Consider the following 56,258-nt stretch of genomic DNA (forward strand, 5'->3'; position numbering starts at 1 on the left):
GGCGACCGCGAGGTCGAGCTCCTCTTTGCTGGCGAAATGCCGGTAGACGTGTGTGCGGGCCAGTCCGGCGCGGTCGGCGATCCGGCCGGTCAGCGCGTGCGGGCCGTCTTCCTCGATCGCCGCGATCGCGGCTGTCACGATGGCCCGGCGGCGTTCGTCGCGGCCGGGCCGATCACTGGTGGAACGCCGCGCGTCGGCGGTGTCCACCCAAGGTCGTCGTGCCACGCGGCTCAGCGTATCGGCAGGCGAATCGGGTGGTACACCTTGTACCCGGCAGTTCCGTGGTACACACTGTACCCGTAACTGTCGGTATCAGACTTTCGCAAGGACACCCGATGACGACCTACCGGTCCGCCTGGCTCGACGACGACCTGGACGCCCTGCGCGAGCTCGCCCGCTCGTTCTTCGCGAAGGAGTTGACGCCGAACATCGACAAGTTCATCGAGCAGCACCACGTCGACCGCGACTTCTGGAACAAGGCGGGCGCGCTCGGCCTGCTGTGCGCATCGATCCCGGAGGAGTACGGCGGTGGCGGCGGCACCTTCGCGCACGAGGCCGTGCTGATCGAGGAGCAGGCCAAGGCGTTCGACACCTCCTGGGGCGCCACCCTGCACAGCGGGATCGTCGCGCATTACCTGCTGCACTACGGCACCGAAGAACAGAAGCGGAAGTGGCTGCCGAAGATGGCCACCGGCGAGGTCGTCGGCGCGATCGCCATGACCGAGCCCGGCACGGGATCGGACCTGCAGAGCGTCAAGACCAGGGCGATCCGCGAGGGCGACGAGTACGTGGTGAACGGCTCCAAGACCTTCATCACCAACGGCAGCCAGGCCGATCTCATCATCGTGGTCGCCAAGACCGACACCAGCGAGGGCGCCAGTGGCATCTCGCTGATCCTGGTCGAGGCCGACCGGCCGGGCTTCCGCCGCGGCCGAGTGCTGGACAAGGTAGGGCAGAAGGGGCAGGACACCTCCGAGCTGTTCTTCGAGGACGTCCGGGTCCCGGTGTCGAACCTGCTGGGCACGCAGGAAGGGCAGGGCTTCGTCCAGTTGATGCAGCAGCTTCCGCAGGAGCGGCTGATCATCGCCGTCGGATCGGTGGCAGGGATGGAGGCCGCGCTCGAGGTCACGCTGCGCTACACCAAGGAGCGGCACGCCTTCGGCAAGCCGCTGTTCGCCTTCCAGAACACCAAGTTCACCCTCGCGGAGGCGGCGACCGAGACCCGGGTGGCTCGGGTGTTCCTGGACGACTGCATCGTGCGGCATCTACGTGGGGAATTGGACATCCCGACCGTCGCCATGGCCAAGTGGTGGACCACCGATCGCGCGATGTCGGTGGCCGACGAGTGCCTCCAACTGCACGGCGGCTACGGCTATATGAGCGAATACCCGATCTCGCGGATGTGGACCGACAGCCGTGTCCAGAAGATCTACGGCGGCACCAACGAGATCATGAAAGAGATCATCGCCCGCAGTCTGTGATCCGAGCGGCCGACTGTGTTGGCAAACTGCCAACACCCTGTCGGGCCGCGCCGGTCAGGGCCTACGCTTCGGTGACGTCCACCGAGGTGGCCGTGGCAGAGACAACGAGGTGCCAGGCACCTCCGGCGTGAAGGGACGGTTGCGATGAGCGACGTCGAGACTCCTCCGTTCAAGGACATCGTCAACGGGGCACTGGAATTCACCATCCCGATCGCGCACAAAATGGGTGTGCAGGCGGTGGAGGTGCGGCGCGGTTTCGCGGCGACCTCGGTGCCCGTCGAGGGCAACGGCAACCACTTCGGCGTGATGTACGCGGGAGTGCTGTTCACCGTGGCCGAGATCCTCGGCGGCGCGATCGCGGTCGCCACTTTCGACAACTCGGCGTTCTATCCGCTGGTGAAGGATCTGCACGTCTTCTTCCGCAAGCCGGCCAAGACGGATGTGCGCGCGGAGGCGACGTTGTCGGAGGAGGAGATCGCGCGCGTCGGCGCGGAGGCGGCGGCGAACGGCAAATCCGATTTCACGCTGCGAGCCGTGGTCACCGACGCCGACGGCGTTGTGGTGGCGGAGACCGAAGGCCTCTACCAATTGCGGGCGCACGGCAAGTAGCCCGCCTCGGCGCCGGAGCGGGGCGTTCGGCACGCATCCGGCGCCGGTCGGCCGCGCGCTGTGGCGAGCCGGCGTGGGGGCCGACGACGGTGTCCGGCCAGGTCGCCGTGCCCGCGCCGAGATCACGGGCCGGTCGCGGGGCACCGGTTCGGCCGCGGCGTCACGCGGATATCTCCGGTTCTTCGATTTGGTAACGACTCGGTAGCTGGTGCCCTGAGTGGTGGCGCGCGAGGGCGCGGTATGCCTACTACCGCAAGTCGTGGACCTGCGAAAATGCGATCCGCTTCACCATATCGCAGTGATCTCGGCCACATAACGAAGCCGTAACAGCAGATCTATATCGGTCGATTTTTCGCGATCGACCTGGGTGAACGGCGCGAAGTCTCGACCAAGGGTCAAACCTGTGCCGACGTTATTCGAACGTGATCTGTCGCGACATCTCCGCTAACGTCGGTCACGGCTCGGGGCAACACCGAGATCGAGCTCGAATCGCAGAACGCCGGAAACCCTGTCCCGCGGTTCGAGTGTCCACGAACTTCCCTGGGGACAGGGGCGCGGCGAATTCGCCGAGCCGGTGGGCGCAGGCGGGAAATCTCATGTCGCAAAACCGTAAATTCACCACTCGTGTTCTCGGCTTCACCGCGGCTGTCGGCGCCTTCGTCGCCGTGCCGTTCGGCCTTTCCACCGCGACCGCTTCGGCCCACAACTGGGACGCCGTCGCGCAGTGCGAGAGCAGTGGCAACTGGTCCACCAACACCGGTAACGGCTTCTCGGGCGGCCTGCAGTTCACCCAGAGCACCTGGGAGGCCAACGGCGGCAGCGGCAGTCCGTCCAACGCCAGCCGTGACGAGCAGATCCGCGTCGCGGAGAACGTCCTCGCGACCCAGGGTCCGGGTGCCTGGCCCGTGTGCGGCTCTTACCTCTGATGCGTCACCGGCGCCTACCGCGAATTCGCGGTAGGCGCCGAGCTATTTACCGGCAGTAATAAATTCCGCGAAATGTCGGTTTATTCGGACAATCGCATCGGTAATTAGATATGCGATCATTCGGTCCGAATTCTGATTCACCGAATGCGGATTCGCCCGCTCTCCAGGGGCCGGATCCTTGCGCCAGTCGCTGTCAGGTAACGGTGCTCAGGCCCGCCACAGTTGATCACCGGCGCGCGACAGGACGATGTTCGGCACCACCGCGTTACGCGACAGCCGCGTGACCGCCAGGACCATCTCGGCGATGTCACCGGTGGTGAGCATGGCCGATCGGTCCAGGACAGCACGCTTCCACGCGGTCATGTCGGTGTCGACGTAGCCAGGGGACACCGCCGTCGCGCTGACGCCGTTCGCGGATTCCTCCAGCGACACCGTCTCGCACAGCGAGATGAGCGCCGCTTTGGTGGCCCCGTAGGCGGCGAGGCCCGCTTCTCCGGCAACGCCGGTGATCGACGCCAGCGCGACGATCTTCGCGCCGCGCTCCCGATCGTCGGCCGCGCTCTTGCGCAGCAGCGGCATCGCGGCCTGGACGAGCGTCAGCGGCGCGCGAAAATTCACGTCCAGCATGCGTTCGTACGCCTTCGCGGGCAGGTCCGCCACGGCGCCCGCCGTGCCGGTGCCCGCGCTCAGCACCAGCGCGTTCATGCCGCCGAACCGTTCCTCATGCGCCTTGACCAGGGCGCGCACCTGGTCGAGGTCGTTCATCTGCGTGACCACCGGCTGCACCTCTGCTCCCGTTTCCGCGCGCACGCGGGCCGCGGTCTGCTCGAGCGTGTCGCGCGTGCGCGCGGCGAGGGTCAGGTGATAACCCTCGCCCGCCAGGCGGTGCGCCACCTCGGCGCCGATGCCGCGTGACCCTCCGGTGATCAGTGCGGTGCGGACGCTCATCCGAGGCGTTCGATGATCGTCGCGTTGGCCAGGCCGCCCGCCTCGCACATCGTCTGCAGGCCGTAGCGGCCGCCGGTCTGCTCCAGGTGGTTGACCAGCGTCGCCAGGATGCGGGTGCCGGAGGCGCCCAGCGGGTGGCCGAGGGCGATCGCGCCGCCGCGGGGGTTCAGCTTGGCCGGATCGGCGTTCAACTCGTGCTGCCAGACCAGGGGCACGGGTGCGAACGCTTCGTTCACCTCGTAGGCGTCGATGTCATCGATGCTCAGCCCGGCGCGATCCAGCACCTTGCGGGTGGCCGGGATCACGGCTGTGAGCATGAGCAGGGGGTCGTCGCCCACCACGGCGAACGAGTGGAACCGGGCGCGCGGGCGAAGGCCCAGTTTCGTGGCGGCCTCCTCGCTCATGATCAGTGCGGCGGAGGCGCCGTCGGTCAGCGGGGAGGAGTTGCCCGGCGTGATCGACCACTCGATCTCGGGGAAGCGCGCGGTGTACTGGTCGTCGACGAAGGCGGGCCGCAACTTCGCCAGACTCTCGCCGGTGGTGGCGGGCCGGATCGTCTCGTCGGCCGTCAGGGCGCCCGCCGCGACCAGTTCGTTGTCGAAGCCGCCCCGCGCCGCGGTGTCGGCGGCCAGCCGATGCGAACGAGCCGCGAACTCGTCGAGCGCGGCGCGGTCGAACTTCCACCGGGCGGCGATCACCTCGGCCGCGATGCCCTGCTGGATGAGGCCGTCCGGGTAGCGGTGGGCGAGCGGACCGCGGTTGGCGTCCTTGCCCTGGCCGTTGGAGAACATCGGCGCCCGGCTCATGGATTCGACACCGCACGCGATCGCGACGTCGTAGGCGCCCGCGACGACACCCTGCGCCGCGAAGTGCGCGGCCTGCTGGCTGGACCCGCACTGCCGGTCCACCGTGGTAGCGGGCACCGAATCCGGGAATCCGGCGGCCAGCGCGGCGGTCCTGCTGATGTTGAACGCCTGCTCCCCGCTCTGCGTGACGCATCCGCCGACCACGTCGTCCACCACGGCGGGATCGAGGTCGTTGCGGGCGACGAGTTCGGCGAGCACACCCGCGAGCAGGGTGGCCGGATGTACGTCCGACAGGCCGCCGCCTGCTTTGCCCTTACCGGACGGTGTACGGACGACATCGACGACGACGGCGGACCTCATGGCCATCTCCGATCAGTTAAGTTAACTGGCATTCGCAGTTAAGTTAACACAAATTCTCCGTCGTGGGCCATGGCGTTCCCAACGGTCTGGCCGCGATCGACCGCAGGGAGTTCCCGTGCCTAGGCCTTGGCCTCACCGGGCGGCCTGCCCGGATACAGGCGCTGAATCGTCAGCGCGGCCGCCAGCAGCCGGGAGTCGTGCGGGTCGGTGGGATCGACGCCCGTGAGTTCGGCGATGCGGCGCAGGCGATAGCTGAACGTGTTGGGATGCACGTGGATCTCGGCGGCCGCGGCCTTACGGTCCGAGCCGTGGCGCAGGTGCGCGTCGAGGGCTTCCATCAGGTGCGGGCTGTCCAGGATCGGGGCGATCCGCTCGGCCAGCCGGGTGCGGGCGGTGCCCGGCCTGGTGAGCTGGTACTCCAACAGCAGATCGTCGAGTTGGTAGACGCCCGCCGGGCGGCCGAGCAGGCGCGCGAGTTCGGCGAGGTCGGTGGCTTCCTTCGCGGTGTGCGGAATGGCGTCCTTCGGCACGGACGGATACTCGGCGAGGAATACCGGAACCCCGAAGTTCTCGGCCAGCTCGGTGGCAAGCCCGGTGTGGCGCGCGTCGTCGAGTTCGGCGTCGGAACCGCTGGGCAGCAACGCGATTCCGCTCCAGCCGTCGAAGGTGGCCAGCGCCGTGGTGCCCGCGAGGGCGTCCAGAGCACGGTGCAGCAGGCGGATGCGGCGGCGTCCGACGAGTGTGGCGACCTTGCTCGGCTGATCGTCGGGCCGGATGTGGATGGCGAGCACGGTGTAGTGCTCCGCGAGGGCGGTGTCGGCCCGCGCCGCCAGCTCCGCCGCGGGGAACCCGTTCAGCAGCGCCGAGCACAGCGCCCGGCGCGCCTCCCGTTCGGCGTTGTAGATGGACTGCTCGACCTCGGTGTAGGTCTCCACGACCGTGATGTTGATCTGCATGAGCAGGTCGAGCAGTCGGCTGCCGACCAGCACGAGGTCGTCGAGCTCCTCGCGGGAGGCCAGCGCGGCCGCCTCGTGGAGCACCGACTGCGCGGAACCGTGAATGGCCTCGATCAGCACGGGCAGGGGGAACCGGTCCTCGGCGTGCCGCTCGGCCACCGGGGCGACGAACGTCGCGACTTCGGCCTTGGTGAAGCTGCGCTGTTCACCGATCGCCTGGAGCACGGCGCGGCCGCACGCGTAGATCGCCGGAAGCACCTCGGCGGTGAAATGCCCCTCGGGCAGATCGGCGGCGGGCGAGGTGGTGCCGAGGCCTGCGGCGAGCATGCGCTCGGCGATCTGCGGCCAGCGGGTGAGCAACCGGGCGACGAGCGGAGCGTCTCCGGCCACCGGGGACAACGCGACGGACATGGGCCGATTGTTTCCGACCACAGGAAACCGCGGCAAGGTCGCGGGCCCAGTCGCGCGAATTTTGGCTTCGGGGCCAACATTCCAGACGGAATCTTCTCCTCGGCGTGCAGTGACACCGCCCCGGCGCGAGTCATACATTCGGAAAGCGGCTCGCATCTATGTCCCCGATCACATTCGAATCCGAATGTGGCGTAGGAAACATTCTGTAGCGGTGTTCGATTCACCGCCGGGCCGCCTGTGGTTCGGCGTGAATGGAAGTGAACTCGATGTTGGCAATGATGCACAACGCTCGACGGGCGATTCTCGGGGCCGCGGTGATCGCGGGCGTGACGATGGCCACGGCACTCGGCAACGGACCGGCGCACGCGCGGGAGGAGATCGAACCGACCCAGCAGGCCCTGGCCGATTACATCAGCGCGGGCCTGGCGCCCGCCCCGGACGGCAGGCAACCGCGCGCGATCGTGGACAGCGGCAGCTCGTCGGGATGGCCGACCAGCGTCGCTTCCGACGCGTTCGGTGAAGGCCCGGAGATGTCGGCGTATCTGGCGGCCTTCGCCTACGGCCTGACCCACCCGGACGCCGCCCCGCCCGGCGGCAACCGCTGGAACTGCACCCCCACCGCCGAACACCCGCGACCGGTGGTGCTGCTGCACGGCACCTGGCTCAACGCCTACGACACCTTCTCCTACTTGTCCCCGCGCCTGGCCCGCGCCGGTTTCTGCGTGTTCGCCTTCAATTTCGGGCGTTCCGGCATCCTGGAGGGCGGCGGTCTCGGCCCGATCCTGCCGGGGCGCTTCGGCGTGGGCCGGATGGAGGATTCGGCCGTGCAGTTGCGCGATTTCGTCGACCGGGTCCTGGCCGCGACCGGTGCGCAGGCCGTCGACATCGTCGGTCACTCGCAAGGCGGGACGGTCGCCGACCATTATCTGAAGTTCGAGGGCGGCCAGGGCAAAGTGGGCAAATTGGTGAGCCTGGGAGCGACACACCACGGCACGTCGCTGATGGGTATCGCCACGCTGGGCCGGATCATCAACAATCTGGGCGTCGACATTCTCGGGTTCTACGAGCCGCTGGTCGGACTCGCGAATATCCAGCAAGCGGTGGGCTCGCCGTTCTATGCCAGTCTGAACGCCCAGGGCGACACGGTGCCCGGAGTCGCCTACACGGCGGTCGGCTCGCGGCACGACGAGGTGACCAACCCTTATCAATGGACGTTCCTGCAAGCGGGGCCGGACGCGACGGTGGACAACGTCACGCTGCAAGACGGGTGCGAGCAGGACATGTCCGACCACCTGACGATGATGTATTCGCCGCGGGCGGCGTCGATCGTCCTGCACGCGCTCGACCCGGTCGCCCAGCCGTCGCTGGAATGCGCTTTCAATCCGTGGATGGTCGGCGGCAACGGCAGCTGGTGAGCCGCTGTCACTGCATCGGCACGAGAATCCGCGCGCGTCTAATTGGTACCCGGGACAATTCTTTTCCGGGCGCGACCTTGGTTGGGTGAATACGGGCGATCCGGCGCGGGATGCCCGCGATCACGGCCGTGCCGTCGAAAGGAAGAACCGGATGAGTGTGCAACTCGAATGGGATGGCGGTACTGTGCCGCCCGATCCGGCCCCGTTCGCGCAGCGGCCGATACTGCCCGAAGACGATCCGTTCTACGTCCCACCGCCCGCGGTCGGGCGGTTGCGTTCCGGCGCGATCGTTCGCGCGCGGGCGGTGCGGATCGGCTTCTTCGGTCTTGTGCCCCAGCGCATCTCGGCCTGGCAACTGCTCTATCGGACGTGTGATCTGAACGGGGTGCCCGAGGTCGCGGTGACCACCGTGCTGTTGCCGTGGGGCGCGGATCCGGCCGAGCCGCGCCCGCTGGTGTCGTTCCAGTGCGCGATCGACGCGGTGGCCTCGAAATGTCTTCCGTCCTATTCGCTCCGGCGCGGCGCACGGGCGGCGGGGTCGATTCCCCAGCTCGAGCTGCCGCTGATCGCCAGCGCCCTGGCGCGGGGCTGGGCGGTGTCGGTGCCGGATCACGGTGGAACCGCGGGCCGGTTCGGCGTGGCCAGGGAGCCGGGATATCGCGCGCTGGACGCGGTGCGCGCCGCGCACGCTTTCGTTCCACTGGGACTGGACCCGACCACACCCGTGGCGCTGTGGGGTTATTCGGGCGGGGGATTGGCCACGGCCTGGGCCGCGGAAATGGCCGCCGAATACGCGCCCGAGCTGAATATCGTCGGCGCGGTCGCCGGGTCGCCGGTGGGGGATCCGGCCGCCGCGTTCGTCCGGCTCAACGGCACCCTCTTCGCGGGATTCGCGGCCGTCTTCACCGCCGGGCTGCGCCGCGGCTACCCGGATCTGGACCGCATGCTGCGCGCGCATCTGGACGCGCGATATCTCGGCTGGCTGGCCGAGACCGAGACCACCGCGACGTTCCCGCTGCTGTATCGCTTCGCCCGGCGCGACATCGACAAACACAGTGACGCGGGACTGGCCGCAATGCTCGAGCAGGACGGGCTGCGGCGGATCCTCGACGACATCCACCCCGGCGGCCGCGCGCCCGCGATGCCCATGCTCGTGCTGCAGGGCGTGCACGACGAGGTGATCGCGACCGCCGACGTGGACGGCCACGTCGCGCGCTACGTCGCGGCGGGCGTCCACGTGCGCTACTTGCGCGATCGGCTCAGCACCCATCTGCTGCTGCAATTCCTGGCGCTGCCGGTCATGGTCGACTGGCTCGCCGGTCGCTTCGCCGGTCGTGAGCTGCCCGCGGCCGGTACGCAGACGCGTTGGTCGCTCGCCTTCGCCGGTCCGGCGCTGCGCGGCCACCTGCGATTCGCGGCCTTGCTCGTGCGCATGTGGCTCGGACGGCCGATTCGCGCACCGCGCCCGCCCGCGCTGTCGCGTCCCCGCCCGCGCCGCCTGTCGGTCTTTTCCGCGGCGCTGCGCAATCCGTTGTCCTGATCTTGCTCGGCCGCCACCGAGACGTTGCTGAGCTGGCCTGATCGCACACCGTTACGCGCCGGGAACGAGATTCCGGTGTCACGTCACAAAGGTGTCCGTTTTGCTCTAGCGTGAGCACGGTTGGTGCCGAGAGGGGTCGTGGATGCGTAGCGGGATGCTGAGTGTGGCGCAATTGCGGGACCAGGTCGATACGGGTGAGATCGACACGGTGCTGGTCGCCATGACCGACATGCAGGGGCGACTGCAAGGGAAGCGCTGCGCGGCACGCTATTTCCTGGACGAGGTGCTCGAGCACGCCACCGAGGCCTGCGGTTACCTGCTCGCGGTGGACGTGGACATGACGACCGTCGACGGATACGCGCTCTCGTCCTGGGAGACCGGGTACGGAGACGTCGTGCTGCGGCCGGATCTGCGCACGCTGCGGACGGCCCCGTGGTGGCCGGGCACCGCGCTGGTGCTCTGCGACGTCGAGCACGTGGTGCCGGAAGGGCGGGCGGTCGCGGCTTCACCGCGCCAGGTGCTGCGCAAACAGTTGGACCGGTTGAGCGAGCGCGGCCTGCGCGCGTTCGTCGGGACCGAACTCGAGTTCCTGGTGTTCGACGACAGCTACGAGGCGGCCTGGAACGCGGGGTACCGCGGGCTGACGCCGGCCAATCAGTACAACGTCGACTACTCGATGCTCGGCACCGGGCGGATCGAGCCGTTGTTGCGCCGTATCCGCAAGGAGATGGACGGCGCGGGGATGTATGTCGAGTCGGCCAAAGGCGAGTGCAACCCCGGCCAGCACGAGATCGCGTTCCGGTACGACGAAGCTCTGGTCACCTGCGACAACCACAGTATCTACAAGACCGGTGCGAAGGAGATCGCGGCGCAGGAAGGGCGCAGCCTCACCTTCATGGCGAAATGCAATGAGCGGGAAGGCAATTCCTGCCATATTCATTTGAGCCTGCGCGGCGAGGCCGGCGAGCCGGTATTCGCGGGGGACGGCGCGGACGGCATGTCGCCGTTGATGCGGCACTTCATCGCGGGCCAGCTGGACTGCTTGCGCGAGTTCACCTACCTGCTCGCGCCGAACATCAACTCCTACAAGCGATTCGTCGCGGGCAGCTTCGCGCCGACCGCGATCGCGTGGGGCCGGGACAACCGGACCTGCGCCATCCGCGTGGTCGGCGAGGATCATGGGCTGCGCTTCGAGAACCGGGTGCCCGGCGGTGACGTGAACCCGTACCTGGCCGTGGCCGCGCTGATCGCGGCGGGACTGCACGGCATCGACCGGGGGCTGCCGCTCGAGCCGGAATTCCACGGCAACGCCTATCACTCCGAGCGCCCCCGTGTGCCGCGTACGCTGCGCGAAGCGGCCCAGCTGTTCGGCGACAGCGCGGTGGCTCGCGCGGCCTTCGGTGATGATGTAGTGGAGCACTATCGCAACGCGGCGCGGGTCGAACTGGACGCCTACGACGCCGCGGTCACCGACTGGGAGCGTATCCGTGGTTTCGAACGACTCTGAGGTCGCGGGAGCCCGTCCCGTGATCGGCCTGCCCACCTATGTGGAGCAGGCCCGCTTCAACGCGTGGGATCTGCCGTGCGCGGTGCTGCCGCACGCCTACGTCGAGATGGTGGCCGCCGCGGGCGGCATCCCGGTGCTGCTGCCGCCCGCCGGCGTCGCGCGTCCCGAGCTGGTGCGACGGTTCGACGGGTTGGTGCTGACCGGCGGCGCGGACGTCGATCCAGCGCGCTACGGCGGCCCCGCCGCCGGAATCCCCGGCTACACCAGGCCGGACCGGGACGAGTCCGAGTTCGGCCTGTTCGAGCTGGCCAGAGCCGCGGGCATGCCGATTCTCGCGGTGTGCCGCGGGCTGCAGCTGGCGAACGTGGCGCTCGGCGGCACGCTGATCCCGCATCTGCCCGATGTGGTCGGACACGAGGAGCACTCCGGCGTCGAGGGCGGGTTCACCGCGACCCGGGTGCTGACCATCGCGGGCAGCCGGGTCGCGCGGCTGGCCGGTCCGGAGGTGAAGGTGAACTGCCACCATCACCAGGCCGTCGATCGGCTCGCCGAGGGCCTGACCGCCACCGCGTACGCCGCGGACGGCACGATCGAGGCCGTGGAGTCCACCGACGGGTCGTTCCTGGTCGGCGTGCAGTGGCATCCGGAGGCCGACGCCACCGATCGCAGGCTGGTGCGGGCGCTGGCCGAGGCGGCGGACACCTATCGAAGGGAGCGGGACTCGTGACGACAGCGCAGGTGCTCAACCCGGCGACCGAACAGGTGGTCACCACCGTCGAGCTCGTCGGCGAAGCCGAGACCGATGCCGCCGTCGCCGCCGCGCAGCGCGCGGCGGCCGGGTGGCGCGAGGTGGCGCCCGGCGATCGGGCGAGATTGCTGCGCCGGTTCGCCGAGACGGTCGACGCGGATGTGGAGCAGCTCGCCCGGCTCGAGGTCGCCAACGCGGGGCACACCATCGGCAACGCGCGTTGGGAGGCGGGCAACGTCCGCGACGTGCTGCACTACGCGGCCGGAATGCCGGAACGGTTGCTGGGCAGTCAGATTCCGGTCGCGGGTGGAGTCGACATCACCTTCCACGAACCGCTCGGCGTGGTCGGCGTGATCGTGCCGTGGAATTTCCCGATGCCGATCGCGGCCTGGGGTTTCGCGCCCGCGCTCGCCGCGGGCAACACCGTGGTGCTCAAACCCGCCGAGCTGACGCCGCTGACCGCGCTGCGACTCGGTGAACTGGCGCTCGAGGCGGGCCTGCCCGAGGGTGTGTTCCAGGTGCTGCCCGGGAAGGGGTCGGTGGTGGGAGAGCGCTTCGTCACCCACCCGGCCGTCCGCAAGGTGGTGTTCACCGGTTCCACGGAGGTGGGCACGCGGATCATGGCGGGCTGCGCTCGGCAGGTGAAGCGGGTGACGCTGGAACTCGGCGGCAAGAGCGCGAACGTCGTGTTCGCCGACGCCGACCTGGAACAGGCGGCGGCGACCGCGCCCTACGGCGTCTTCGACAACGCCGGGCAGGACTGCTGCGCCCGCTCCCGGATCCTTGTGCAGCGCAGTGTGTTCGACCGATTCCTGGAGTTGCTGGAACCCGCCGTGCAGGGGGTGCGCGTCGGCGACCCGTCCGACGAATCCACCGAGATGGGCCCGCTGATCTCGGCCGCGCACCGGGAGCGAGTGGCCGAGTTCGTGCAACCCTCGACCAAGGTCGCGTTCACCGGAAGCGCGCCCGACGGTCCCGGATTCTGGTATCCGCCGACCGTGGTGCTGCCCGGCGCGCCCACCGACCGGGTGCTCACCGACGAGGTGTTCGGGCCGGTGGTCGCGGTGGTCCCGTTCGAGGACGAGGCCGACGCGCTGCGCATCGCCAACGACACGAATTACGGCCTCTCCGGCTCGATCTGGACCCGCGACGTCGGCCGCGCGCTGCGCGTGGCCCGCGGTGTGGAGGCGGGCAACCTGTCGGTGAACTCGCATTCGTCCGTGCGGTACTGGACGCCGTTCGGCGGCTTCAAGCAGTCCGGGCTCGGGCGCGAACTCGGCCCGGACGCCGCGCTCGCCTTCACCGAGACCAAGAACGTCTTCCTCGCCACGTAGTGACACCCGCACATCCGACAGGAGATACGTTGCAGCGCTTACAGGATCGAGTCGCCGTCGTCACCGGCGGCGGGAGCGGTATCGGTCTGGCCACGGTCCGTCGCTTCGCGGCGGAGGGGGCGAAGGTGGTGGTCGCTGACATCGACGCCGGGACCGGCGAGGCGGCCGCCAAGGAGGTCGGCGGCCGGTACGTGCACGTGGACGTCACCGACGAAAACCAGGTCAAGGCCCTTTTCCAGACCGCGGTCGACACCTACGGCGGGCTGGACATCGCGTTCAACAACGCGGGCATCTCCCCGCCGGAGGACGATTCGATCCTGACCACCGGCATCGACGCGTGGCGGCGGGTTCAGGAGGTCAACCTGACCTCCGTGTACCTGTGCAGCAAGTACGCCATCGAGCACATGCTCGAGCGCGGCAAAGGATCGGTGATCAACACCGCCTCGTTCGTCGCGGTCATGGGTGCGGCGACCTCGCAGATCTCCTACACCGCCTCCAAGGGCGGCGTACTGGCGATGAGCCGCGAACTCGGCGTGCAGTTCGCCCGCGACGGCATTCGGGTGAACGCCCTGTGCCCCGGGCCGGTGAACACCCCGCTACTCCAGGAACTGTTCGCCAAGGACCCGGAGCGCGCCGCCCGCCGCCTGGTGCACGTGCCGCTCGGCCGGTTCGCCGAACCGGAGGAGATCGCCGCTGCCGTGGCCTTCCTCGCCAGCGACGATTCCTCGTTCATCACGGCGTCCCAGTTCCTGGTGGACGGCGGCATCGCGGGCGCCTACGTGACGCCGCTGTAGGACCTACTTCGGCGCGCCAAGTCGTGCGCCGCCGTCGACGCGCACCACGATTCCGGTCGTGAACGCGTTGTCCACCAGGAATTCGATCGCGTGGGCCACGTCGTCGGCGGTGCCGACCCGCCCCACCGGCGTGGTCGCGGCGATCTGGTCGAAGACCTCGGTGCGCGCGCCGTCGGGCAGGAAGCTCCACCATTCGGTGTCGATCACGCCGGGGGACACCGCGTTCACGCGCAATGGCGCGAGCTCGACCGCCAGCACCGGAACCATCGCCTCCACACCGGCATTGACCGCCGCCAGCGCCGCGGTGGCGGGCATCGAGCCGCCCGCCGAGGCCGCCGACACCAGGGTGATCGAACCGCCCTCGTTCAGGTGCGGCAGCGCGGCTTGCATCGCGGCGGTGTGCGGGAGCAGTTTGCCCTCGACGTGGCGGCGCAGATGCTCGAGTTCGAGCTCGCGGAACGGCGTCGTGCCCGACGGTCCGGTCACGGTCACCACCACATGGTCGATCCGCCCGATCTCCGCGAAGAATCGGGTCAGTTCCGCCTCGTCACGCGCGTCCACGGTACGGCCGGTGACGTTCTCGCCGAGATCGGCCAATGCGGCCTCGAGCCTGCCCTTGTCGCGACCCGCGACGATCACCTCGTGCCCGTGGTCGGCGAGCCTGCGCGCCGCGGCCAGGCCGATGCCCGATGTACCGCCCACGATGACGACCCGGTTGCCCACAACATCCTCCTGATTTTCGAAGCTCTGTGTCTCGAAATATAAACGAGGCATGGTGTCTTGTAAAGTGTCGGCATGACCGGAACCCGTGGCCGCCCGCGCAGCGAGGAAACCAGGCGCGCGATCCTGCGCGCCGCGCTGGAACTGTGTGAACGGGACGGCTACCAGGACCTGACGATCAAGGCCATCGCCGACGCCGCGGGGGCGGGCAGGCAGACGGTGTATCGCTGGTGGCCGGACAAGGCCGCGGTGCTCATGGAGGCGCTGGCCGGGCTCGTCGAGGAGAACCCGGCATTGCGTGTGCGCGCCGAGTCCGCCGACGTGCTCGCCGAGGTCGAAGGCTTGCTCACCGCGACCTACGAACTCACGCGCGAGCTGACGGGCCAGGCTCTGGTGGGACTGATGGCCGACGCGCAACGCGATCCGGCGCTGTCCGAGCGATTGCAGGACGCCGTGATCGGCCCGCGTCGTGAGGTGTTGCGCACGCTGCTGCGACGAGGTGTGGACAGTGGTCGGTTCACCGGGGCGGTGTCGTTGGACCTCGTGGTCGATTTCGCTTTCGGAGTGATGTGGTACCGCCTGCTCGGGCGGCACGCTCCGGTCGACGGGGCGTTGGCGAAGGAAGTCGCCGCGGGTATCGCCGCCATGCTCGGGCCGAAGTGAGCGCGAGCGCCGTCGTATCGCGACTGTCGTGGAGGCGGTGACCGGTGCGGCCTGAGTGCATATGTGACCGGCATCACAATTACTAGTGGAGTCGCAGGTCAGCGCAGATGTGTTCGCCCTCTTCCTGTTACGTGACTGTTTGCCCGGGGCGAATCCTGGGTATCGGTCTGTTTCGTGCCACACCTTCGGTTCTCGCGGCCGGAGGTGGAACGAACCGAGGTCCGTGACGGACTGGAGAGGACGTGCACGTGACCGATCGAACTTCCGAGAGTTTCCCGCTGCGACGTTCCGTCGCGGCCTCCGCCATGGGCAACGCGACCGAATGGTTCGACTACGGCGTCTACGCGGCCACCGCGACGTATTTGACCGATGCCTTCTTCCCCGGGGAACTGGGCACGCTCGGCACCATGCTCGGCTTCGCCATCTCGTTCGTGCTCCGGCCGCTCGGCGGCATGGTGTGGGGCCCGCTCGGTGACCGCATCGGCCGTAAAGCCGTGCTGGCCACCACGATCCTGCTCATGGCCGCCGCCACCGGCGCCATCGGCGTGTTGCCCACCCACGCGTCCGTCGGCGTGCTGGCACCCATCCTGCTGATTCTGCTCCGCGTGGTGCAGGGCTTCTCGACCGGCGGCGAATACGGCGGCGCGGCAACGTATCTCGCCGAGTGCGCGTCCGACCGCAAACGCGGATTCCTCGGCAGTTTCCTCGAATTCGGCACGCTCGCGGGCTTCGTCGGCGGCTCCGCGACGGTGCTGGCGTGCCAGCTCGCGCTCGGTTCGGACACCATGCACGACTGGGGCTGGCGCATCCCGTTCCTTATCGCCATCCCGCTCGGCCTGACCGGCTGGTACCTGCGGGCCCGGCTCGACGAGAGCCCGGTGTTCACCGAGGTCGCCGAGCACAAGCGCCCGCCAGGCGGTCTGCGTGAAGTGGTGACCACCTACCGGCGCGAGACGCTGACGCTGGCCGGACTGGTGGTCGCGCTCAACGTGGTCAATTACACGCTGCTGACCTATCAGCCCACCTATCTGCAGAAAACGATCGGCTTGGGCGAATCGGCCACCACCGCGATGATGCTGCTCGGTCAGTTGGTGATGATGCTGGTGCTGCCGTTCTTCGGCCGGCTGTCCGACAACGTCGGCCGCCGTCCGATGTGGTTGTTCTCGCTGACCGGTCTCAGCGTGCTCGCGGTGCCGATGTACTGGCTGATGGGCCAGGGCACGGTATGGGCGATCTTCGGCTTCATCGTGCTCGGACTGTTGTACCTGCCGCAGTTGTCCACCATCAGCTCCACCTTCCCCGCGATCTTCCCGACCCATGTCCGGTACGCGGGCTTCGCGCTGGCCTACAACGTCTCCACCGCGATCTTCGGCGGCACCGCCCCGCTGATCAACGAGGCCGTCATCGAGGCAACCGGTTGGTCGCTGTTCCCCGCCGTCTACATGGTCGGCGCTTCCCTGGTCGGCCTGGTCGCCTGGAACTACCTGCGTGAAACCGCCGGAACCTCGCTGCGCGGCACCGAAGTTCCCGACGCGGGTGAGTCGAGTCCGGACCCGAATCCTGACCTCCCCGCCCAGCCCGCGTTCTGAATCACGGCGTCGAAACATCCGGTGGGAGTGTGCGCGGTCGTATCGGCCACCTGAATGCCGAGCCGCCACGAGCCTGTGCGTCGATCGATGACGGAACATCGTTGATCTCAGCGGACACCGCCCGCCAAGTCGGCGAGACGTTCGTACATCAGGGCCAGATCGCGCTGGTAGCCGAGATCGGATGGCGCCGAGCGCACCAGATGGTCGGCGACAGCGAGTCCGCGGCGGAAATGCTGGGCCGCGCCGGCGATATCGCCGGTGTCGCGAGCGAGGCTGCCCAGTTTGTCGCAGCAGGACAGCAGATCGCGGCGATAGCCGAGGTTGCCCGGGTCGGCGGCCGACAGTTCCTCGGCGATCTCGGCCGAGCGGTTGTACCAGTCCCGCGCGGCATGGTGGTCGCCGCTCGCTCGCGAGAGAGTGCCGAGGCGGTCGTAAGTGACCGAGAGGTCGCGGCGGTAAGACGGGTTGGACGGCTGAGAGTCCACCAGAGCGAGATCGATGGTCATGGCGTTCCGGTACGCGCGATCGGCTTCGGCGAGGTCGTTCCGTGCACGGGCATGGTCGCCGAACCGGTGGTAGCAGAACGAGAGATCTCTGCGGTAGGTGCTGTTGTCCGGCGCGGATTCGACCAGGCTCGCGGCGACCGCGATGGCGTGCTCGTACAGTCGCGTCGCCTCTCCGTGATCTCCCTGGGCGGCTACGACTCTGCCGAGCGCGTTGTAGGCCAGCAGCAGATCACGCCGATACCGAAGGTTCACCGGGTCGGCGGCCGACAGTTTCTCCGCATGAATCAGGGCAGGCCTGCAGTGGGTCGCCGCGCCGTCGTAGTCGCCCTGATCCATCGCCAACGAGCCCAGCGCATCGTGGACGACCAAGAGGTCGCGACGATATTGGAGATTGCCAGGTGCGCTCGCGGCCAGTTCCTCCGTGCCCTCCAGCGCACGTCGGTAGAACCGGGCGGCTTCGCCGAAATCGCGCCATTCTCTGGCGATGTCACCGAGCACATTGCACGTGACGACGAGGTCGCGGCGGTACTGCGGATTGGTGGGGTCGGCGGCGAGGAGTTCCTGTGTGAGAGCGAGGGCGCGATGGTAGTGCCGGATGGCCTCGTGCGGATCGCCGTTCGCGCGGATCGCCCCGCCGAGCCGGTCTACGGTGATCGACAGGTCGCGTCGGTATCCGAGGTTCGAGGGTTCGGCAGCGACGAGCGCTTCGGCGATCTCCATCGAGCGCCGGTACAGGCGGATCGCTTCGTCCAGATCTCCTCGAGTCCGGGCCATTTCGGCGAGCTTGTCGTAGCCGATCGAAAGATCCCGCTGGTACTGGAGGTTGTCCGGATCGGCATCGACCAGTTCTCGCGCCATGTTGATCGCGAGCTGGTAGCGCCGAGCGGCCTCATCGAGGTCGCCGGTGGCCGACGCCAGATCGCCCAGCTTGTTGTAGGACACCGAGAGATCGCGTCGATAGAGCGTATTCCCCGGGTCGGCCGCGGCGAGTTCTTCGGTGAGGAGGAGCGTGACCCCGTAGTGGCGCGCGGCTTTGTCGGCATCGCCCGCGGCGTGGGCGATGTCGCCGATCTTCTCGTTGACGACAGCGAGATCGCGGCGATACACGCGGTTCGCGGGTTCGGCCTCCGTGAGTTCTTCGGCGATGGCGAGCGCGCAGTAGTGCAGTCTGGTCGCCGTGTCGACCGCGCCCGCTTTCCGTTCCAGATCGGCCAGTTTGCCGTACGACACCGACAGATCGCGGCGGTAACCGGAGTCGGCCGGTTGCGCGGTGGCGACATGTTCACCGATAGCAACGGAGCGTCGGTACAGGCGCCCGGCTTCAACCGCCCCGCTCGCGAGCGGGGTGAGTTCCCCGTCGGAATCGCGCTCCTCGGCGAGGGGGCTGTCGAGGTCGTCATCGAGACCGAGGAGGAACGCGCGGCGGTACAGTCGCCCGGCTGCCCGCGTGTCGCCTGCGGCGCGGAGGCGATCGCCGATCTCGATCAAGGAGAGCGTCAGCTGTCGCGTGCCCCCGGAGTTCGACCCGTCGGCCGGGCTATTCGGTATCGAGCTGAGGAGGAGATGGGTGATCGAGCCGGGAAGCCGGACTTCCGGGTCGCCCTTCGAGGAATCCGCGATGTATTCGGCCAACCGGCGATGATGAGCGGCGACATACTTCGCGCAGGCGGAGGCGATGTATTCGTCTGTCGTGCGGAGCCGGGAGAGGATTTCGAAGCATCGCTCGCGCTGGCGGAGAGAAGCGCTGTGCACGCCGTCGGCCAGCAGCCGTACCCCGGCGTCTGTTTCCGCGCGCAGCGCCTGACCGACGAGCGCGTCGCCGAGCGGGCCGGGCGAGGGATCGAGATACCGCTCGCTCGGGAACTTGGACCGCAGCCACTGGACGACCGCCACCCGGTCGGCGGCGGTATCGGGTCCATTGCCGAAGACGACTGTCATCAGTTGTTCCGCCTCGGCGGAATCATCCGCGCCGAACAAGGTCGCCACCGCGACGGCACGGCGCAGGTCGGCTTCGGGGACTCCGTCCGGAGCGGTCTCCTGCCACTCGCGAAACGGATCGATCGCTTCCGCGGAGCTCTGCGGGCGGGGCGTCGGAGCCGGTCCGGTGCCTTCGAGCGTTTGATCTTCGAACATGCGATCCCCCAATGGATTTCGTGAGCGAAAGAGCGCCGATCCTGGTGCTCAGGCTAACAGCGGGGTCCGACAGGTTCGGGCTCGTCGTGGTATGGGATCGCGTCGTGGTCGAGCGTCGTGGATGTGGGACTCGGTCACGCCGAGGAGGGTGACTCGTCGTCCTCCGGCCAGTCGTCCTCGATGACCAGCGTCCCGTCGCGCAGCGCGGTCGCGTACTGGTCGGCGACCAGGTCGGCCGGGTAGGTCGGCCAATAGGAGACCGCGCCGGTGGGCTTGTCGATGACGCAGACGGAGCCGCCGACGATCACCGGCGGACTGTCCGGGTCGGCGTGCGGCGAGCGGGGGAAGGTGGCGACGGCGACGAAGCAGGTGTCGAACTCCGCTAGCTGATAGCTGATGCCGCGATCGGCGTAATCGCCGTTGGTGAGAAGCCGCTCGGCGATCCGGTGTGCCTCGGTCGGGTCCACCGGTGTGGTCGCGTCGGTGGGGTAGGCGTGGATGTCCATGTGTCGATGGCAGCGGGGGTGTGGCCGCCTGCTCCTTCCGGGTCTCTGGATAGCACGATGGCGGCTCGGCGCAAGCCGGTTTGCGGTCAGTCGAAATGGATGGTGGACAGCATCTTGCGGGCCAGGATCTCCGGATCGGAGTCGGTGGCCAGTGCTGAATTATGCAGTGCGCCTTCGCGCCACAGCGAAGCGAAGCCGTGCACCAGCGACCATGCGGCGAGTCGGGTCGACAACTGACGGTCCTGACTGTGGCTCGGCTGGATGCTCGAAACGCCGGAGCGCAGCGCCGACCCGGATCGTTCTCGCGCGGCGCGCAGAGTCTCGTTCTCCGCGTGGAGAAGGCTGTGCCGGAACATTACGTCGAAGTGTCCCGGATGCTCGCGCGCGAAGCGAATGTAGGCCACCGCGACCTCGCGAAAGTCCGAACCGGCCTGCGCGAGCTGTTCGGCCAGCAGTTCGAATCCCTCGGTGGCCAACGCGGTGAGCAGTCCTGCTCGATCACCGAAGTGGTGGGCGGGCGCGGCGTGCGAGACGCCCGCGTGCCGGGCCAGGTTGCGCAGGGAGAGCGCGTCGACGCCGTCGGCGGCGATCCGCTCGGCGGCGGCGGTGAGCAGTGCCGCGCGGAGATCTCCGTGGTGATAACCGTCCTTCGCCATACCTCGATGGTGACCCATCATCTAGACATTGACAAGTTCATGACCGCAGCCGTATCTTTCCACTGTCAAGATTTTCTCTTCGATCCACAGGAGATCCCGATGGCACCGCTGGTCGTCCTCGTCGCCGTCACCGCACTCGCCCGGCTCATCGGCTGGCTCACCGGCAACGGCTGGCTCGATTCGTGGGCGCACGCGACCGCGCTCGGGCTGGCCGCGATGCTCGCGCTCACGTCGAGCGCGCACTTCCTCCAGCCGCGCCGCGACGCTCTGGTCGCCATGGTGCCGCCCCGGCTGCCGAACGCCCCGGCGCTGGTGACGTTGACCGGTGTGCTGGAACTGGCGGGTGCGGTCGGCGTCCTCATTCCCGCGACCGCCGACCTGGCCGCGGCCTGCCTGATCGCGCTGCTGGTGGCGCTGTTCCCGGCGAACGTCCGCGCCGCCCGCGCCGAACTGGGCATCAAGACCATGCCGCTGCCGCTGCGGGCGCTGGTTCAGGTCCTGTTCATCGCGGCCTGCGTGGTCATCATCATCGGCTGAGAACGGCGAAAGGCCCGCTCACGCATCGCAATCGATGGGTGAGCGGGCCTTTGCCGGGTCGGCGTTCAGCTGCCCCGCAATGCCTTGGCTATGGTGCGGCGCATGAACGGCCGCGCCATGTCCTCGGGCAGGTTCGCCCAGGCCAGGAAGAATCGCGTGAGCGGGTCGAGCGCGATGTGGTGGCGGCCGCGTTCCAGGCCGCGCACGGCGGCCTCGGCGACGCGCTCGGCAGGCATCGGCTCGATCGACCCGGTGATCGCCTTGGTCTCGACCGGCTTACGGGTGTTCTCCATGGCCAGCCCCGGTGTGTCGGTGTCGGCCGGATAGATCACCGTGACGTCCACACCTTTCGGCTCCACTTCGTAGCGCAGGCACAACGCCAGCTGCCGGATGCTCGCCTTGGTCGGTCCGTAGGCGGTATACCCGGTGATGCCGAGAAACGCCGACGTGGAGCTGACCAACAGGATCTTTCCCCTGGACCGCTCCACCATGCCGGGCAGCACCCGCCGCACCGCGTGCACCGCACCGAGATAGTTCGCCGACATCTGCGCCTCGAACTCGTCGGGCCGCACTTCGAGGAACCGCCCGGGCAGCGCGAGGCCGGCGCAGCAGGCGATGACCTCGCACGGTCCGTTGCGCTGCTCCAGTTCCGTGATGGCCGAGGCGAGTTGGTCCGCGCTCGTGACGTCCGCGGCGGCCCAGTCCGCGCCCAGTCGTTTCGCGGTGTCGCGCAGCGGAAGCTTCCGCCGCGCGATGAGCGAGACCTGCGCCCCACGCCCCGCGAAGGCCTCCGCCACCGCGGCGCCGATCCCTTCCGATCCTCCGGTGACGATGACGTGCTTGCCGACCCAATCCTTGACCCGTGCCATCGCGGCGACTCAGGCTCGACTGGCGGTGACGATGTCGGCGATCCGGTCCCGCCACAGCAGATAGGTGGCGGAGCTGCCGTCGTCGGGCAGATCATCGAGCGAACTCTCGATCAGCGCGTCGGTCTTCGCCACGGTGGTCCCGCAGAAGACCTGCGCCGCCGCTTCGCTGTGCTCGTTGACGCTGTTGGTCTGCTGCCGGATGCGGGCGACCATGGCCGAGCCCAGCGACAGCTGCGGCCGGAACTCGCCGGCCACGTCCCAGAGTTCCTCCATCGCAGCCGATTCCACGCCGCCCGCGAAGGTGACGGCGATGCCGACGCCGCTCCACAGATCGGCGTGCCGTTTCGGCTCGAACTCGCCGATCAGCCGCACGACACCGGCCGGGCTGCCGCCGCCGATGAACCACAGCGCGCGGCCCATGCCCTGGTCCGCGATGCGCTTCAGGTTGTCGCGGTCGCCGAGCCAGCCGGGGTAGCGGGTCTCGACGTGCTTGTCCCGCACGTAGCGCTGCATCTGGAAGAACGCCTTGTAGAAGCCGTAACCGTCGATGGCGAGCCAGCGGAACAGCGGGTGCTGCGGGAACAGCTTCTTCCACCGGAACTTCGGGATCTTCGCCATGGCGAGGCCGACGCCGACGTACATGGTCAGCGCGTATTCGCTGGCCGGGCCGTCGATCAGGTCGGCGGCGCGCCGGCCGGGCGAGAGCGAGTCGACAGCGGTGAGGCCGACTGCCGCGCCCTCGTAGGCGAACCCGCGGTACTTCGGCGGCACCCGCAACAGGGTGGCGATCAGCTCGTCGTTGTCGGAGCTGCGGACCGCGGAGTCGATGCCGCCGACCAAATGCATCGTCACCTGCTCGAGTTCGAGCGCGGTGTGCTGGTCGGGCTGCTCGAACCCGCTGAGCACCTGGCGGACACTGGCCGGACTGGGGACGAACAGGGCCGCGCGCAGCGGACCCAACGGCGAGGGCATGGGGTTCTCCAATCGTCGGAGGAGTGGGGGATCGTCACAGGATCAAGCGACGGAAGCCGCCGTCGAAGAAGGTCAGCGTTCCCGTGGCGGCCAGTTCGGCGTCGCGTTCGGCGTGTACGACCTCGCCGACGACGATGCTGTGGTCGCCGCTGTCGAATACGGCGTCGAGCTTGCACTCCAAGCCCGCGGCCGCGTGCGCCAGCATCGGCGCCGCGGTGTGCGGTCCGGGGAACCACTCGACCTGGTCGAATTGCGCGCTGCCGTCGGGGCGCGCCGAGTCGGCGAAATACCGGGCCACCGGCTCCTGGTCCGCCGAAAGCACCGAAACGGCGAACGCGCCCGCCTCGTGGATCGCCCGGTGCAGGCGCGCCGTATGGGCGACGCACACCAGGATCAGCGGGGGATCCAGCGAGACGGACGTGAACGCGTTGGCGGTCATGCCGTGCGGCCGTGGCCACCCGGTGGTGACCACGGTGACACCGGTGGTGAACGCGCCGAGCACGCGGCGCAGCTCGGCGCGGTCGGTCATGAGCGGGCGGCCTCCTTCTCCGGTTCGGGCTCACCCGCGATGTCGGCCTCCAGGTCGTCGGCCACCACGGGCTGCTCCGCCGCTTCCGGCGCGGCGCCCCGTTGCCGCCACCATTCGGCGATGCCGCGCACCCACCAGTAGACGCCGCGCGCGCCGCAGACGATGACCAGCGCGATGAACAACCCGTAGGAGATGTGCAGCGCGGTGACCACGCCGTACATGATGCCGACCGAGGCGCCGAACATGATCTGCTGCTTCTTGCCCGACGGGGTGGTGCCAGGGTCGGTGACCATGTAGTTGGTGAACAGGACGAACGCCAGACCGGTCATCATGCTCAGGCCGGCCAGGATCGAGATGTTCGGTTCGATGAGCCCGCGCACGATGGCCTGCAGCGCGAACGCGCCGACCCACGCCATGATCAGCGGCATCTTCAGCGTCAGCTTGGCGTTGAGCATGGTGCCGGTCGTGAGCAGGCCGAGCACGATGAGCGCGTCCGCCGGTCCGGTGATGTATTCGGTGAAGTGGTACGGCGGTGCGACCGCGATCATCGGGAACACCAGGAAGCACACCACGACACCGAAGTTCGACGGGTTCATGAAGTGGCGCATCTTGCCGTTGATCTTGGCGCGCAGCACCCACTTCGTGCCGACCGCGACCACGATGCCGAAGATCACCGGCCACAGCTTGTCGTGCGCGAAGGTCAGGAAGTTGAACGCCAAGCCGGTGATGTGCGCGGGCAACAGGAATTCGAACAACCCACGCGGTCCGCGGCCGCGGAAGGCGGGCGCACGCTTGTACGCCCAGGCCGCCAGGACCTCCAGCCCGATTTCGGTGGTGTAGGCGGTGGCCAGTGCGATGAACGGCCAGAGGAACGGCTGCTCGAAGCCGAGCAGCGGGAACCCGATCAGGTTGAAGATCGTGATCGAGATGGCGAAGTTGCGCAGCGCCAGGTAGCGCGGATCCTTCGTCGCCGCGGGCTTTTCCATCCATTCCTTGGCGAATTCGGTGCCCGAGCGCTGCATCGACGAGATGCGTTCGGCGGTGGTCGTCGGTGCGGCCGTGCCGTTGCTTTCGGGAGCGGCGCCGTTGCCGTTGGCCGCGCCGTTGCCGTTGGCCGCCGATGTTTCGTGATGACCGTTCGAGGCGGCTTTCGCCTCGCCCGGATCCTTGTTGTCGTTGTCGCTCATCGCTGCTTGACCTCCTGCGCGTCCGAGGCGAGGTTCACGGTGTGCCAGCCCGGCGCGAGCTGGAGGGATTGATCGTGCGGGGTGCCGTTGGTCTCCCGCCAGCGGAGCGTGACGTTCAACGGGGCGGCCGGATCGACCTCGCCGAGGCCGATGTGCACCTCGGTGGCCCGCTTGCCGGTGTGCCCGCTGCCGCCGTCGAGGTGGCTGGTGAGCAACCGGCCGTCCGGGGTGCGGACCTCGACCTGGGCGTCCACCGCCGGAACGCCCTGCGGGGGCAGACCGGCGACGGTGGTCGTGGCCGCGTTGCCCTCCCAAGCCTGCTTGAACAGCTTCAGGCCGAGGAACTGGCCGCCCTTCGCCTTGTTGTTGTGGTAGAAGGTCGGGTCGCCCCACTGGCGGGCGACGGCGAAGCTGAGCGCGCCGTTGCCGGATGTGTCGCCGACCGCGATGCCGCGCGAGGGCACCGGGGTGTCCATGCCGAGCGCGTGGGTGAGGTTGGCGAACTTGCCGTCGTCACCGCGGCTGAAGAAGCCGACCGGATTGCTGCCCGCCAGATCGGCGTCCGAGCTGATGATCGGCCAGGCCCAGGGGTACCTGGTCAGGTCGTCGTTCATGGTGCCGAGTTCCTGGATCTGCGGCCACCGGTTGGTCTCACCCTTGATCATGCCGGTCGCCTGGATCAGTTCGTTGCGGCCGTCGTTGTCGAAGTCATCGATCTTGGCGTCCCAGCCCCAGGTCTCCCAGGCCAGCCCGACGTCCGTGGCGCGGTTCTTGAACGGCGCGATGCCCTCGGCCAGTTGACGTGCCGCGTCGGCGGTGTCTTTGGCCGTGTTGTAGAACGCGAAGTGGCCTTCCATGAGCGCGAAGCGCACGGCGATGTTGCTGACGAACAGGTCGGGCATGCCGTCGCCGTTCAGGTCGCCGAAGTCGGCCGCCATGCCCTTGTCCGAATCATGGCCCATCACATAGGACTTCGGCTCGGTGATGCCGCGTTCGCCCTCGGCGTAGCCGAAGCGGATCTGGCCCGGTGTGGACTTGTTGACGAACAGGCGGTCGCGCCCGAAGTCGTTGGCCACGTACAGCTCGGGAAGCTGATCGCCGTTCAGGTCGGCCGCGGCGGCGGCCAGCGCCCATCCGGTGTCCATGCCGATCGGGAACGGGTTGGCCACCTCGCGGTACTCGGCGGTCGGCTCGTCACCCGATTTGGCGGAGGCGAGGGTGAAGATGCGATCCTTGCCGCCGTTGCGCGCGTTGGACAGCGAGTCGGTCATCCACAGCGCGAGCTGGCCGTCCTTGGAGAGCACGTCCATGTCGTTGAAGTACTGGCCCAGGTAGATGTCCGGCTTGCCGTCACCGTCGAAGTCGGACACCGAGACCGCCGCGGTGATCCAGCGCTGGCCCTCGTAGTGCCCGTCCGGGGTGTTCGGGGACGGCACGATGTCGACCGGGCGGAACGCCTTGGCGTCCAGGTGGGTCGCGTTGGCGCGCTGCAGGTACAGGATCGGCGTGCGGCCGTAGTACGACACCAGTGCGTCCATGCGGCCGTCACCGTTGAAGTCGCCCGGGATGCAGCCGGACGGAACCGTGGAGGAGTCGGCGGGCAGTGGCCGCGGATCGAGCACGAAGGGCTCGTACCGGGCGGTGTTGCTGTCCGGCGTCGGTGTGATGAAGGCCGTGTCCGAGCGGGGGTCGACCACGCAGAGGTCGTCGGCAAGCCGGTTGCCGTCGAAGTCGTTCATCGCGATGGCCGCGCCGACCGAGGAGATCCAGGCCGACAGGTGCTTGTACGGCTCGCGCAGCTCGCGGATCTTGCGGTCGGTCGGCAGGCCCTTTGGCAGCGCGATCGGCATCGCGGTGAAGTCGAACTTGCTCGCGATGGGGCCGCCCGCCTCGTCGTAGGTGGGCAGCAGCGCCGACCGTGCGGGAATGAACAGCGAGCCCATCAGCAGCAGCGCCACCCCGGGCACCACCGCCTTTCGGAGGAGGGATCGATTGATGGGAATTTTCACGAGTGCTGCTCCTCATGGGCGAGTGTGAATTGCTGTCCCGCGGTGTCCGCGAGTCCGTCGAGCACCTCGCGCAGCGTGGCCAGCGCCTGGTCCATTTGCTGCTCGGTGTGCCTGCAGTTGATGAAGAACCGCAGCCTGGCCTCTCCCGCCGGGACGACCGGGTGGGTGATGGCGTTCACGCTGAAGTCGCGTTGCAGCATGGCCAATGCCGCCAGCACGGCCGGTTCGTCGGCGCCGGTCATCACGGGGATGATCGGCGAATCCTCCGACGTGCCGATGTCGAAGCCGTAGTCCTTGGCGCGGCGGTGGAAGTACTCGCTGTTGTGCCGCAGCCGCGTCACGCGTTCCGGCTCGTCGCGCAGGACCCCGAGCCCGGCCAGGGCGGCGCCGATCGCCGACGGGGCCGGGGCGGCGGTGTACATGCTCAAACCGCCCGCGACGTACTTGAATCCGTCGATCAGTTCCCGGTTGCCCGCGAGGTAGCCGCCGACGCTGCCGAGCGCTTTGGACAGGGTGCCCATCCAGACGTCCACGGCGTCGCCGGGCAGGTCGAACAGCTCGCGCACACCGTGCCCGGTGGCGCCGAGGGTGCCGAACGAATGCGCCTCGTCGATCATGATCGAGCAGTCGTAGCGCCTGGCCACCTCGATGATCTCGGGCAACCGCACCACGTCGCCGTCCATGCTGTAGAGGCCCTCGATGATCACCATGGCCCGGTCGAAGCTGCGCCGCGACATCTTGAGGATCGTCTCGAGCGACTCCGGATCGTTGTGCCGGAAGGAAACTCGCTTGCAGCGCGACCACTCCGTGCCGGAGACCACGCTGTGGTGGATCAGCGCGTCACAGACCGCGAGATCGCGCTTGCCGAGCAGGAATCCGACCGCGGCGGCGTTGGTGAGGTAGCCGCTCGCGGTCACCAGCGCCGCCTCGGTGTCGTAGATGCGCGCGATCTCGGCTTCCAGTTCGCGATAGATCGGCAGCTCGCCCGCCACGATCCGGACCGCGGCGGCGGAGGTGCCGTACTGATCGATCGCGTCCTTGGCGGCCTGTCGTACCCGGGGGTCGGCGGCCAGGTCCAGGTAGCCGAAGCTGCTGAAGTTCACCACGTCCCGATCGGCCATCCGGGTCACCGCGCCGCTGATGCCCTCGTGCGGCAGGTAGTACGGGTTGACCAGACCGACCTCGTTGACCCAGGCGTCGAACCGCCCGAACCGCTGCGCGGCCTCGAGCACGCCGGGGTGGTCACGGAACGACGTGTGCGCGACTCCGCGCGACGCGCTGTTGCCGGTCGCCGCGGTAGGGACGGCGGGGCCGTCCGCGGCACGCGCGCCGTTGCCGGTCGCCGGGGCGGTGTTCTCGCCGTTGGCGTGCCTGGCCAGCAGTGCGCGGGCCAGTTCCCTGTTGTTGCCGGTCATTCGTCCTCGCTCCTCGCCGCGCGCTCTTCTTCCTGGACAATCTGCTCGGCAATTCGCGCGCCGAGCCCGCGCAACGTCAGTCCGATCACGGCGAGCACCGACAGCTGGGTGCCGAGCACTTGCACCACGCGGGCGCCGAACTCCATGCCCATCAGCGAATCCATGCCGAGCTCGGGCAGCGGGGTGTTCAGATCGATCGTCTCGGCGTCGACGCCGAGCACCGCGGCCAGCTGCTCGGCGAGCAGGTAGGCCACCACCTCGCCGCGCTGCTCCACCCCCAGTTGGAGGATCTCCGCCCGCAGCGCGCCCGCGCCCGACGCCCCGCCGCCCGCGGCCGCCACCTGGTCGGCGAAACGCGGTGTGCGGGTGGACGGGCGATGCGCCAGCGCCCACTGGCTCCAGTCCACGTCGAACAGCACGATCTGCGGCAGGTTCAGCCGCAGGCACTCGCCCAGCAGATCGGTGGCCACGTCCATGTCCACCGAGCGGTAACCGGTCATCTCCGCATATCGGCTGACCGCCTCGTAATCGGCCATGCCGCCGCCACCGCTCATGAAGCCCCAGTTCACCGCGAGTGCGGCGGCGCCGCGGGCCCGGCGGGCGGACGCGATCATGTCCAACACGGAATTCGCGGCCGCGTAGCCGAATTGGGGCGAGATGCCGACGATGCTGCTCGCCGAGGAGAACAGCACGAACATGTCGAGGTCGATATCGGCGGCGGTGACGGCGGTGTCCAGGTTGACCGCACCGGCGACCTTGGGCCCGAAGATCTCCGCCAGCGACTCGGCGGTGATCTGCGGGACCTCGAGGTTGTTCACCACGCCGGCCGCGTGGAACACCCCGCGCAGCGGATGTCCGCTGGCCTGAATGCGTTCGACCAGCGCGGCGACGGCGTCGTAGTCGGCCATGTCGAGACGCTCCTCGACGACCTCCACGCCCGTGGCGGTGAGCTCGGCGACCGCGGCGCGGGCCGCGTCACCGGTCGCGCCGCTGCGTCCGGCCAGCACCACGCGCCGCGCGCCGATCCGCACCAGCCAGCGCGCGGTGGCCAGGCCGAACGCGCCGAAGCCGCCGGTCACCAGGTAGCTGGCCGCGGGGTCGATCGGCAGACTCGGCCGCTTGGCCAGCACGGTCGGTTCCGGCTCCCGCAGATCGAGCACGACCCGGCCGATCTGCTTGGACCGCACCACGGTCTCGAACGCCTCGGCGGTCGACGTGAGCGGGAACGCGGTGTACGGCAGGTACTCGTAGGTGCCGTCGTTCAGCGCGTCCATCGCCCGGCGCGCCGCGCGGCGGACCAGCTCGGGGCGCACGGCCAGGGCGCGGTCCATGTCCACGGCGAAGAACGACAGGTTCCGGTCGAAGGGGCGCAGGTCGATCGCGCCGCCGCCGTAGATGTCGGCCTTGCCGATCTCGATGATCCGCCCGAACTCGGCGGCCGCCCGCAGGTTCTGCTGAAGGATCTCGCCGGGGGAGGAGTTGTAGACCACGTCGACGCCACGTCCCGCGGTCAGGCCGAGCACGTCGTCGACGAAGCTGATCGAACGCGAGTTGACCACCTCGTGCGCCCCCGCTGCCGCGGCCACCGCTCGGCGCTCGTCCGAGCCCGCCGTCGCGATCACCCGCGCACCGAGGCGCACCGCCACTTGGACCGCGGCCATGCCCATGCCGCCCGCCGCGCCGTGGATCAGCACCGTCTCACCCGGTCGCAGGTGCGCGAGCTCGCCGAAGGCGAATTCGGCGGTGAGGAAGGGCAGTACCGAGCTGGAGTGGCACGGGTCGAGCTCGGTGTCCGGGTAGTCGAGTGGCATCGTGGCGCCCTCGTCGGGCCGGAGGGTGACGTACCTGCGAACCAGGTCCCTGGCACACACCGACATCTCGTCCCCGACGGCGACCTCGGTCACTCCCGGGCCGACGCGCTCGACCACGCCGAAACCGTCCATACCCAGGTCGGTGCCGAAATACGTGCCGGCCAGCTCCTTTTCGGTGAGCACACCGAGCACCTTGAGCGCGTCCTTGTAGTTCAGGCCCACCGCGTCCATCCGGATCTCGACCTCGCCGGGCCCCGGCGGCACGCGATCGACCGCGCGCCACGCCAGGTCCGACAGCAATCGGGAGCGCGGAATCTCCAAGCGGAAGGAGCTTTCCGGGTCGGTCAGCGGCGCGGCCTCGTCCCAGACCGCCAGATGGTCGCGCAGGGACTTGCGCAGATGCAGCGCCCAGCACGCGCCCGCCCGCAAGGCGACCTCGTCGGCTCGTCCGTCGCCGAACACCTGCTCCAGGATGTCCGCGGCGCGCGTATTGGATTCGGTGTCGACCAGTCGCCACTGCACCGCGGGCTGCTCGTTGCGCAGCGTACGCCGGGCGCCGGTGAGCGCGGCCTGCGCGGGATGGGCGAAGGCGTCGACCGGCAGGCAGAACGCCTGCTCGGTGACCACCACCGCGCGCACCTCGGTCGCCGGGGCGTCGTCGTCCTCCTCGCCGACCACCAGTTCGCCGACCGCTTTGGCGACCTGGGCGAGCCCGTAGGCGTTGGGCACCGCGTCCAGTTCGGCACCGGACACCACGACGAGGCGACCGCGCGTCACGCCGGGCCGCTCCTGCGCGGCGCGCAGGGCGGCGAGGACACGATCGGAGGCGTCGGCCTCCTCCGGTTCCAGGGTCAGGATCTCCGCCGACGCTCGCGCGCTGGCGATCTCCTTCGCGCGCTGGGAGACGGTGCTGCCCAGGCTGACCACGAGCAGGAACTCCTCCCCGTCCGCGGGTTCGTCGGCGGTCGCGGTGTCGTCGACGATGGACCACACCGGCTCGTAGAACAGCCCGTCGAGCTGCTCGTGCAGATCCGGATCGCCCCCGAGGGCGGCAAATCGTACACCCGAAAGATGCAGTGCCACGGCACCTTCCGGCGAAGCGACGGTGATGTCCGCGCACAGCGGGTCGCCGTCGACGCGGCGGACGAGCACGACGGCCTGCTCGGGCAGCGGGCCGGTCCAGCGGACCCCGGCGACCGAGGACGGCACCACCACGCTCGCGCCGTGCGCGGTCTGCGCGTACAGCGCCGCGAAACATTGCAGCGCGGCGTCGACCGCCGCGGGATGGGCCAGATGCGGCAGGCTCGGCGCGCTCCCGGCCAGCGGCGTGAGATCCAGCCGGGCCAGCACGGAGTCGGAACCCACGCTGGCGGCGGTGATCAGCCGGAAGCTCGGTCCGTAGGCGAGGCCGTGCGCGGCCAGGCCGTCGTAGAGCGTCGCCGCGGACACCTCCACCGCGTCGGCCGCCGGGGTGAGGTCGACGGAGCGCGCGTCGACGTCCGCCTCGATCAGCCTGCCGTACGCGTTGACGGTCCAGGTGGTCGCGGTGGCGGCGCGCGAACGCAGGGTGAACCTGTGGGTGGTCTCCTCGACGGTGAGACGCAATACCGGCACGTCGTGCCGGCCGATCACCAGCGGCGCGACGAACTGGACCGACTCCAGCCCGAAGCAGGCGCGACCGGTCCGCACCGCGACCGCGCTGAGCGCGGCGTCCAGATAGGCCGCGCCCGGCAGCACGACGGAACCGTCCACCACGTGATCGGGCAGCCACGGCAGCGCGGCCACCGACAACTCGACTTCCCACTCCGGCGCGGACGCCGCGGTGCGCTGGCCGAGCATGACGTAGCCGTCGACCGCGCCGACGCGGTCCGCCTCGATCGCCGGGTCCTCGGTCCACAGCGTGCGGCGCTGCCACGGGTAGCGAGGCAGATCCAGATGCGCCACAGGCGTTTCCGTCGTGCCCGGCGCGTGCGCCGTGTCCAAGCCGCCCGTCTGGTACAGCTCGCCGACCGCGCGCAGCAGGTTGTCGCGGTCGTCGGCGTTGCGGGACAGGGTGCTGATCGCCGCGCCGTCCAGGCCGCGGCGCACCAACGCCTCCTTGATGTTGCCGCTGAGCACCGGGTGCGGTCCCACCTCGAGGAAGACCCGGTGGCCTGCGTCGAGCAGGCTGTCCACGGCCGCGCCGAACCGCACCGGCTCGCGCACGTTGCGGCACCAGTACTCGGCGTCCCAGTCGGGGCCGGACAGTTCCCCGCCGGTGACGGTGGACCAGATCGGCACCCGCGCGGGTCGCGGCGCGAGTCCGGCGAGCACGGTGGTGAGTTCGCCGAGGATGGGGTCCATCAGGTGGCTGTGGTAGGGCACCTCGACGCGCAGCGCCCTGGCGAAGACGCCTTCGGCGGTGAGTTCCTCCCGAATACGGTCCAATTCGGCCGAGTCGCCGGACAGCGTCGCCGCGGAGTGGCTGTTGATCGCCGCGACGCAGACGCCCGCCACGCCCGCGAGACGCTCGCGCAGTTGGTCTTCCGACAGGCCGACGGCGAGCATGCCGCCGGTGCCCGCGGTGGTGGCCTGCAACCGGGCGCGGTGATAGCTCACCAGCAGCGCGTCGTGCAGCGACAGCGAGCCCGAGGCGTAGGCCGAGGCCACTTCGCCGACGCTGTGGCCGACCACCGCGGCGGGGTGGATGCCGAGTTCGGCGAATTCGGCCAGGAGGGCGGCCTGGACCAGGAAGTTCGCCGGCTGCGCGTACGCGGTTCTGGTGATCTGCGACTCCGCCTCGGGGCGCAGCAGTTCCTCGACGATCGACCAGCCCGCGATGTCCTGGAAGGATTCGTCGATCGATCGCGCGGCGGCGGCGAAATGCCCGTCGGCCTCGAGCAGGCCACGGGCCATGCCCCACCACTGCGGGCCCATGCCGCTGAAGACGAACACCGGCCGGGTGGAGCCGTCGGTGAGCGCGCGGGCGGGTGACTTGCTCGCGCCCGCGGCGAAATCGGCCAGCTGCGCGCGGAGATCGTCGGTGTCGCGGTAGGCGAACGCCGCGCGGATCGGATGGTGCGCCCGCTGCGTCCACGCCGCCTCGGTCACCGCGTCCGCGGGGATGGTCTCGGTCAGGTCGTGCACCTGGGTGGCCATCGTGCGCAACGCGGTCTCGTTGCGGGCCGAAAGCGGCAGCACCGTGATCGGCCCGCGCGTCCGCTCCTGCGCGGGCGCTTCCGGCGCACGGGTGAGGATCGCATGGGCGTTGGTGCCGCCGTAGCCGAAGCTGTTGACCGCCACCGCGGCCCGGCCGTCGTCGTTGGGCAGCGGTTCGGTCTCCAGCGGAATGCGCACCCGCAGTTCGTCGAACCGGATCTCCGGGTTCGGGTTGTCCAGCCGCAGTTGCGGTGCGATGACGCCGTGGTGCAGCGTCAGCGCGGCCTTGATGAGACCCGCGACGCCCGCGGCGGCCTCGGTGTGGCCGATGTTGTTCTTCACCGAGCCGACCGGCAGCGGTTCGTCGCGGCCCTCGACCGCGCCGTACACCGCGCCGAGGGCGGCCAATTCGAGCGGGTCGCCGACGGGCGTGCCGGTGCCGTGCGCCTCCACATAGCGGACGTCGTGCGCGTCGATGCCCGCCAGCCGGTGCACCCGCCGGGCCAGCGCCTCCTGCGCGGCCGGGTTGGGCACCGGGATGGCCAGTGTGCGGCCGTCCTGGTTCACGCCGCTGCCGCGCACCACCGCGTAGATCCGGTCGCGGTCGCGGACCGCCGCGTCGAGCGTCTTCAGCACCACGGCGCCGGCGCCCTCACCGCGCCCGTAGCCGTCGGCGGCCGCGTCGAAGGACTTGCACCGGCCGTCGACCGCGAGGAACCGGCCCTTGCACATGGAGATGAACGCCTCGGGTCGCAGCATCGCGTTGGCGCCGCCGACGATCGCCGTCTCGCACTCGCCCGACTCCAGCGCCAGCACCGCCTGGTGCAGCGCGACCAAGGAGGAGGAGCAGGCGGTGTCGATGGTCATGGTGGGCCCGAGCAGATCCAGCAGGAACGCGATGCGGGCCGACAGGAGCGTGTGCGACGAGCTGGTCGGGCTGTGGCTGTTGATCGAGGCCCTGGCCACCGAACCGCTGCGCACCAGCGCGTTGTCGTTCATGAAGCCGCCGACGAACACGCCGACCTCGCGGCCGCCGACCCGGCCCGCCATCCCCGCGTCGTCGAGCGCCTCCCAGGCGACCTCGAGCAGCAGCCGCTGCTGCGGATCCATGATCGACGCCTCACGCTGGGAGATGCCGAAGAACTCGGCGTCGAAGTCCCACAGCGACTGGGTCAGGAATCCACCATGCCTGGTGTACATCCGCCCCGGGGCGTCCGGGTCCGGGTCGTAGAACTTCGCGAGGTTCCAGCGGTCCGCCGGTACTTCCACGATCCCGTCGCCCTTGTGCACGACGAGATCCCAGAAAGTGTCCGGTCCGTCGATGCCGCCCGGAAAACGGCAGCCGATACCGACAATTGCTACATTGGGCATGAAAAATCCCCTGATGCTCGGGCATTCGGTAACACAGACGTTTTCACGTCAGCGTCGTCGAATCAGCGTGGAGACAGCCGGAATCGCGGCGCCGGTAAACCTGTTCGGCCATGGGCGTCGTCCGGCGGTGAAGTGGTTCCGCGGTAGGAGGTCAGTGTCCACCCATGGTAGGAGCGGCGATTCGCGAAGGTCAATACGGAATCGTGCGGGCGGTTACCGAAAACCATTGCTGGGCAAGTAATGCCGAATTCGTCATCAACGCAGTTCAGAGGGGGTATGACGGGATTATTCCGGCGTTATTACAGAGTTATCGAGCGGTGGAACCGGTGTGAATTACATCGTTATTCCGATGTTATTCCGTACCGTCCGGCTCCGGAGCGCCGGAAGGTGTTGAGCGCGCGGTCCATTCGTGGCTACGATGGCTCGTCGAAAAGCACTGGCTGAAAGGCGATGGGCGTGGATTCGTACAACACCGGGCAGTTCCGTATCGAGGCGGAGGCCGAACCCATCGAAAGCCTGGAGTGGCTGCTGGCGTTCACCGAGCAATACATCGCGGGGTGGAACAGCGGTGACGGCGCGGCGGTCGCGAAATGCGTCACCGAGGACACGATCTGGCACGACCCTTCGCTGGACGCGCCCGCGCACGGCCGGGCGGGTGTGGAGAAGTTCGTCGCCGACACGGTGCGCTCGTTCCCGGATGTCGCCTACGCCAACCCGTTTCCGCCGGTACTCGCCGCGGACGGCCGGCTGGCCTTGGTGCCGTGGCGGATGACCGGCACCCATCTCGGCCCCATCGACCCGCCCGGTTTCGGCCCGACCGGCAAGAAGCTCGATCTGCTTGTCATCGACGCGTGGCAGTTCCGTTCCGGGCTGATCTGGCGCAGCCAGGCCACCTGGGATCTCACGGAGATGCTGCTGCAATTGGGTCTGATGCCGCCGCGCGGAAGCGCCGCCGAGCGCGCGATGGCGCGCGCCCAGCGATTCCGGTCCAAGCTGCCCTTCTGATCCGGGCGGGGGTTCACTCGCCGAACAGCGTGGCGAACCGCTCCACCGCGAGCAGGACCGAAGCGCCGACGGATTCCAGCTCGGCGCCCATGCCTACGAGCAGATTCACGATCGCGGGCACCAGCACTTCGAGCAGACCGTCGTCGCCCAGGTGACCGGCCATCTCCAGTTGGACGAAGCCGAACAGTCCCATCCACAGCTGCGCCGCGGCGGACCGCACGTCCGGGGTGTTGATCAGCCCGGCGTCCTGCGCGCGCTGCACCGCCCCGACCACGTGGTCGAAGGTTTCCGCGTAGTGCTCGAACTCCGAATCGTGCCCGGCCACCAGCACATTGCCGCGATTGATCTTCAGGTCGATGCGTGTCCCGGTGCCGAACATCAGCTGGAAGAGTTCCGGCCGCCGCTGGGCCTCGTCGCGGAACACCAGGCCGAGCACGAGCAGGTCGGTGATCGGCTCGTCGCTCACCCCGGCCGCGGTCATACGCTCGGCCAGTTGCGCGAAGCCCGCGGAACCCGCCGCCCGGATCAGGCCGGGCATCCCGCCGAAGTTGGAGTACACCGCCATCGTGGAGACCCCGCACATACGGGAAACGCGGCGGACGGTGAGCGCGTGCAAACCCTCGGTCGACACCACCTCGACGGTCGCGTCGATCAGGCGATCGCGCAGCGCGGTGTTCATCGTGTCCGTCCCGGCGGCCGGGCGCACGGCTAGTTCGGTTGTTCCGGCAGTCTGCTTGCTCATCGCTTCCGTTTCCCCCGGCGCCATCACGCCGTGACGCATAGATGCACTGGTGCGCTGTCTTCCGGAAGGCGGTATCGCCGCTCGACCGCGGGCGCCCCGATCCTGATCACCGCGCGGGCCGCCGGTCTCGGCGCCGGGGGAACGAAGTCGATTTCGATCGATGCACCATCGATTCGCTCGGGCCGGAAAGCTGATCGTGGTTCATCGCGCACAGATATCTCCGTTCTTGCCGCACGAACGGGCGGGCAGAGCATGAGGTAGAGCCGCGTTCGCGGGCTACGAAGAGCAGGCGCACCCGCCGGGAGGTGCGTGTCGGAGGTGAGTGTCGTCACTGAAACTCTATGTGATACAGCGTAACATCCACAGCGATTCCGCCGAATGTTTTGTGTCCTTATGGAATTGGCTGTTCGGCACGCTGTTGTGACATTCGCCGACGGCGCGGCGGAAGTTCTGGGGCCGGTGACAAACGATGTCCGCCCCGCGCTCGGCACGCGATGTCGATAATTGGACAAATAAGACATCGGTTCGGTGCATGCCTCGGCTATCGGTTGCCGCCGATTCTTGTTCCGCGTGGTCACGAACACGCGACAACGTTATCGTTCGCAAGGGACAGTTTCGTGGGTGGGGAGGTCGGCCGATGACGGCATCGATTCCGGGAATCATCGCGTGGCCGGTCGTCGGCTTCGTCGCGGCCGTCTTCGCGGGCCGGTGGTTGCTGGTACGCGACACGATCGTCGACCGGCTGCTGAACAAGCTGTTCGGGTGGGGATTGCTGAGTCTGCTGCTGTATCGCTGCGGCATGACGCCCGGCATCGCGAGTCTCGCCCATCAGCTCGCACTGGGTTGCACGGTGATGTCATCGATGTGCTTGCAAGGGATCGTCCGCATCTGGGCGTTGGGCGCGGAACCGGCCGCGATCCGGCGCAGGCACCGCGTCTGCTGCACGCTGGCGGCCGCGTCCACCGCCGCGATCCTGCTGGCGGGCACGTCGGCGCGACAGGACGGCAGGCTGGTCGAGCTGACCCTCGACACCGAGGGCGTGGTGGTGTGGACCGCGTTCGGCCTCCCGCTGCTGCTGAACGTGTGGCTGCTGGCGCGCATGTGCGCGCATGAACTGCGGGCCGGTGGCATCGGATTGGCGGGAAAGCTGGTGTGTGGCACGCTGATCTGGGCGGCGACCCTCTTCGGGGCGAATCTGGTGCTGTCGACGGTGTGGGTCGTCACCGGATGGCAAGGCTTGGGCGCGCAGATGGTCAGGGTCGAAACGACGGTCACCCTGTGCCTGTTGGTCGACGCGACGTTGGTCGCGATTCCGCTGGTCCAGACGTTGCTGGCGATGGCGGAACTGGATCGGGCCGGACGCGCCGGTCGCAGGCTGCGCCCGCTGTGGCGGGATCTCACCACCGCGGTGCCCGAGATCGTGCTGCGGCTCGCGGCCGGTGAGCAGGCCGACCCGGAGACCCGGCTGATGCGCATGACCGTGGAGATCCAGGACGCGCTGCTGCAACTCGGCCGCTACGCCCCGACGTCGGTGATGGCAGGCTCGGGATGTCCGCTGACCGACTACGCGCACCAAGTGGCGTGCGCGGCGCTCGCGCGCGAGGCGGGAGCGGCCCCGATCGGATCGTCCCCGGCCCGGTTGCCGGTCCCGGCGCCCGATTTCGACGCCGGGCTGCGGCAACTGCTCGATCTCGCCCGGGTGTGGCCCGTGGCCCGCGCGGCGGCGGGCGACCGAGTCCCCTCGGCCGTCGGCGTCGGCTAGAGCACCGCTTGGGTCTGGGTGACCTTCGCGACCAGCTTGTCCGCGTCGTCCCGGATCACCGTCTCGACCACGACGAACGAGCGTCCGGCGTGCAGCGGCATGGCCGACGCGACGGCGTATCCGGAACGGACCGCGCGCAGGAAGTTCGTCTTCGACTCCACCGTGGTGGTGCCCTGCTTGCCCTCCGGCAGGTTGAGGAACGCGCAGACCGCGCCGGTGGCGTCGGCCAGCGACATCAGCACCCCGCCGTGCAGCACGCCGCCCAGCGTGCACAGCGATTCGTCCCAGGCCAGGCGGCTGCGCACCAGCTCGGGCCCGTGCGCGAGCACCTCGACGCCGAGGCGTTCGGTGAACGGCATGGTCTGGTGGAACAACTTGGTGCCCGTCTCATCGATCATGTCCGCGATCTTGCCTGCCGCGGGTCACGGAGTCGATTACCTCGCGGGTAATCGACCTTCTTCCGCCGCCGTTGCCGAACGGTGACCCGCACATCGGTTGCGTATCGGTCCGCGTGCGGCGAAACGCGGCGGCGGCGCGCGGGTATCAACTGTTGAACCCGATGAACAGGAGAAACGCGATGACCAACCTCCAACCGTTCTATCGGCAGGTGCAGGCCCACTACGACCTCTCCGACGAGTTCTACGCACTCTTCCTCGACCCGACGATGACCTACAGCTGCGCCTGGTTCGAGCGACCGGACATGACGTTGGAGCAAGCGCAGCGCGCGAAGATCGACCTGGCCCTGGGCAAGCTCGACCTGCGGCCGGGGATGACTCTGCTGGACGTCGGCTGCGGGTGGGGGTCGACGATGCTGCGCGCCGCCACGGCCTACGGCGCCACGGTCGTGGGTCTGACGCTCAGTCGCAACCAGTACGACTACGTCAGGGACAAGATCGAGCGCGAGCGCATCCCCGGTGTGCAGGTCCGGCTGCAGGGTTGGGAGGAATACGAGGGCGAAGTCGACCGGATCGTCAGCATCGGCGCGTTCGAGCACTTCCGGCGGTCGCGCTACGAGACGTTCTTCCAGCGGTGTCACCGGATGCTGCCGCCGGACGGCAGGATGCTGCTGCACACGATCGTGGGGTGGACGTTGAAAGACATGCGGCGCATGGGCATACCGGTGACCCGGGACGACGCGCTGTTCCAGATCTTCATCAAACGAGAGATCTTCCCCGGCGGGCAGCTGCCGCATCCCGCCGAGGTCACGCGCCTGGCCGGGCGCGCCGGGTTGGGCACGGAGAAGATGCAGGAATTGCGGCCGCACTACGCGCGCACCCTCGACTGCTGGGCCGAGGCGCTGCGGGCGCATCGGGAGGAGGCGGTCGCCCTGGCATCCGAGGAGGTCTACCAGCGGTACATGAAGTATCTGACCGGGTGCGCGGCGCAATTCCGCGCCGGTCGCATCGATATCGTGCAATTCACGCTGGTCAAGTGACGCTGTTTCAGAGCCGCCCCGGCGGGGGCCGGTTCAGCTCATCCGCGCCACCACGGCGTCGGGGAGATGGGGGAGCGCGAGGTCGATCAGCCGCCACGGCCACCCGGGGACGCAGGCTCGGCGTCGCTCCTGCTCGATGGCGGCCACCATCGCCGCCACGCCCTTGTCCAGGGGCGCGACCATCCGCGCGTCGCCCGCCTTGGCCGCCATATCGGTGGCGATGAAACCCGGCAGCAGGGTGGTCACCCGGATCGGCGAGCGTGCCAATTCGGTGGACAGTGCCTCGCCGAGCGCGGCGAGCCCCGCCTTGCTCGCCGAATAGGCCGCCTTCTTGCCGGGCAGCCCGCGCACCGCGCTCATCGACGCGACGAGTACCAGGTGCCCCGCCCGCTGCGCGCGGAAGATCTCCAGCGCCGCTTCCGCCTGCGCGAGCGCGCTGACGAAGTTCGTAGTGGCCGTCGCGAGATTCGCGTCGGCCCGTCCGGTGCCGATCAGCGCTCCCTTGCCGATCCCGGCGTTGACGATCACCCGGTCCAAGCCGCCGAGTTCGTCGCGCAGTTCGCCGAAGACGGCCGGCACCGCCGCGTGGTCGTCCACGTCGAGCGCGCGCACCGCGACGGTGATTCCGGGATGACTCGCCACCAGCTCGTCGCGCAACTGTGTGAGCGCGTCCAGCCTGCGGGCGCACAGCGCGAGGTCGCGGCCATCGGCGGCGAAATCGCGCGCCATGGCGGCCCCGAGGCCCGCGCTCGCGCCGGTGATCAGAATCCTTTTTCGCGACATGCGGCTGACCTTATAAGGCACAGTCGGACGTCGTCCGTCGAGTGCGCCTCCGTCGTTTCAGTCGCCGGAGGAGCCGGTCGGCGGCGCTGTCGACAGCAACCGCCACGGCCCGCAGTTCTCGGTCTTGAACCCGACGTCGGTCGGCTTGATCCGCACCCGGACCGGGCCGAGCCGGGTGTAGTTGTTCGCGATGATGTACTGCATGTTCGTGTTGTCGCCCTCGACCTTCCACAACCTGCGCCAATCACACGCGTAGGCGGGGTCGCTCGTGCCGGGCGCCTCCCAGAGACCGGGGACGATATCGACGCCGACCAAATAGACGCCATCCTGCGAGATGGTGTTCGCGGGTTCGGCCGTCGCCGTCGCCGCCGCGAGCAGGGTCACCGCGGAACTCATGGCTCCCGCGAGGAGGAGCGCGCTAGCACGCATATCGGTTCTCCTTGACTTGTACTCCCGCCGCGTCCACGGGTCGTCGTGCTCCCGCCGTCGCGGCCGACTCGAGAGATCCCCCGCATCTCCGCGGCAAGCATTACCAGAACCGACCAGGTGGTGTGCCGGAATCCGCGTTTCCGGACCGGACCACGCAGACCTCGCTATCGCCGAGAAAATTCCAGGCAATCCTGACGTATCGGGAAGTCGCCACGGATTTCGGCGTGCCGATCGAGACAGTTCCGACTCGCGTGCATTACGCTCTGCTATCTCTGCGCAAACCGCCGGGGCGGATCTGACCGCCGGGCATCGCGCATGCTGTAACAGTTCGATCACGCACCTTGCTTTGCTGATACATGCGTTGCCAGAGTGACCATTGGGTTTGGTGTTACAAGTGGGAAGGGAGGGGTGCTCCATCCCGGGGCACCGACCGCACTATGAAGCCAAGCATCGTCAAAGCCGGTATCTGCACCGCGGTCACGGCCGCGGTAACGGTGACGTTGTCCGGATTGCTTCCGGCCAGCGCGCAGGCGGCGCCGTCGCCGCTGGACATGTCGAAGAAGCTCGCAGGCAAGACTGTATTCCTGGACCCCGGCCACCAGGGGTCCAACCACTCCCAGGACTTGGCCAGACAGGTCAGCGATGGTCGCGGCGGCACCAAGGACTGCCAGACCACCGGCATGACCACGATGAACGGCGTTCCCGAGCACACCATCACCTGGAACGTCGCGCAGGTCGTCAAGACATCGCTGGAGACGCTCGGCGCGCACGTCGTGCTGAGCCGCCAGGACGATATGAACTGGGGCGGCTGCGTCGACGAACGGGCCCGCGCGGCGAGCCAGTCCGGCGCCGACGTCGCCGTGAGCATCCATGCCGACAGCGCGCCCGCGCAGGATCGCGGATTCCACCTGATCATCCCGGAGCTGCCCATCCCGAATCTGATCGTCGATCAGGTCCAGGCGGGAGCGGGACTCGCCGCGTCCAAGTCGGTGCGCGACGCGTATCGCGATGCGGGATTCCCGCCCGCCAACTACGGCGGGGTGGTGGACGGTCTGCAGACCCGCACGGACATCGCCGGGCCCGCGTTGACCACCGTTCCGCTCGTCTTCCTCGAGATGGGCAATGGCGCCAATCCCGAGGACGCGGCGTCGCTGGAGACACCGGACGGGCAGCTCAAGCACGCGATCGCGCTGACCACCGGCGTGGTCGGTTACCTGCTCGGCACACCGCAGCCGAGTGCCGCGCCGGATCAGCAGGGCGGCCAGAGCACCCCGCAGGGTGCGTCGTTCGACCATCCCGCGGTCGCCCCGGAAACGCCGCAGGCTCCGACGCCGGGAACGCCGCAGGCTCAGACGAACCCGTTCGCCCCCCAAGCCCAGACGAACCCGTTCGCTCCCCAGGCTCAGACGAACCCGGCGGTACCGCAGGCCCAGGTGATTCCCGCGGTGCCGCAGAGTTACACGACTCCCGGTGCGCCGCAGAGCCCTGCGGCACCGGCGGTGCCGCAGGCGCAGTCGGTTCCCAGCACCACGACGCCGAAACCGGCTCCAGGAACGGCGACACCGCAGTCACCCGGTGCGTCGGCGGCGCCGAAATCGCCGGGTACTTCCGGAACCCAGTCGCCGGGCACGCCGAACGCACAGCAGTCCCCCGGGGCCGCCGGGGGCAACGCTTCGATCATGGAGTTGCTGATGCCGTTGGCGAAGATGCTCGGGCTGGACAACAACGCCATCAGCACGGAGTTGATCAATCTCGGTTACAGCCTGGCGGGCATGCTGCTGGGCCCCGCGAAATAGTCCGCGCACCGAACCCACCGGACGCCACCCTCACCACGGCGAGGGTGGCGTCCGGCTTTTCCCGCGGGTCTCGCGGCGCACTAGGGTGAGCGGAATGGCTGACCGGATTCCTGTTGTGCTCGTCGCGGGGTTTCTCGGTTCGGGCAAGACCACGCTGCTCAATCATTTGCTGCGAAACAACCGGGGGACCCGGATCGGCGTGGTGGTCAATGACTTCGGGGCGATCAACGTCGATTCGATGCTGGTCGCCGGGCAGGTCGACGCGATGGTCTCGCTCGGCAACGGCTGCGTGTGCTGCGCCGTCGACGTCACCGAACTGGACGAGCTGTTCACCCGGCTCACGCAGCCGCGCGCCGGAATCGACGTGATCGTGGTGGAGGCCAGCGGCTTGGCCGAGCCGCGCAATCTCATCCGGATGGTGGTCGGCAGCGACAATCCGCGCCTGCGCTACGGCGGCCTGGTCGAGGTGGTCGACGCCGAACAGTTCCCGGACAGCAGTGCCCGGCATCCGGAGCTGCGCACTCATGTGCGGCTGGCCGACCTGGTGGTGGTGAACAAGGCCGATCGGGTGGCGCCCGAGCAGCTCGCACGGCTGCGTGCGGACATCGCGGCGCTGGTCGGCTCGGTGCCGGTGTACGCGACCACCCACGGCCGGATCGATCCCGGACTGCTGTTCGACCGACCGCGACGCGAACGCCGGCTGGTGGCCGAGCAACTGAGCTTCGACGAACTGCTGGTCGAGCACGAGCACCACGACCACGCCGGGCACCGCCATCTGCACGACGACTACACCAGCGTCTCCTTCGCCAGCGACCGGGAGCTGGACCCGCGCAAACTGATCGGCTTCCTGGAGGACCCGCCACCGGGATTGTTCCGGGCCAAGGGCTTCGCCGCCTTCGGGGTGGCGGGCGAACGCAGGAAATTCGTCCTGCACATGGTCGGCCGCCACATCGTCTTCGAGCCGGGTGGCTGGTCGCGCGGCGAATCGCGGGGGGCGCAGCTGGTGCTCATCGGTGCCGGTCTGCACACCGACAAGGCCATGGCGCGGCTTCGTGACACGGTGCACGACGACGCCGAACCGCTCGATTCGCAGAGCATGCTCGGGGTATGGCGTTATACGCCGCACTGAGCGCGCAGATTGGCGCGTTCGGTCGCGACATGTCGTGTTCGGTGCTGGTGACAGAGCGGTCTTTTCATGAGACTGGATGCGTGTCCGCCGGTCGGTGGGCACCGGGAGCGTATTGCCGCGCGCGGCGCCGCTCGGCAGCCGATCCGTTACCGACCGAATCGTCCTGCGACCGATGGGAGTTTCCCGTGTCAGATTCCATGGAGAGCGCCACCGCGTACGTCATCGAGGTGCTGGAGGCCAAGGGCACCGCCACCCGCGACGACTTCGACGTTCCCGCGATCGTCGCCGAGACCCACGCACTCACCAACAGCTGGGATTTCCGGGCGATCGAGGACGCGACCTTCTGGTCGATCGCCGCGCGTTTCCTCAGGCCGTGAAGCTCCGCTCGGTGCGCGGCGCGTGGGTGGCCAGCGACCAGCGCCGAGCCGCGCGCCGCAGCGATCCCGGGTCGGAGTAGCCGAGGATCTCGGCTTGGCGCGAGGGGCTCAGCGGCCCCGTGGCGGTCGCGGCGACCAGCCGCGCGCCGCGCGCCCGGTCCAGCTCGGCACGCCACGTGGTACCCGCCTCGCGCAACCGCCGCTGGAGCGTGCGCGGGCTGGTGGCCAGCCTCCGCGCCACCCGCTCCAGGGACGCGTCGCCGTCCTCCAGGCAGTCCGCCAGGGCGGCCGCGACGCGTTCGGGCCATGCGGTGGCCAGCGGCGGCGGTGGCGGAAGCGCAGCGGCCAAGGGTTGCAGAATGCCGACCAGGACCGGATCGCTGGTGGTCAGCGGCAGATCCATGTCCGAGGCGCGGAAGGTCATAGCGTCCACCGGCGCGTCGAACTCGATCGCGGTGGTGCCGAACACCTCGATGAAGGTGTCGATCTTGGTGGGCGCGTGCTGGCGCAGCGCGACCCGCACCGGGGCCAGCGGTTCACGCACCACGCGCCGCGCCCGGCTGAGCACCGCGCTCAGCCCCCAGAGTTGGGTGAGATCGCGGCCGCGGCCTTCCCCGTCGATCATGTCCAGATACAAGGTGACTTCGTCGTCGTTCTCCGCGACCAGGTCGAACCGGTGGTTGGTAGTCACCGCAGTGACGTACGGACCGCAGGTCGCCAGTCCGGCCCCCAGTGTCGGCGCCGAGGAGAACAGATAGTCGTAGAGCCCCAGGCAGGTCAGTTCGTAGCGGCTCGCCACGTTCAGGGCGACGTCCGGATCGCCGAGTTCGAGTTCACCGATCTCCCACAGCCGGGAGAACATCTGGCTGGGCAGGTGCAGGTCGTCGCCCACCATGGTCCACTCCGGCAATCCGGTTTCCCGGAGCAGCCGGTCGCGGTCCACCCCGGCCGCGATGAGTTGCGAGATGACGAACCGGTGGAGCAGAACCTGATCGGTTCCCATCGCGTGCTCCCTTCTGCCACGCGACCGATCGGCGCACCGTCGGTCTCCGAGTGAAGCGATACCGCGCGCACACGCTATACCGGACGTGTTGATTCGTCATGAGAATCACGTCACGGTCAGATCACCCGCAGGCGTTCACCCATTCCGACAGTCCGTCGGCGAACAGCTGGCGCTTCCAGATCGGAACTTCGTGTTTGATCCGGTCCACCAGTTCCGCGCATGCCGCGAACGCCGCGCCGCGATGCGCCGCCGCCACCGCGACGACGATCGCGCGGTCACCGATGTCGAGCGAGCCGACGCGGTGCACGGCCGCGACCGGCAGGCCGTGCGTGGCGGCGAGTTCGGCGCAGACGGTGTGCAGGAACCGCTCCGCCTGCGGGTGCGCGGAGTATTCCAGGGCCGAAACGGCTTGTCCGCCATCGTGGTCGCGGACTTTCCCGGTGAACACCACGACAGCGCCGTAATGCGATCCGGACACCGCCTCCTCGACCTCCGCTGGGTCCAGCGGCTGGTCGCTGATCCGGGCGAGCCGGACCGTAGCCTCAGCCGTTGTCATGACTTCCACCTCCGGCGACTTGTGCGAGCAGATGATCCAGCAGCGGTTCCAGCACCGCGATGCCGTCTTTCACGCCGCCCGGCGACCCGGGCAGATTCACGATCACCGAGCGTCCCGCGAGTCCCGCCACGCCGCGGCTCAGCGCCGCCAGCGGGAACTTCGCGGTGCCGCGCTGCCGGATCGCCTCCGCCACACCGGGTAGTTCGCGATCGAGCAAGGCGAGGGTGGCCTCCGGGGTGGCGTCGGTGGGGGAGGCTCCGGTCCCACCGGTGCTGATGACGAGTGCGGGTTCGAAGCGCAGCGCGTCGGCGAGCCCGAATTCGATCTCGGCGTCGGCGTAGACCAGGGGGCCCCGCACCGAGAAGCCGAGGCCGGACAGCCAGTCCACGAGCACCGGACCGGTGGTGTCGACGCGGGTGCCCGCCGCGACCCCGGTCGACGCGACCAGCACCACGGCCGAGCGTTCCTCCTCGTCGAATTCGGGCTCGGCGTAGTCGGCGGTGACCGGCTCGTCCTCGCTCTCGTCCGAGGCCGCGTCGTCGGGGCGCTCCCAATGACCGTGTTTGCCGCCTTCTTTGGTCAGCAGGCGCACGCCGGTGAGCACTGCCGCGGGGTCGACCGCCTTCACCATGTCGTGCAGGGTGAGACCCGCGACCGCGACCGCGGTGAGCGCCTCCATCTCGACACCCGTCGGACCCTTGGTCTTCGCGGTGGCCTCGATGGTGATGGCGGTGTCGGTGAAACCGAACTCCACCCGCACCGACGACAGCGCCAGCTGATGGCACAGCGGGATCAACTCGGAGGTCTTCTTCGCCCCCGCGATGCCCGCGATGCGGGCGGTGGACAGCACGTCCGCCTTCGGCATGTCGTCGGCCCGTACCAGCGCGACCACCTCGGCCGTGGTGCGCAACTCGCCTGCCGCGACGGCGATCCGGGTGGTCTCGCTCTTCGCGCTCACATCGACCATGCGGGCGCGACCTTCGTGGTCGACATGGGACAACTCGCTCATAAGGTCCACACTCGCACAACCGCGCCCGCGGGCAGAGCGGTGACCTCGGCGGGTACATCGATCAGCACGTCGGCTTTCGCCATGGCCGCCACGAGATGCGAGCCCGGACCGGACACCACCTCGACCGCACGCGGCCGTCCGGACGCGGACGACTCACTCGAGTGCCCACGGATCAGCCTCCCCCGCAGGAACTGACGCTTGCCCTCCGGCGAGCGCGGCACGGCGTTGAACAGGGGAAGCTCGTAGGTGTCCACCTCGGGCAGACCGGCGAGGCGCCGCAGGATCGGGCGGGCGAACACCTCGAACGACACCATCGTGCTGACGGGGTTGCCGGGGAAACTGAGCACCGGCACCCCGTCGACGACGGTCAGCCCTTGCGGGCCGCCCGGTTGCATCGCGACCGAGCCGAACCGCCCGCCCATCGGTTCGAGCACGTCCTTGACCACCTCGAAGTCGCCCTTGGACACACCACCGGAGGTGAACACCACATCGGCGCGCTCCATCGCGTCCGACAGCAGCCCGCGGAAACGCGCCGGATCGTCGGTACTGTGCGCCACCGAGACGACCTCGACGCCGTTCGCGGTGAGCGCCGCGGCGAGGGCGACGCCGTTGGAGTTGTAGATCTGGCCGGGGCGCAGCGGCTTTCCGGCCGCGACCAGCTCGTCGCCGGTGGTGATCACCGCGCCGCGCACCGCGCGGAAGACCGCCACCGCGGACAGCCCGACCGCGGCCAGGGCGGCGACATGCCGGGGCGCGAGCGTGGTGCCCGCCCGTGCGAGCAGGTCACCGGTCCGGACGTCCGTGCCGGGTTCCCGCACGAATTCCCCCGCGCTGCGGCCGCGCTCGATGGTCACCGTGCCGTCGCCGACGCGGGTGTCCTCCACCGGCACCACGCAGTCCGCGCCGGGCGGGATCGGCGCACCGGTCATCACCTTCATCGCCGCACCGGGCGGCAGCGGCGCGCGGCCTGCGGCTCCCGCCGCGACGACGCCTGCCAAAGGCAGGGTGACCGGCGCGACCAGCACCGATTCGGCACGCACCGCGTACCCGTCCATCGCGGAGTTGCGGAACACCGGCAGATCGATCGGCGAACGGACGTCTTCGGCCAGCTGCCTGCCCAGCGCCCGCGGCACCGCGACGCACTCGACCGCGCGCGCGGCCAGTGGCCGCAGCAGCTGTTCGATGCTGTCGCGATAGTCGTCGACGGGCCTGGCCGAGACGTCGGCGGGCCGAGGGTTCATGCGAGTCAGCCTAATGGGTGCGGTCGGACGTAGTCCGTCCTCAGCCTGCGCATGGCCGGAGCGAAGGCGGAGGTACGCCTAACGCCCGGTCCGGGCGGTTCTCCGCCTCTGCCGCCATACGCAGGTCGCCGGACGCCGTGGCGAGCCCTCACCGCCTGTCCGCGGCCGAAGTGAGCCGAAATCGAGCATTCCGCCCGCGAACGAATTGGGGCAGGCGGTCATAATGGACGTGTGACTCTGGTCGAGATCGGGATTCCGGCCGTGCGTTCCGGGCGTCCCTCGCTCGCCGGCCGTCCCGACACCCCCTATTTGCTGGATCGTTTCGGACGCGTCGCCCGCGACCTACGTGTGTCCATCACCGAGAAGTGTTCGCTGCGCTGTACCTATTGCATGCCGGAGGAGGGGCTGCCGGAGATTCCCCGGCACGAACTGCTCACGGTGGACGAGATCGTCCGGCTGGTGCGCCTCGCGGTGCTGGAGCTGGGGGTGCGCGAGGTCCGCTTCACCGGGGGCGAGCCGCTGATGCGCCGCGACCTGGAACAGATCATCTCGGGCTGTCATGCCGAGGTGCCGCACATCCCGCTGGCCATGACGACCAACGGCATCGGGCTGGAGCACCGCGCGATCGGCCTCGCCGCCGCCGGTCTGCACCGGGTGAACGTCTCGCTGGACACCGTGGATCGGGCCGGTTTCGCGCGGTTGACGCGCCGCGACCGCCTCGAATCGGTGTTCGCGGGCATCCGCGCCGCCCGCGCCGCCGGGCTGGCCCCGGTGAAGGTCAACGCCGTCTTGATGCGGGAGACGCTCTCCGGCGCGCCCGATCTGCTGCGCTGGTGCCTGGACGAGGGCTGTGAGCTGCGTTTCATCGAGGAGATGCCGCTGGACGCCGACCACGAGTGGGCCCGCGCCAACATGGTCACCGCCGCCGAACTGCTCGACGTGCTCGGCGCCCGGTTCTCCCTCGACGAGGTGGGCCGCTCCGATCCGTCGGCGCCCGCGGAGAAGTGGCTGGTCGACGGCGGGCCCGGCACCGTGGGCATCATCGCCACGGTGACCAGGAAGTTTTGCGACACCTGCGACCGCACCCGGCTCACCGCGGACGGCATGCTGCGCTCCTGCCTGTTCAGCGACCAGGAATTCGACCTGCGCCAGGCACTGCGCTCCGGCGCCGACGACGAGGAACTCGCGACGCTCTGGCGCGGTGCGATGTGGAACAAGTGGGCCGGTCACGGCATCGACGCCGAGGGCTTCGTCCCGCCGGAGCGGACGATGGGAGCCATCGGTGGTTGAGATCCGCTACTTCGCCGCGATCGCCGACGCCGTCGGCAAGGACGGCGAGACGCTCGACCTCCCGGCCGGAGCGACGGTGGCCGACCTGCGCGCGACCCTGGCGGCGGCCTACGGCCCGGACCTGGACAAGATGTTGTCGGTGTGCGCCTACCTGGTCGGTGACGAACTCACCCGAGATCCCGCGGTCGCGCTGAGCCCGCGCGTCGACGTCCTGCCACCCTTCGCGGGCGGCTAGGCGGCGCGTTCACATCCAGCGCCGCCACGACCAGCTGTGCCAGGTGTCGATGAGGTGCGTGGTTTTCGTGAGCGACGACGCTGCACGGCGGCGCTCCTCGCCGGACGCCGAGGTCCCCCGAAGGGCTAGCGCCACCAGGTGTCCAGCGGCGTCACCGGGACGGTGCGCTTGTGACGGGTGTTGTGGAAGATGCTCTCCAGCCGTTCGGCGACCTCGGGGGTCACCTCCTTGCCCTCCAGGTAGTCGTCGATCTCGCTGTAGCGCAGACCGAGCGCTTCCTCGTCGGGCAGGGCGGGCCGGTCGTCCTCCAGATCGGCGGTGGGCACCTTGGACCAGATGCTGGGGGGCGCGCCGAGTTCCTGGAGCAGGGCGGCGCCCTGGCGCTTGGTCAGACCGGTGAGCGGGGTCAGGTCGACGCCGCCGTCGCCGTACTTGGTGAAGAATCCGGTGACCGCCTCGGCCGCGTGGTCGGTGCCGACCACGAGCAGATTCTCCTGCCCGGCCAGCGCGTACTGGATCACCATGCGTTCGCGCGCTTTGATATTGCCGCGCACGAAGTCACGCAGCTGGTGGACCTGCAAGGCGGACGCCGCCTCGGCGGCCGCGGCGTTCGCGCTGGGCCGGACGTTGACCACGACCTGCCGGTCGGGCCGGATGAACGTCAGGGCGGTGCGCGCGTCGGCCTCGTCGGCCTGGACGCCGTAGGGCAACCGCACGGCGAGGAAGGTCGCGTCCACGCTGTCCGCGCGCAGTTCTTCGGCCGCGAGCTGGCATAACCGGCCCGCGAGAGCGCTGTCCTGTCCGCCGCTGATGCCGAGGACGAAACCTCGTGCGGGAGTCGCGTTCAGATAGTCCTTGAGGAAATCGACCCGGCGGCGGATCTCTTCCTTCGGTTCGATCGTGGGCCGGACGCCCAATTCACTGATGATCTGTGCACGCAGGTTCCCCATGGCGCCCGAGTCTACTGGCGGCTCAGCGGGCGACGACGCGCCGAACGACGAGCTCCCAGTTGTCGCCGATCTGCTCGCGGGTGAAGCCGAGCACTTGCATCTGGTGCATGACCAGCGCCGCGCCGAGCATCGCCAGCAGCCAGTCGGCGACCAGCGCGACCTCCCCGGGCACGTCGGCCTGCCGCAACAGCATCACGACGTGCGCGCGCTGTAGTCCGTACGGCCCACCGGAATAGCGTTCGCTCGCCTCGCCGAGCTCGGCGGCGCGGTGTAGCTCGCCTGCCACCTCGATGTCCAGGAGCCTGGCCCGCCCGAAGGCGACCAGTCGTTCCACCGGGGGCGCGCCCGGTCCGAGCGGCGGCGGCCCGAAGATGAACGACTCCTGGTACTTCCGCTCCGAGTGGTCCAGCAGCGCGAGCAGCAGGCCGGATCTGCTTCCGAACCGCCGGAACACCGTGCCCTTGCCGACCCCGGCGCGTTTGGCCAGCGCGTCCATGGTGAGGCTGTCGACGCCTTGCTCTCGCACCAGTTGCTGCGCCGCGTCCAGGAGCAGTTGACGGTTGCGCGCCGCGTCGGCGCGCTCGGCGGGCTCCGAGGTGCCCGGCAATGGCGTGCCGACGTCGAGCAACCGAGGTGCGCCATCGGTCGACGCGTCCGGTGTGGGGTAGTTCACAGCGCTCACGCAGGCTCCGCGGGAAGTAATCGGACCATGGTCCGGTTAGTGTGTGGTGAACGTACGGACACCACCTCATCAGTACACCAGGAGTCGTCATGAGCCAGACCCGCATTCTCGCACTCGTCGGCAGCCTGCGCGCCGCGTCGGTCAACCGGCGGCTCGCCGAGGCCGCGGCGCACAGCGCGCCGGAGGGTGTCGAGGTCACTCTCTATGAAGGGCTCGCCGACATCCCGTTCTACAACGAGGACATCGATGTCCCCGGCTCCGTCCCCGCGGCCGCTCAGGCGCTGCGCGACGCGGTCGCCGAGGCGGACGGCCTGCTGGTGGTGACCCCGGAATACAACGGCACGCTGTCGGCGGTGCTGAAGAACGCGATCGACTGGGCTTCCCGTCCCTACGGCGCGGGAGCGATCAAGAGCAAGCCCACCGCCGTGGTGAGCGCATCGATCAGCCCGAACGCCGCCCAGTGGGCGCACGGCGACGCGGTCAAGGCGCTGGGCGTGGCGGGCGCGCGGGTGGTCGAGTCCGCGCACCTGCACTTCGGGGTCATCGGCGAGCGGTTCGGCGCCACGCATCCGCGTGACGATGCCGAGGCGCTGACCCAGCTGGCCGGTACGGTGCGCGACTTGGTGGAGGCCACGCGCGGCGAATTGGCGTCGGTGTAAGCTCCTTCTCCGGTCTGAACGAGGGCCATCGCTGCAGGGCGCAGCGGTGGCCCTCTTCGTTTGCCAGAAAGTTTGCTGAAAGTAAGCTGACACGCCGTGGAGTGATCTGCGCCACTGTTTTGCATCGGGGTGAATCGAGCGTACTGGTACTTCTCTCGATGGAATTTCATCAATGTGACTCGCTACATGTCGTGTTGTAGGAATCTGTCGGCCACTAGGTGTAGTGTCTTCGGTACTGGAAGACGGCGAGAGACCTCACTCGGCACGAGTCGGCCACAGGTGGCTGATCAGGGGATTCGAGCTCGGATCCAGGAGTTTGCGCAGCATACGTCGGATCGTGAATTGCAACGGATCACAGGCTGTGGATCAGGCACAAGGAGAGAGGGACATCAATGACCGTCACCGTGTACACCAAGCCCGCTTGCGTCCAGTGCAACGCCACCTACAAGGCCCTCGACAAGGCCGGGGTGGACTACGAGGTCATCGACATCTCGGAGAACGACGAGGCGCGTGACTACGTCATGGCACTCGGGTACCTGCAGGCGCCGGTCGTGGTGGCCGGGGACGATCACTGGTCGGGCTTCCGTCCCGACCGCATCAAGTCGCTCGCGACCGTGGCGGCCTGACGCTTCCACCGCTTCCGGTTCATCCGAGGGCGAGCGCTACGGCGCTCCCGAGAAGAGGAAGGCGACCATGTCGGAGACGACGGCGCTGGTCTACTTCTCCAGCGCTTCGGAGAACACGCATCGCTTCGTCGAGAAGCTGGGTCTCCCGGCGACTCGCATACCACTGCACACCGCCGACTCACTGCGCGTAGACCATCCGTACGTGCTGATCGTCCCCACCTACGGGGGCGGTCGGCACGTACTGGGGGGCGATCGTTCCGACAAGGACTTCGTGCCGAGGCAGGTCGCCAAGTTCCTCAACGACCCGCACAACCGCGCGTTGCTGCGCGGGGTGATCGCGGCGGGCAACACGAACTTCGGCGACACCTTTTGCTACGCGGGCGAGCTCATCGCACGCAAGTGCGGGGTGCCGTACCTGTATCGCTTCGAACTCATGGGAACCGCTGAGGACGTCGAGCGCGTCCGAGAGGGATTGGGATTGTTTTGGCAACAGCAACGACAGCACCGGCCGGAAAGACAGCTCGCTTAGAGCAGCCCCCGGTCCGCGGCGGCGAGGCGGGCGAGGTCCTCGACTACCACGCCCTCAACGCGATGCTGAACCTGTACGGCCCGGACGGGGAGATCCAGTTCGACAAGGACCGTGAGGCCGCCCACCAGTACTTCTTGCAGCACGTCAATCAGAACACCGTCTTCTTCCACAACCTGGACGAGAAGCTGGACTACCTGATCGAGGAGAACTACTACGAGGCCGAGGTTCTCGAGCAGTACAGCCGCGCGTTCATCAAGAAGCTGTTCAAGCATGCCTACGCCAAGAAGTTCCGGTTCCCCACCTTCCTCGGCGCGTTCAAGTACTACACCTCGTACACACTGAAGACCTTCGACGGCAAGCGCTACCTGGAGCGGTTCGAGGACCGGGTGTGCATGGTCGCGCTCACGCTCGCCGCCGGTGACGAGGCGCTGGCGGGCCAACTCGTCGACGAGATCATCGAAGGCCGTTTCCAGCCGGCCACCCCGACCTTCCTGAACTCGGGCAAGAAGCAGCGTGGCGAGCCGGTGTCGTGCTTCCTGCTGCGCATCGAGGACAACATGGAGTCGATCGGGCGCTCGATCAACTCCGCGTTGCAGCTGTCCAAGCGCGGCGGTGGAGTGGCGCTGCTGCTGAGCAACATTCGCGAGCACGGTGCGCCGATCAAGAAGATCGAGAACCAGAGCTCGGGCGTCATCCCGATCATGAAGCTGCTCGAGGACTCGTTCTCCTACGCCAACCAGCTCGGCGCGCGGCAGGGCGCGGGCGCGGTCTACCTGCACGCGCACCACCCGGACATCTACCGGTTCCTGGACACCAAGCGGGAGAACGCGGACGAGAAGATCCGCATCAAGACGCTCTCGCTGGGCGTGGTCATCCCGGACATCACTTTCGAGCTGGCCAAGAAGAACGAGGACATGTACCTGTTCTCGCCGTACGACGTGGAACGCATCTACGGCAAGCCGTTCGCCGACATCGACGTCACCGAGAAGTACTACGAGATGGTCGACGACAAGCGCATCCGCAAGTCGAAGATCAAGGCGCGCGAGTTCTTCCAGACCATCGCCGAGTTGCAGTTCGAGTCGGGTTATCCGTACATCATGTTCGAGGACACGGTGAACCGGGCAAACCCGATCGCGGGCAAGATCACCCACTCCAACCTGTGCTCGGAGATCCTGCAGGTCTCCACGCCGTCGGAGTTCAACGACGATCTGTCCTACGCCAAGGTGGGCAAGGACATCTCCTGCAACCTCGGGTCGCTGAACATCGCCAAGACGATGGACTCACCCGATTTCGCGCAGACCATCGAGGTGGCCATCCGGGCGCTGACGGCGGTGTCGGACCAGACCCACATCTACTCGGTGCCGTCCATCGAGCAGGGCAACAACCTCTCCCACGCCATCGGCCTCGGGCAGATGAATCTGCACGGCTACCTGGCGCGCGAACGGGTCCACTACGGGTCCGAAGAGGGCATCGACTTCACCGACATCTACTTCTACACCGTGGTCTATCACGCGATCCGGGCGTCGAATCGGATCGCGATCGAGCGCGGTACGTACTTCGGCGGCTTCCCCGAATCGAAGTACGCCAGCGGTGAGTACTTCGACAAGTACACCGATCAGGTGTGGGAGCCGAAGACCGAGCGCGTCCGGCAACTGTTCGCCGACGCGGGCGTGCACATCCCGACCCAGGACGACTGGCGCGAGCTGAAGGCCTCGGTCATGGAGCACGGCATCTACAATCAGAACCTGCAGGCGGTGCCGCCGACCGGGTCGATCTCCTACATCAACCACTCCACCAGCTCCATCCACCCGGTGGCGTCGAAGATCGAGATCCGCAAGGAAGGCAAGATCGGGCGCGTCTACTATCCGGCGCCCTACATGACCAACGACAACCTCGAGTACTACGAGGATGCCTACGAGATCGGCTACGAGAAGATCATCGACACCTACGCCGCGGCCACCCAGCACGTGGACCAGGGCCTGTCGCTGACGTTGTTCTTCAAGGACTCCGCCACCACCCGCGATCTCAACCGCGCCCAGATCTACGCCTGGCGCAAGGGCATCAAGACCCTCTACTACATCCGGCTGCGTCAGATGGCCTTGGAGGGAACAGAAGTCGAAGGTTGCGTCTCCTGCATGCTGTAGTTCGATAGCGAACAGGGGCCTCCGGCAGGGGGCCCTTTTTCGCATTCCGCGGCCGCTGAGATCGCGCTCGCCTACGCTCGAAGCGCAACCCCATCCTGCGCTCTTCCTCGTACAGTGTGCGGTGGGCTGTCCGCGTCTGGAATATGCTGGGGCAGAGGCGATCCGGTAGTGATGGGAACGACGATGACCGATCTCGGCGGCAATGGGAAGCCGCTCAGGGCGATTCACGACGCGAGCGTGCCGAGCAGCGCTCGAATATACGACTATGTGCTGGGTGGGAAAGACCACTATCAAGTGGATCGGGACGCGGCCGAGAAAGTGATCGCGGCGTTTCCCACCACCAGGGTCGCGGCTCGGCAGAACCGGTCGTTCATGCACCGTGCGGTGAACGCGTTGACCGAGTTGGGCGTGACGCAGTTCCTCGACGTCGGCACCGGCATCCCCACCGAGCCGAACCTGCACCAGGTGGCGCAGGCGCCGACGCCCGAAGCGCGGGTGGTCTACGTGGACAACGACCCGATCGTGCTGACCCATGCCCGCGCCCTGCTCACCGGCACGCCGGAGGGCCGCACCGCGTACGTCGACGCCGACCTGAAGGACCCCGCGGCGATCCTGTCCGCGCCCGAACTCCGCGAGACCCTGGACCTGGAGCGCCCCGTGGCGCTGAGCCTGGTCGCCGTGCTGCATTTCCTGGCCGACGAGCAGGACCCCTACGGGATCGTCGAGACATTGATGGATGCTCTCGCGCCGGGATCGTTCCTCGTGGTCTCGCACATCACCGCCGACCTCGAACCGGAGATGATGACCGACGCACTCGACGTGTACCGGCAGAGCGGGGTCTATGCCCAGACGCGCACGCGGGACGAATTCGCCCGGTTCTTCACCGGGTTGGAACTATTGGACCCGGGAATCGTCGTCACCAATCAATGGCGTCCGCAGGGCGAGTCGCCGTCTTGGCTCGACTCGCAAGTGAACTGCTGGAGCGCGGTCGGCCGCAAGGTGTGAGGTTGTGTTGTTCGGCAGCGCCTGCGGCGCTGCGAACGGTCGCTCGTAGGACTCGCTCCGTTGTGGTGCGCAAGTGGTGAATCGAGCTATTGAAGGCTGGGCCGCGGTCGTGGGGACTCGGCAAATGGCGGGCTTCGAAGGGAAGCTGCAGTCGCTACGGCTCGGCTGGTGGCGAATATCTCCGGAGTAGGCGTCCCGACGGCTCGGCCGACGGGGACCTTCCCGAGAGGAGGAGTCGCGAGGGCTCGGGCGTAGGCGAACCTTCCCGGGGCAGGAATCACGGAGGCTCGGTGCTCGTGAGTCCTGCCCCGCGTGATCAGCTCAGGGCCGGGAGCACTTCGCGTTCGAAGAGTTCGATGCCGGAGGTGTCGTAGGCGGCTTCGGGGAAGTTGAAGATGGCGTAGCCGAGGCCGAGGTCGCGGACC

50 protein-coding genes and 1 pseudogene (2 of these 51 only partly in view) are annotated in these 56,258 nt (G+C 68.5%); 25 read left to right on the forward strand and 26 right to left on the reverse strand.

The genetic code is table 11. The features are described from left to right. A protein-coding gene (locus ABZ824_RS01510; protein WP_356961030.1) for a TetR/AcrR family transcriptional regulator crosses the window boundary here: on the reverse strand, positions 1-225 show its start. Its footprint begins 447 nt before the window's first position; only the first 225 of its 672 coding nucleotides appear in the window; the start codon lies at positions 223-225; its stop codon lies beyond the left edge, outside the window. A 110-nt stretch (positions 226-335) separates the two neighbouring features. Between ABZ824_RS01510 and ABZ824_RS01515 the strand changes: the two genes are divergently transcribed. The 3 genes from ABZ824_RS01515 (at position 336) to ABZ824_RS01525 (ending at position 3,016) form a co-directional block, all read left to right on the forward strand. After that, positions 336-1,481 (forward strand): acyl-CoA dehydrogenase family protein, encoded by a 1,146-nt coding sequence (locus tag ABZ824_RS01515; protein ID WP_356961032.1) that lies wholly within the window; start codon positions 336-338, stop codon positions 1,479-1,481. 144 nt (positions 1,482-1,625) lie between these two features. Then, the gene (locus ABZ824_RS01520) at positions 1,626-2,090 is read left to right on the forward strand and encodes a YiiD C-terminal domain-containing protein (RefSeq protein WP_356961034.1); all 465 of its coding nucleotides are present in this window, start codon (positions 1,626-1,628) and stop codon (positions 2,088-2,090) included. A gap of 596 nt (positions 2,091-2,686) precedes the next feature. After that, on the forward strand, positions 2,687-3,016 hold the full coding sequence (locus tag ABZ824_RS01525; RefSeq protein ID WP_355077766.1) for a transglycosylase family protein: 330 nt from the start codon (positions 2,687-2,689) through the stop codon (positions 3,014-3,016). Positions 3,017-3,223: 207 nt separating this feature from the next. Here ABZ824_RS01525 and ABZ824_RS01530 read toward each other — a convergent pair whose 3' ends face one another. From ABZ824_RS01530 to ABZ824_RS01540, 3 genes are all read right to left on the reverse strand, one after another. Further along, the gene (locus ABZ824_RS01530; RefSeq protein WP_356961036.1) at positions 3,224-3,964 is read right to left on the reverse strand and encodes an SDR family oxidoreductase; all 741 of its coding nucleotides are present in this window, start codon (positions 3,962-3,964) and stop codon (positions 3,224-3,226) included. Beyond that, positions 3,961-5,130 carry a thiolase family protein gene (locus tag ABZ824_RS01535; RefSeq protein WP_356961038.1) on the reverse strand — a complete coding sequence of 390 codons (1,170 nt, stop codon included), beginning with the start codon at positions 5,128-5,130 and terminating at the stop codon, positions 3,961-3,963. The genes ABZ824_RS01530 and ABZ824_RS01535 overlap by 4 nt, the downstream gene beginning before the upstream one ends. Positions 5,131-5,249: 119 nt before the next feature. After that, entirely contained in the window at positions 5,250-6,497 is a 1,248-nt protein-coding gene (locus ABZ824_RS01540; RefSeq protein ID WP_356961039.1) for a helix-turn-helix domain-containing protein, read from the reverse strand. Between the two features lie 275 nt (positions 6,498-6,772). Here ABZ824_RS01540 and ABZ824_RS01545 point away from each other — a divergent pair, with 275 nt between their 5' ends. The 6 genes from ABZ824_RS01545 (at position 6,773) to ABZ824_RS01570 (ending at position 13,835) form a co-directional block, all read left to right on the forward strand. After that, the gene (locus ABZ824_RS01545) at positions 6,773-7,912 is read left to right on the forward strand and encodes an alpha/beta fold hydrolase (RefSeq protein WP_356962411.1); all 1,140 of its coding nucleotides are present in this window, start codon (positions 6,773-6,775) and stop codon (positions 7,910-7,912) included. A gap of 151 nt (positions 7,913-8,063) precedes the next feature. Next, a complete protein-coding gene (locus ABZ824_RS01550) occupies positions 8,064-9,452 on the forward strand; it encodes a lipase family protein (RefSeq protein WP_356961041.1) in 1,389 nt (462 codons plus the stop codon). 142 nt (positions 9,453-9,594) lie between these two features. Further along, entirely contained in the window at positions 9,595-10,959 is a 1,365-nt protein-coding gene (locus ABZ824_RS01555) for a glutamine synthetase family protein (protein WP_356961043.1), read from the forward strand. Then, on the forward strand, positions 10,940-11,686 hold the full coding sequence (locus tag ABZ824_RS01560) for a gamma-glutamyl-gamma-aminobutyrate hydrolase family protein (protein ID WP_356961045.1): 747 nt from the start codon (positions 10,940-10,942) through the stop codon (positions 11,684-11,686). Before ABZ824_RS01555 ends, ABZ824_RS01560 begins: the two co-directional genes overlap by 20 nt. After that, a complete protein-coding gene (locus ABZ824_RS01565) occupies positions 11,683-13,041 on the forward strand; it encodes an aldehyde dehydrogenase family protein (protein ID WP_356961046.1) in 1,359 nt (452 codons plus the stop codon). The genes ABZ824_RS01560 and ABZ824_RS01565 overlap by 4 nt, the downstream gene beginning before the upstream one ends. Before the next feature lie 29 nt (positions 13,042-13,070). Further along, positions 13,071-13,835, forward strand: a complete 765-nt coding sequence (locus ABZ824_RS01570) for a 3-oxoacyl-ACP reductase (RefSeq protein ID WP_356961048.1) — start codon at positions 13,071-13,073, stop codon at positions 13,833-13,835. Positions 13,836-13,838: 3 nt separating this feature from the next. Here the strand turns inward: ABZ824_RS01570 and ABZ824_RS01575 are convergent, their stop codons facing one another. Continuing rightward, entirely contained in the window at positions 13,839-14,558 is a 720-nt protein-coding gene (locus ABZ824_RS01575) for an SDR family oxidoreductase (protein ID WP_356961049.1), read from the reverse strand. Positions 14,559-14,630: 72 nt separating this feature from the next. Between ABZ824_RS01575 and ABZ824_RS01580 the strand changes: the two genes are divergently transcribed. Next, positions 14,631-15,218: a TetR/AcrR family transcriptional regulator gene (locus tag ABZ824_RS01580; protein ID WP_356961050.1), complete on the forward strand. Its 588-nt coding sequence runs from the start codon at positions 14,631-14,633 to the stop codon at positions 15,216-15,218. A gap of 305 nt (positions 15,219-15,523) precedes the next feature. Beyond that, entirely contained in the window at positions 15,524-16,807 is a 1,284-nt protein-coding gene (locus tag ABZ824_RS01585; RefSeq protein WP_356962412.1) for an MFS transporter, read from the forward strand. 107 nt (positions 16,808-16,914) lie between these two features. On the opposite strand, the gene ABZ824_RS01590 is transcribed toward ABZ824_RS01585, so the two are convergent. The 3 genes from ABZ824_RS01590 to ABZ824_RS01600 all read right to left on the reverse strand — a co-directional run bounded on the left by ABZ824_RS01590 (position 16,915) and on the right by ABZ824_RS01600 (position 20,608). After that, positions 16,915-19,446, reverse strand: a complete 2,532-nt coding sequence (locus tag ABZ824_RS01590; protein ID WP_356961052.1) for a tetratricopeptide repeat protein — start codon at positions 19,444-19,446, stop codon at positions 16,915-16,917. A 134-nt stretch (positions 19,447-19,580) separates the two neighbouring features. Beyond that, on the reverse strand, positions 19,581-19,952 hold the full coding sequence (locus ABZ824_RS01595; protein WP_356961053.1) for a hypothetical protein: 372 nt from the start codon (positions 19,950-19,952) through the stop codon (positions 19,581-19,583). An 86-nt stretch (positions 19,953-20,038) separates the two neighbouring features. Beyond that, complete coding sequence (locus ABZ824_RS01600) at positions 20,039-20,608, reverse strand: WHG domain-containing protein (protein ID WP_355077742.1); 570 nt, start codon at positions 20,606-20,608, stop codon at positions 20,039-20,041. 99 nt (positions 20,609-20,707) lie between these two features. Here ABZ824_RS01600 and ABZ824_RS01605 point away from each other — a divergent pair, with 99 nt between their 5' ends. Beyond that, the gene (locus ABZ824_RS01605) at positions 20,708-21,145 is read left to right on the forward strand and encodes a hypothetical protein (protein WP_356961055.1); all 438 of its coding nucleotides are present in this window, start codon (positions 20,708-20,710) and stop codon (positions 21,143-21,145) included. Positions 21,146-21,210: 65 nt separating this feature from the next. Here the strand turns inward: ABZ824_RS01605 and ABZ824_RS01610 are convergent, their stop codons facing one another. From ABZ824_RS01610 to ABZ824_RS01640, 7 genes are read right to left on the reverse strand one after another with little or no spacing between them, the layout of a single operon-like run. Beyond that, positions 21,211-22,014: an SDR family oxidoreductase gene (locus tag ABZ824_RS01610; protein WP_356961057.1), complete on the reverse strand. Its 804-nt coding sequence runs from the start codon at positions 22,012-22,014 to the stop codon at positions 21,211-21,213. Between the two features lie 9 nt (positions 22,015-22,023). Beyond that, positions 22,024-22,986 carry a DUF1702 family protein gene (locus ABZ824_RS01615; RefSeq protein ID WP_356961059.1) on the reverse strand — a complete coding sequence of 321 codons (963 nt, stop codon included), beginning with the start codon at positions 22,984-22,986 and terminating at the stop codon, positions 22,024-22,026. A gap of 34 nt (positions 22,987-23,020) precedes the next feature. Beyond that, positions 23,021-23,515 (reverse strand): flavin reductase family protein, encoded by a 495-nt coding sequence (locus ABZ824_RS01620; protein WP_355077734.1) that lies wholly within the window; start codon positions 23,513-23,515, stop codon positions 23,021-23,023. Beyond that, entirely contained in the window at positions 23,512-24,702 is a 1,191-nt protein-coding gene (locus tag ABZ824_RS01625; RefSeq protein WP_355077732.1) for an enediyne biosynthesis protein, read from the reverse strand. The genes ABZ824_RS01620 and ABZ824_RS01625 overlap by 4 nt, the downstream gene beginning before the upstream one ends. After that, on the reverse strand, positions 24,699-26,711 hold the full coding sequence (locus ABZ824_RS01630) for a CRTAC1 family protein (protein WP_356961060.1): 2,013 nt from the start codon (positions 26,709-26,711) through the stop codon (positions 24,699-24,701). Before ABZ824_RS01630 ends, ABZ824_RS01625 begins: the two co-directional genes overlap by 4 nt. After that, positions 26,708-28,126: an aminotransferase class I/II-fold pyridoxal phosphate-dependent enzyme gene (locus ABZ824_RS01635; protein WP_356961061.1), complete on the reverse strand. Its 1,419-nt coding sequence runs from the start codon at positions 28,124-28,126 to the stop codon at positions 26,708-26,710. The genes ABZ824_RS01630 and ABZ824_RS01635 overlap by 4 nt, the downstream gene beginning before the upstream one ends. Beyond that, entirely contained in the window at positions 28,123-34,446 is a 6,324-nt protein-coding gene (locus tag ABZ824_RS01640) for an SDR family NAD(P)-dependent oxidoreductase (RefSeq protein ID WP_356961062.1), read from the reverse strand. The genes ABZ824_RS01635 and ABZ824_RS01640 overlap by 4 nt, the downstream gene beginning before the upstream one ends. Before the next feature lie 456 nt (positions 34,447-34,902). On the opposite strand from ABZ824_RS01640, the gene ABZ824_RS01645 reads away from it, so the two are divergent. Continuing rightward, complete coding sequence (locus ABZ824_RS01645; protein WP_356961064.1) at positions 34,903-35,451, forward strand: nuclear transport factor 2 family protein; 549 nt, start codon at positions 34,903-34,905, stop codon at positions 35,449-35,451. Positions 35,452-35,464: 13 nt separating this feature from the next. Here ABZ824_RS01645 and ABZ824_RS01650 read toward each other — a convergent pair whose 3' ends face one another. Beyond that, a complete protein-coding gene (locus ABZ824_RS01650) occupies positions 35,465-36,193 on the reverse strand; it encodes a TetR/AcrR family transcriptional regulator (protein WP_355077722.1) in 729 nt (242 codons plus the stop codon). Positions 36,194-36,830: 637 nt separating this feature from the next. On the opposite strand from ABZ824_RS01650, the gene ABZ824_RS01655 reads away from it, so the two are divergent. Beyond that, positions 36,831-37,955 carry an MAB_1171c family putative transporter gene (locus ABZ824_RS01655; RefSeq protein ID WP_356961066.1) on the forward strand — a complete coding sequence of 375 codons (1,125 nt, stop codon included), beginning with the start codon at positions 36,831-36,833 and terminating at the stop codon, positions 37,953-37,955. Here ABZ824_RS01655 and ABZ824_RS01660 read toward each other — a convergent pair. Beyond that, the gene (locus tag ABZ824_RS01660; protein WP_355077719.1) at positions 37,952-38,353 is read right to left on the reverse strand and encodes a PaaI family thioesterase; all 402 of its coding nucleotides are present in this window, start codon (positions 38,351-38,353) and stop codon (positions 37,952-37,954) included. The genes ABZ824_RS01655 and ABZ824_RS01660 overlap by 4 nt on opposite strands. 179 nt (positions 38,354-38,532) lie before the next feature. Here ABZ824_RS01660 and ABZ824_RS01665 point away from each other — a divergent pair, with 179 nt between their 5' ends. Beyond that, the gene (locus ABZ824_RS01665) at positions 38,533-39,390 is read left to right on the forward strand and encodes a cyclopropane mycolic acid synthase family methyltransferase (protein ID WP_356961068.1); all 858 of its coding nucleotides are present in this window, start codon (positions 38,533-38,535) and stop codon (positions 39,388-39,390) included. Between the two features lie 33 nt (positions 39,391-39,423). On the opposite strand, the gene ABZ824_RS01670 is transcribed toward ABZ824_RS01665, so the two are convergent. Next, positions 39,424-40,173: an SDR family oxidoreductase gene (locus ABZ824_RS01670; protein ID WP_356961069.1), complete on the reverse strand. Its 750-nt coding sequence runs from the start codon at positions 40,171-40,173 to the stop codon at positions 39,424-39,426. 57 nt (positions 40,174-40,230) lie between these two features. Continuing rightward, a complete protein-coding gene (locus tag ABZ824_RS01675) occupies positions 40,231-40,602 on the reverse strand; it encodes a hypothetical protein (protein ID WP_356961071.1) in 372 nt (123 codons plus the stop codon). 437 nt (positions 40,603-41,039) lie between these two features. Here ABZ824_RS01675 and ABZ824_RS01680 point away from each other — a divergent pair. The 3 genes and pseudogenes from ABZ824_RS01680 to ABZ824_RS01690 form a co-directional block, all read left to right on the forward strand. Continuing rightward, positions 41,040-41,822 (forward strand): annotated as a pseudogene (locus tag ABZ824_RS01680) (N-acetylmuramoyl-L-alanine amidase); the annotation flags it as partial. Positions 41,823-42,492: 670 nt separating this feature from the next. Continuing rightward, positions 42,493-43,527 (forward strand): CobW family GTP-binding protein, encoded by a 1,035-nt coding sequence (locus ABZ824_RS01685; protein ID WP_356961072.1) that lies wholly within the window; start codon positions 42,493-42,495, stop codon positions 43,525-43,527. 185 nt (positions 43,528-43,712) lie between these two features. Next, on the forward strand, positions 43,713-43,904 hold the full coding sequence (locus tag ABZ824_RS01690; RefSeq protein WP_355077710.1) for a hypothetical protein: 192 nt from the start codon (positions 43,713-43,715) through the stop codon (positions 43,902-43,904). Here the strand turns inward: ABZ824_RS01690 and ABZ824_RS01695 are convergent. The 4 genes from ABZ824_RS01695 to glp form a co-directional block, all read right to left on the reverse strand. Continuing rightward, positions 43,894-44,907 carry an AraC family transcriptional regulator ligand-binding domain-containing protein gene (locus ABZ824_RS01695; protein ID WP_356961074.1) on the reverse strand — a complete coding sequence of 338 codons (1,014 nt, stop codon included), beginning with the start codon at positions 44,905-44,907 and terminating at the stop codon, positions 43,894-43,896. The two genes, ABZ824_RS01690 and ABZ824_RS01695, sit on opposite strands and share 11 nt — an antisense overlap. 121 nt (positions 44,908-45,028) lie before the next feature. After that, positions 45,029-45,463: a molybdenum cofactor biosynthesis protein MoaE gene (locus tag ABZ824_RS01700; RefSeq protein WP_355077707.1), complete on the reverse strand. Its 435-nt coding sequence runs from the start codon at positions 45,461-45,463 to the stop codon at positions 45,029-45,031. Continuing rightward, complete coding sequence (moaCB, locus tag ABZ824_RS01705) at positions 45,450-46,472, reverse strand: bifunctional molybdenum cofactor biosynthesis protein MoaC/MoaB (protein WP_356961076.1); 1,023 nt, start codon at positions 46,470-46,472, stop codon at positions 45,450-45,452. The genes ABZ824_RS01700 and moaCB overlap by 14 nt, the downstream gene beginning before the upstream one ends. Continuing rightward, on the reverse strand, positions 46,469-47,713 hold the full coding sequence (gene glp, locus ABZ824_RS01710; protein WP_356961078.1) for a gephyrin-like molybdotransferase Glp: 1,245 nt from the start codon (positions 47,711-47,713) through the stop codon (positions 46,469-46,471). Before glp ends, moaCB begins: the two co-directional genes overlap by 4 nt. A 231-nt stretch (positions 47,714-47,944) precedes the next feature. Here glp and moaA point away from each other — a divergent pair, with 231 nt between their 5' ends. Together moaA and ABZ824_RS01720 are read left to right on the forward strand one after the other, a co-directional pair. Beyond that, positions 47,945-49,003 carry a GTP 3',8-cyclase MoaA gene (gene moaA / locus ABZ824_RS01715; RefSeq protein WP_356961080.1) on the forward strand — a complete coding sequence of 353 codons (1,059 nt, stop codon included), beginning with the start codon at positions 47,945-47,947 and terminating at the stop codon, positions 49,001-49,003. Then, the gene (locus tag ABZ824_RS01720; protein WP_356961082.1) at positions 48,996-49,238 is read left to right on the forward strand and encodes a MoaD/ThiS family protein; all 243 of its coding nucleotides are present in this window, start codon (positions 48,996-48,998) and stop codon (positions 49,236-49,238) included. The genes moaA and ABZ824_RS01720 overlap by 8 nt, the downstream gene beginning before the upstream one ends. 125 nt (positions 49,239-49,363) lie before the next feature. Here the strand turns inward: ABZ824_RS01720 and nadE are convergent, their stop codons facing one another. Beyond that, on the reverse strand, positions 49,364-50,188 hold the full coding sequence (nadE, locus tag ABZ824_RS01725; protein ID WP_355078740.1) for an ammonia-dependent NAD(+) synthetase: 825 nt from the start codon (positions 50,186-50,188) through the stop codon (positions 49,364-49,366). Positions 50,189-50,210: 22 nt separating this feature from the next. Then, the gene (locus tag ABZ824_RS01730; protein WP_355078829.1) at positions 50,211-50,816 is read right to left on the reverse strand and encodes a helix-turn-helix domain-containing protein; all 606 of its coding nucleotides are present in this window, start codon (positions 50,814-50,816) and stop codon (positions 50,211-50,213) included. Between the two features lie 143 nt (positions 50,817-50,959). On the opposite strand from ABZ824_RS01730, the gene ABZ824_RS01735 reads away from it, so the two are divergent. The 5 genes from ABZ824_RS01735 to ABZ824_RS01755 all read left to right on the forward strand — a co-directional run bounded on the left by ABZ824_RS01735 (position 50,960) and on the right by ABZ824_RS01755 (position 55,833). Beyond that, complete coding sequence (locus ABZ824_RS01735; protein WP_355078741.1) at positions 50,960-51,529, forward strand: NAD(P)H-dependent oxidoreductase; 570 nt, start codon at positions 50,960-50,962, stop codon at positions 51,527-51,529. A gap of 392 nt (positions 51,530-51,921) precedes the next feature. Then, complete coding sequence (locus ABZ824_RS01740) at positions 51,922-52,155, forward strand: redoxin NrdH (protein ID WP_039799742.1); 234 nt, start codon at positions 51,922-51,924, stop codon at positions 52,153-52,155. 67 nt (positions 52,156-52,222) lie between these two features. Then, entirely contained in the window at positions 52,223-52,684 is a 462-nt protein-coding gene (gene nrdI, locus ABZ824_RS01745; protein WP_355078742.1) for a class Ib ribonucleoside-diphosphate reductase assembly flavoprotein NrdI, read from the forward strand. A gap of 62 nt (positions 52,685-52,746) precedes the next feature. Further along, on the forward strand, positions 52,747-54,828 hold the full coding sequence (gene nrdE / locus ABZ824_RS01750; RefSeq protein ID WP_356962413.1) for a class 1b ribonucleoside-diphosphate reductase subunit alpha: 2,082 nt from the start codon (positions 52,747-52,749) through the stop codon (positions 54,826-54,828). 183 nt (positions 54,829-55,011) lie between these two features. Then, positions 55,012-55,833 carry an SAM-dependent methyltransferase gene (locus ABZ824_RS01755; protein WP_356961085.1) on the forward strand — a complete coding sequence of 274 codons (822 nt, stop codon included), beginning with the start codon at positions 55,012-55,014 and terminating at the stop codon, positions 55,831-55,833. A 316-nt stretch (positions 55,834-56,149) separates the two neighbouring features. Here the strand turns inward: ABZ824_RS01755 and ABZ824_RS01760 are convergent, their stop codons facing one another. Continuing rightward, positions 56,150-56,258 carry the final stretch of an LLM class F420-dependent oxidoreductase gene (locus ABZ824_RS01760; RefSeq protein ID WP_356961087.1) on the reverse strand. Its footprint extends 884 nt past the window's final position, so only the last 109 of its 993 coding nucleotides appear in the window; the start codon falls outside the window, past its right edge; its stop codon occupies positions 56,150-56,152.

It is taken from the genome of Nocardia sp. NPDC047038 (assembly GCF_040644075.1).
In the GTDB taxonomy this organism is placed as follows: domain Bacteria; phylum Actinomycetota; class Actinomycetes; order Mycobacteriales; family Mycobacteriaceae; genus Nocardia; species Nocardia sichangensis.

What these genes read in the sequence shown, in the direction of transcription:
- ABZ824_RS01665 (WP_356961068.1), top strand. Translation starts at nt 38,533, where the DNA reads ATGACCAACCTCCAACCGTTCTATCGGCAGGTGCAGGCCCACTACGAC.
- ABZ824_RS01740 (WP_039799742.1), top strand. Translation starts at nt 51,922, where the DNA reads ATGACCGTCACCGTGTACACCAAGCCCGCTTGCGTCCAGTGCAACGCC.
- ABZ824_RS01670 (WP_356961069.1), bottom strand. Translation starts at nt 40,173, where the DNA reads ATGTCGCGAAAAAGGATTCTGATCACCGGCGCGAGCGCGGGCCTCGGG.
- ABZ824_RS01520 (WP_356961034.1), top strand. Translation starts at nt 1,626, where the DNA reads ATGAGCGACGTCGAGACTCCTCCGTTCAAGGACATCGTCAACGGGGCA.
- ABZ824_RS01700 (WP_355077707.1), bottom strand. Translation starts at nt 45,463, where the DNA reads ATGACAACGGCTGAGGCTACGGTCCGGCTCGCCCGGATCAGCGACCAG.
- moaCB (WP_356961076.1), bottom strand. Translation starts at nt 46,472, where the DNA reads ATGAGCGAGTTGTCCCATGTCGACCACGAAGGTCGCGCCCGCATGGTC.
- ABZ824_RS01695 (WP_356961074.1), bottom strand. Translation starts at nt 44,907, where the DNA reads ATGGGAACCGATCAGGTTCTGCTCCACCGGTTCGTCATCTCGCAACTC.
- ABZ824_RS01615 (WP_356961059.1), bottom strand. Translation starts at nt 22,986, where the DNA reads ATGCCCTCGCCGTTGGGTCCGCTGCGCGCGGCCCTGTTCGTCCCCAGT.
- ABZ824_RS01660 (WP_355077719.1), bottom strand. Translation starts at nt 38,353, where the DNA reads ATGATCGATGAGACGGGCACCAAGTTGTTCCACCAGACCATGCCGTTC.
- ABZ824_RS01585 (WP_356962412.1), top strand. Translation starts at nt 15,524, where the DNA reads ATGGGCAACGCGACCGAATGGTTCGACTACGGCGTCTACGCGGCCACC.
- ABZ824_RS01550 (WP_356961041.1), top strand. Translation starts at nt 8,064, where the DNA reads ATGAGTGTGCAACTCGAATGGGATGGCGGTACTGTGCCGCCCGATCCG.
- ABZ824_RS01545 (WP_356962411.1), top strand. Translation starts at nt 6,773, where the DNA reads ATGATGCACAACGCTCGACGGGCGATTCTCGGGGCCGCGGTGATCGCG.
- glp (WP_356961078.1), bottom strand. Translation starts at nt 47,713, where the DNA reads ATGAACCCTCGGCCCGCCGACGTCTCGGCCAGGCCCGTCGACGACTAT.
- nadE (WP_355078740.1), bottom strand. Translation starts at nt 50,188, where the DNA reads ATGGGGAACCTGCGTGCACAGATCATCAGTGAATTGGGCGTCCGGCCC.
- ABZ824_RS01535 (WP_356961038.1), bottom strand. Translation starts at nt 5,130, where the DNA reads ATGAGGTCCGCCGTCGTCGTCGATGTCGTCCGTACACCGTCCGGTAAG.
- ABZ824_RS01685 (WP_356961072.1), top strand. Translation starts at nt 42,493, where the DNA reads ATGGCTGACCGGATTCCTGTTGTGCTCGTCGCGGGGTTTCTCGGTTCG.
- ABZ824_RS01590 (WP_356961052.1), bottom strand. Translation starts at nt 19,446, where the DNA reads ATGTTCGAAGATCAAACGCTCGAAGGCACCGGACCGGCTCCGACGCCC.
- nrdI (WP_355078742.1), top strand. Translation starts at nt 52,223, where the DNA reads ATGTCGGAGACGACGGCGCTGGTCTACTTCTCCAGCGCTTCGGAGAAC.
- ABZ824_RS01530 (WP_356961036.1), bottom strand. Translation starts at nt 3,964, where the DNA reads ATGAGCGTCCGCACCGCACTGATCACCGGAGGGTCACGCGGCATCGGC.
- ABZ824_RS01655 (WP_356961066.1), top strand. Translation starts at nt 36,831, where the DNA reads ATGACGGCATCGATTCCGGGAATCATCGCGTGGCCGGTCGTCGGCTTC.
- ABZ824_RS01555 (WP_356961043.1), top strand. Translation starts at nt 9,595, where the DNA reads ATGCGTAGCGGGATGCTGAGTGTGGCGCAATTGCGGGACCAGGTCGAT.
- ABZ824_RS01620 (WP_355077734.1), bottom strand. Translation starts at nt 23,515, where the DNA reads ATGACCGACCGCGCCGAGCTGCGCCGCGTGCTCGGCGCGTTCACCACC.
- ABZ824_RS01675 (WP_356961071.1), bottom strand. Translation starts at nt 40,602, where the DNA reads ATGCGTGCTAGCGCGCTCCTCCTCGCGGGAGCCATGAGTTCCGCGGTG.
- ABZ824_RS01635 (WP_356961061.1), bottom strand. Translation starts at nt 28,126, where the DNA reads ATGACCGGCAACAACAGGGAACTGGCCCGCGCACTGCTGGCCAGGCAC.
- ABZ824_RS01755 (WP_356961085.1), top strand. Translation starts at nt 55,012, where the DNA reads ATGACCGATCTCGGCGGCAATGGGAAGCCGCTCAGGGCGATTCACGAC.
- ABZ824_RS01650 (WP_355077722.1), bottom strand. Translation starts at nt 36,193, where the DNA reads ATGAGCAAGCAGACTGCCGGAACAACCGAACTAGCCGTGCGCCCGGCC.
- ABZ824_RS01600 (WP_355077742.1), bottom strand. Translation starts at nt 20,608, where the DNA reads ATGGCGAAGGACGGTTATCACCACGGAGATCTCCGCGCGGCACTGCTC.
- ABZ824_RS01595 (WP_356961053.1), bottom strand. Translation starts at nt 19,952, where the DNA reads ATGGACATCCACGCCTACCCCACCGACGCGACCACACCGGTGGACCCG.
- ABZ824_RS01580 (WP_356961050.1), top strand. Translation starts at nt 14,631, where the DNA reads ATGACCGGAACCCGTGGCCGCCCGCGCAGCGAGGAAACCAGGCGCGCG.
- ABZ824_RS01625 (WP_355077732.1), bottom strand. Translation starts at nt 24,702, where the DNA reads ATGAGCGACAACGACAACAAGGATCCGGGCGAGGCGAAAGCCGCCTCG.
- ABZ824_RS01515 (WP_356961032.1), top strand. Translation starts at nt 336, where the DNA reads ATGACGACCTACCGGTCCGCCTGGCTCGACGACGACCTGGACGCCCTG.
- ABZ824_RS01540 (WP_356961039.1), bottom strand. Translation starts at nt 6,497, where the DNA reads ATGTCCGTCGCGTTGTCCCCGGTGGCCGGAGACGCTCCGCTCGTCGCC.
- ABZ824_RS01735 (WP_355078741.1), top strand. Translation starts at nt 50,960, where the DNA reads ATGAGCCAGACCCGCATTCTCGCACTCGTCGGCAGCCTGCGCGCCGCG.
- ABZ824_RS01605 (WP_356961055.1), top strand. Translation starts at nt 20,708, where the DNA reads ATGGCACCGCTGGTCGTCCTCGTCGCCGTCACCGCACTCGCCCGGCTC.
- nrdE (WP_356962413.1), top strand. Translation starts at nt 52,747, where the DNA reads ATGCTGAACCTGTACGGCCCGGACGGGGAGATCCAGTTCGACAAGGAC.
- ABZ824_RS01640 (WP_356961062.1), bottom strand. Translation starts at nt 34,446, where the DNA reads ATGCCCAATGTAGCAATTGTCGGTATCGGCTGCCGTTTTCCGGGCGGC.
- ABZ824_RS01525 (WP_355077766.1), top strand. Translation starts at nt 2,687, where the DNA reads ATGTCGCAAAACCGTAAATTCACCACTCGTGTTCTCGGCTTCACCGCG.
- ABZ824_RS01610 (WP_356961057.1), bottom strand. Translation starts at nt 22,014, where the DNA reads ATGGCACGGGTCAAGGATTGGGTCGGCAAGCACGTCATCGTCACCGGA.